Raw genomic sequence first — 55,514 nt, 5'->3', positions numbered from 1 at the left:
TGCTGGTGGAGTTCGCGCCGCTGCCGACCCAGTTGATCTACTGCACGCTGTTCGTGCTGATGCTGCTGCAGGCCGTTTACGTATGGCGCCTGCCGGAAAGCGTCAGCCGTATCCCTGGCGCACTGGCTTCGCTGCGCCCGACCTTGCACGTACCGCCCCAAGCGCGCCGGGCCTTGTGGTTGTCGCTGCCGGTGGATGTGGCGGTGTGGGCGATGGGCGGGTTCTACCTGTCCCTGGCGCCGTCACTGGTACGAACCGCCACCGGTTCGACCTCCAACCTGATCGGTGGCGGCCTGGTGGCGGTGTTGACCGTGAGCGGCGCATTGATGATCTTCACGCTGCGCAATCGCCCAGCCGACAAAGTGCTGCGCCTGGGGGCCGGCTTGCTGGCAGTCGGTGTGGCGCTGATCCTCACGGCCGTGCACAGCGCCAGCGTGCTGCTGTTTTTCATCGCCACCCTGATCGCCGGCAGCGGTTTTGGTGCGGGCTTCCTCGGTGCCCTGCGCAGTGTGGTGCCGCTGGCCTTGCCCCATGAGCGCGCGGGTTTGATGTCGGCGTTCTATGTGCTGAGTTACCTGGCGTTCTGCCTGCCGTCTTTGCTGGCGGGCAACCTGATTCGCCGCTTTGGTCTGATCGTCACCACCGACGGCTACGGCGCGGTACTCATCCTGCTGGCCCTCGGCGCACTGGTCGGCCTGCTGTGGCAGGATTCGGCGCGCGCCAGGGCGACGACAGGCGGCTGATGAGTAATAATCGCCTTCCGCATCGCCTGATTGAGATTCAAGCATGAAGATCATCCGCAGCAAGGACTTCACCGGCAGCCGGGCCTGGGAGGCGCTGGACATCGCCAACATGAACGGCATCACCACGCGCCTGCACTGGACCGACCAGCCGTACCGCTGGCACGTCAATGACGGCGAAGAAGTGTTTGTGGTGCTGGATGGCCGGGTGCAGATGCACTATCGCGACAATGGCTTCGAGCAGGTGGCGGAGCTGGCCGTCGGCGACATCTTCTACGCCAGTGTCGGCACCGAGCACGTGGCACATCCCCAAGGCCCGGCGCGCATCCTGGTGATCGAAAGCGAAGGCAGCGTTTGACCCCTATATTGGTAAAGTAGATAACAGTTAGAGATATTACCCGTTATATAGATATTCGATCAAGTTCTACCATGGTCTCAACCTCATGCGAGGAAGAGGATTGCCATCATGACCTGCTCGAATACCATCAGCTACAAACCCTTCAGTCACTTGACCCGTCCACGGGAAGTGATCCGCCAATTCACCCCCAACTGGTTTGCTGCCACCATGGGCACCGGCGTGCTGGCGCTGGCCTTGGCCCAATTGCCGGCCGATGTGCCTGGCTTGCACGCGATTGCCGAAGCGCTGTGGTTTTTCACCATCGGCTTGTTTGTGCTGTTCAGCGTGTTGTACGCGGCCCGTTGGGTGATGTTTTTCGATGAGGCGCGGCGGATATTCGGGCACTCCACGGTGTCGATGTTCTTCGGCACCATCCCCATGGGGCTCGCGACCATTCTCAACGGCCTGCTGTTGTTCGGCCTGCCGCGGTGGGGCAGCGACGTGATCCCCCTGGCTGAAGCGCTATGGTGGCTGGATGTCGCCATGGCCCTGGCCTGCGGCGTGCTGATCCCGTTCATGATGTTCACCCGCCAGGAACACAGCATCGACCAGATGACGGCTGTCTGGCTGCTACCCGTGGTGGCCGCCGAAGTCGCCGCCGCCAGCGGTGGGCTGCTGGCACCGCACTTGGCGGACGCCCATTCACAGCTGGTGATGCTGGTGACCAGCTACGTGCTGTGGGCGTTTTCCCTGCCGGTGGCGTTCAGCATCCTCACTATCCTGATGTTGCGCATGGCCCTGCATAAGCTGCCTCACGCCAATATGGCCGCGTCGAGCTGGCTGGCGTTGGGGCCCATCGGCACCGGTGCCTTGGGTATGTTGCTGCTGGGGGGCGATGCGCCGGCGATCTTCGCGGCCAATGGTTTACCGGGCGTCGGTGAGATGGCCAACGGTCTCGGCGTGGTCGCGGGGATTACGCTGTGGGGCTTCGGCCTGTGGTGGATGCTGATCGCGGTATTGATCACCCTGCGTTACCTGCGCGCTGGTATTCCGTTCAATCTGGGGTGGTGGGGCTTCACCTTTCCGTTGGGGGTCTACGCCCTGGCCACGTTGAAGCTGGCGAGCCTGTTGCACCTGGGTTTCTTCAGCGTATTCGGCAGTGTGCTGGTGGTCGCGTTGGCGCTGATGTGGTTGATCGTGGCCAAGCGCACGGTGCAGGGTGCTTATAAAGGTGAGCTTTTTGTTTCGCCGTGCATTGCAGGACTAGCGAATAAGTAAGCCGGATTAGGTAAAGTCGTGGCCTGAATGCTTTTACAAAAAAACAGGCCACGCAGGAACACGGACGATGAGCCACCCCTCGCAATTCACTTTGCTGCGCACACGGCGTTTCCTGCCGTTTTTCATCACCCAGTTGCTGGGCGCGTTCAATGACAACATCTTCAAGCAATCGCTGATCCTCGCCATTCTCTACAAGCTCACCATCGACGGTGACCGCTCTATCTGGGTCAACCTCTGCGCCTTGCTGTTTATCCTGCCGTTCTTCCTGTTCTCGGCGCTGGCCGGGCAGTTTGGCGAGAAATTCAACAAAGACGCCTTGATTCGCGCGATCAAGATTGGCGAGATCGTGATCATGGCCGTGGGGGCGACGGGCTTCCTCACCAACCACTTGGAAATGATGCTGCTGGCGCTGTTTGCCATGGGCACCCACTCGGCGCTGTTCGGGCCGGTGAAGTACTCGATCATGCCCCAGGCTTTGCACGATGATGAATTGGTGGGCGGTAATGGCCTGGTGGAGATGGGCACGTTCCTGGCGATCCTGGCCGGCACCATTGGCGCCGGGATCATGATGTCGTCCACCCATTACGCGCCGGTGGTGTCAGTGGCGATCGTCGGCGTGGCGGTGCTGGGCTATCTGGCCAGCCGCAGTATCCCAAGGGCAGCGGCGTCGACCCCTGGGTTGCGTCTGAACTGGAACATTTTCAGCGAATCCTGGGCCACCTTGCGTTTGGGCCTGGGGCAGACGCCCGCGGTTTCGCGTTCGATCGTCGGTAACTCGTGGTTCTGGTTTGTAGGCGCGATCTACCTCACGCAAATTCCCGCCTACGCCAAGGAATGGTTGTACGGTGACGAAACCGTGGTGACGCTGATCCTCACCGTATTTTCGGTGGGCATCGCGCTCGGCTCGATGCTCTGCGAAAAACTCTCCGGGCGTAAGGTAGAAATCGGCCTGGTGCCGTTCGGTTCATTCGGCCTGACGGTGTTTGGCCTGCTGCTGTGGTGGCACTCCGGCGGCTTCCCGCAGAACGTGCAGGCCAACGACTGGCTCGCCGTGCTCAGCTACGGCCAGGCCTGGTGGGTGTTGTTCGATATCCTTGGCCTGGGCGTGTTTGGCGGCTTCTATATCGTGCCACTGTACGCACTGATCCAGTCGCGTACCGCCGAGAAAGAGCGCGCGCGGGTGATCGCGGCCAACAACATCCTCAACGCACTGTTCATGGTGGTCTCGGCCATCGTGTCGATCCTGTTGCTGAGCGTGGCCAAGCTGTCGATCCCCGAGTTGTTCCTGGTGGTGTCGCTGCTCAACATCGCGGTCAACACCTACATCTTCAAGATCGTTCCCGAGTTCACCATGCGTTTCATGATCTGGCTGCTCAGCCATTCCATGTACCGGGTGGAGCATCGCAACCTGGAGGCGATCCCGGATGAAGGCGCGGCGTTACTGGTGTGCAACCACGTGTCGTTTGTCGATGCACTGCTGATCGGCGGCGCGGTACGTCGGCCGATTCGCTTTGTCATGTACTACAAGATCTACCGCTTGCCGGTGCTGAATTTCATCTTCCGCACCGCCGGGGCGATTCCGATTGCCGGCCGTCACGAAGATATCCAGATCTACGAAAAGGCCTTCACACGCATTGCGCAGTACCTGAAGGAAGGCGAGTTGGTGTGCATCTTTCCCGAGGGCAAGCTGACCGCCGATGGCGAGATGAACGAGTTTCGCGGTGGTGTGACGCGGATTCTGGAAGAGACGGCGGTGCCGGTGATTCCGATGGCGTTGCAGGGGTTGTGGGGGAGTTTCTTCAGCCGCGATCCGAACAAGGGCTTCTTCCATCGCATCTGGTCGCGGGTGGTGTTGGTGGCCGGTGAGCCGGTGGCGGTAGAGGCCGCGACGCCTGCGCAGTTGCAGGAACGGGTGGGGGTGTTGCGGGGGAGTATCAGGTAGTTGTGGGCTGGGTTACTGGCCTCTTCGCAGGCAAGCCAGCTCCCACACCAGACCGCGTTGTTCTAGCGAACGCGGTCTGGTGTGGGAGCGGCGGTTCGACAGCGGTAATGGATCAGGTGCTGATCTTGAGCCCAATGAGCCCGCAAATGATCAGCGCCACGCTGGCCAACCGGAACAACGCCATGGACTCCCCAAACAGGATGATCCCGGCAATCACGGTGCCCACGGCACCCACGCCGGTCCAGATGGCGTAGGCCGTACCCAGCGGCAATTCTTTCATGGCCAGGCCCAGCAGGCCGAGGCTGACGGCCATGGCGGCAATCGTCAACGCAGTCGGCAGCGGTTTGCTGAAACCGTCGGTGTACTTCAGGCCGACGGCCCAGCCGACTTCAAACAGACCCGCGAAAAACAGAATGATCCAGGACATGATGACCTCCTAACGTTAGGTGGGGTCGTCCCCGGATTAGGCGCTGGAAGCGTCGCGGGGTCGTCCCCGCGAAGCTCGGTAGAGTGCCGAAAAGTGCTCGGCTGATCAAGTTTGCGGGGTGTTCTCCAGCACGCGGCGGTCTTCCTTTTCGCTCATGCGGCGGAAGTAGGTGGACAGCAACGCCCCGGAAATATTGTGCCAGACGCTGAACAGTGCACTCGGCACCGCCGCCAATGGCGAAAAATGGGCGCTGGCCAAGGCGGCGCCCAGTCCTGAGTTCTGCATGCCGACTTCGAGCGCCAGCGACTTGCGCTGTGCCAGAGGCAACTGGAACACGCGGCCGGTGAAGTAACCCAGCAGGTAACCGAAGCTGTTGTGCAACATCACCACCGCCATGATCAACAGGCCCGACTCGGCAATCTTCGCCTGACTCGCCGCAACCACCGCCGCGACGATGATCACAATGCTCACCACCGACACCAGCGGCAACACATCCACTGCATGGCGCACCCGCTCACCGAGCACGCGTTGCGCCAGTACACCGAGCACGATCGGCAGCAGCACCACTTGCAGGATCGACCAGAACAACTCCATGAACGACACCGGCAGCCAGGCCGACGCCAGCAGCCAGATCAGCGCCGGGGTGAGGAGCGGGGCGAGGAGGGTGGTGACGGCGGCGATGGCGACCGACAACGCCAGGTCGCCACGGGCCAACCAAGTCATCACGTTGGACGAAGTCCCGCTCGGGCAGCAACCGACCAGGATCACGCCGACGGCGATTTCCGGCGGCAGGTGGAAGGCCTGGCACAGCAACCAGGCCATGCCGGGCATGATGACAAAGTGCGCGACCACGCCCAAGGCCACGCGCCACGGATGGCGGGCGACTTCGGCGAAGTCATCAATCTTGAGGGTCAGCCCCATGCCGAACATCACCAGGCCCAGCAACGGAACGATGGCGCTTTTCAGGCCGATGAACCAGCTGGGTTCGAAGAAGGCGACGACGGCGAAAACCAACACCCAGTAGGCGAAGGTATTACCGACGAAGCGGCTCAAGGCGGCGAGTGCGCGCATGGGGGTGTCCTTGTTGTCAGTTAGGTTCGGTAATGCTGATGTCTGCCTGGGAACCCAATCAAATGTGGGAGCTGGCTTGCTCGCGAATGCGGTGTGTCAGTCGCTGAATATGTTGACTGATCCACCGCATTCGCGAGCAAGCCCGCTCCCACAGTTTGATCTTCACAAGGCGTTAGATGCCCTGTGGGGTCTCTTCACCGCCGAGTGCTTCGACCAGCGCGGGGATGAAGTCCCCAAACGTCAGCATCATCAGGGTAAAACTCGCATCCAGTTGGCCCAGGGCTTCGTCGCCGCCGTCCTGTTCCGCCTGGTCCTGCAGCAGGTCTTCGAACTTCAGGCGCTTGACGGTCATCTTGTCGTCGAGCATGAAGGACAGCTTGTCCTGCCAGGCCAGGGACAGTTGGGTCACGACTTTGCCGGTGGTCAGGTGGAGTTGGATCTCTTCGCCGGTCAGGTCCTGGCGCTTGCAGCGCACGATCCCGCCGTCTTCGTGGGTGTCACGCAGCTCGCATTCGTCAAGGACGAAGAAGTCATCGGCCGGCTTTTGGGTGGTGACCCAATCGGTCATGATCGCGGTTGGCGCGGTTTTAACCGTGAGTGGACGAACCGGCAGGGTGCCGATCACTTCACGCAGGGTCGACAGCAGGTCTTCGGCGCGTTTCGGGCTGGCCGAGTTGACCAGGATCAGGCCCTGTTTCGGCGCAATGGCGGCGAAGGTCGACGAGCGACGGATAAAGGCGCGTGGCAGGAAGGCCTGGATGATTTCATCCTTGATCTGGTCGCGTTCCTTTTTATAGACCTTGCGCATCTGCTCGGCTTCGATCTCTTCGACCTTTTCCTTGAGTGCATCACGCACCACGCTGCCCGGCAGGATACGTTCTTCCTTGCGCGCGGCGATCAGCAGGAAGTCGCCGCTGACGTGAACCAGGGGAGCGTCTTCACCTTTACCAAACGGCGCGACGAAACCATAAGTGGTCAATTCCTGGCTTGCGCAAGGGCGCGCCAGTTTGGTGGCCATGGCCGCTTCCAACGCCTCGGCATCAACAGGCAGATCTTGGGTCAGGCGATAGATAAGCAGGTTCTTGAACCACATGGGGTGAGTCTCTCCTTTATACAAAGGGGGGCATTATTCTCTTGATAACGTCCCAGGCCAACCCTGCCTAAGCCATTGGAAGCTATCAAAAAAAAGATTTCAGAAAGTGCTTGCCAGACTTAAGGTCGCTCCGTAGAATGCGCGCCACACCGAAACGAAGGGTGATTAGCTCAGCTGGGAGAGCGTCTGCCTTACAAGCAGAATGTCGGCGGTTCGATCCCGTCATCACCCACCATTCGCTTCATGTGTTACGCGCAGCGGTAGTTCAGTCGGTTAGAATACCGGCCTGTCACGCCGGGGGTCGCGGGTTCGAGTCCCGTCCGCTGCGCCATATTCGGTAACCTGGAACACTGAACGCCAGGTCACCACAAGAAGCCCGCTCAATGAGCGGGCTTTTTGCTGTCTGGGGTTTGCAAAAAGCCAAAAAACGCCGCCGATCATTTCCGATGACCGGCGGCGTTTTTATTGGGCGATTAGACATCCCCGCGTGTAGTCACCCTGAAGGTGCGCGGTTCATCCACAGAATCGGCGTGGCTCAAGCATTATCGAGAATGGTATCTCATAGGGCGGCCAGGCAGCGGGTAAGCGCAACAGACTCGCATTTGACGACGTAGAAGCCCGTTTTTGCTGGGGTTTCTCGTAGCTGAGAAAATATTTCAAATAAATTGCATTTAAATCAAGACATTGCGGATTTTTGGTGTATGATGCCGCCCACACCGAAAGTGAAGGGTGATTAGCTCAGCTGGGAGAGCGTCTGCCTTACAAGCAGAATGTCGGCGGTTCGATCCCGTCATCACCCACCATTCGCTTCAAGTGTTACGCGCAGCGGTAGTTCAGTCGGTTAGAATACCGGCCTGTCACGCCGGGGGTCGCGGGTTCGAGTCCCGTCCGCTGCGCCATATTCGGTAACCTGGAACACTGAACGCCAGGTCACCATAAGAAGCCCGCTCATCGAGCGGGCTTTTTTTCGTCTGCGTTTTATCCTCTCCGCGCTCTGCCATTGTGCACTGCCTATTCGCCCTGAACTGTGTGGGTGCGCCATGACGTGGGGGAATACCCCCATGCACATTGGTTGATTGCGCCCTCGGCCGCTTAACCGTTTATCTATAGCCACGCGAAGACTTCCAGGCGAGTGACCGGCAGCAGGATGCTGCGGGGGCTCGCTCTCCAACATAAAAATAGTCTGCAAGGGGAACGGCTCTCTATGAAATATCCACTGCGTCCGTTGGTGTTCTGGCCAACGTTCCTGATCCTGCTGGCGGCGGTGATCGCCAGCTACATCGACCTGAATGCATTCCTTGCGGTCAGTAAACAGCTCAACAACCTGATCCTGAAAAACTTCTCATGGCTGTTCAGTGCCGGCTCGTTTGCCATGGTGGTGCTGACCGCGATCGTCTACTTCTCCGCGCTGGGCAAGGTGCGAATCGGCGGCGAAGACGCCCAGCCGTTGCTGAGCAAGTGGCGCTGGTTCATGGTGGCGCTGTGCACCACCCTCGCGGTGGGCGTGCTGTTCTGGACCACGGCCGAACCGCTCTATCATCTGTATGGCCCGCCCACCAGCCTGCCGATCGAGGCGGGTAGTTCGGCGGCGAAGACCTTTGCCATGTCGACGATGTTCCTGCACTGGACCATCACCCCCTACGCCATCTACCTGGTGCCCTCGCTGGTGTTTGCGTTGGCGTTCTACAACCGACGCAGCAATTTCTCCATCGGCGCCATGCTTGAACCGTTGCTCGGTGAAGCGCGGGTCAAGCGCTATGCAGGGCTGATCGACACCCTGGCGATGTTCGCCCTGGTGGCCGGCATGGCCTCGTCCCTGGGTACCGGCGCGCTGACCTTGGCCGGGGGCCTGGCTCAGTACATCGGCGGTGAAACCACACCGTTGCGCCTGGCTATCATCATCGCGATCATCGTTATTACCTTTGTCGCCTCGGCCGCCAGCGGCCTGCAGAAAGGGATCGTGATGCTGTCCTCGTTCAATACTTGGATCATGCTCGCCCTGGGGCTGTTCGTGCTGTTGTGCGGGCCGACCCTGTACATGTTCAGCCTTGGCGTCGAGTCCCTCGGCGTGTACCTCGACACCTTCTTCAGCCGCAGCCTGTTCACTGGCGCCGCCAGTGGCGACACCTGGCCACACAGTTGGACGGTGTTCTACTGGTCGGTGTGGTTTGCCTGGGCGCCGGTCAGTGCGTTGTTCCTCGGCAAGATCGGGCGTGGCTACACGGTGCGTGAATTCATCCACATCAACATGCTCTACCCGGCGTTGTTCACGGCGGTGTGGATCTGCATCTTTTCCGGCACCAGTCTGTACTTCGATGCGCTGGGCGACGGCAGCCTCAACCGTGTGCTGAACGAGCAGGGCGTGGAACACGTGCTGTACCAGATGTTCCAGCAGTTGCCGGCCAGCGGTCTGATGATCGCGTTCCTGCTGTTCGTGGCGTTCATCTCCTTTGTCACCGCCGCCGACTCCAGCACCGATGTGATCGCCAACCTGTGCAGCAAAGGCGTGACCGCCGATTCCGACCTGGATGGCAACCCAGCGTTGAAGATCGTCTGGGGCGTGATCATCGGCTCGGTATCGTGGGTGATGGTCTCATTCGTCGGCATCGACGGGGTGAAGATGCTCTCCAACCTCGGCGGTCTGCCGGGGATGCTCCTGGTGTTGCTGGCCAGCACCTCACTGATCTTCTGGTTGAAAAATCCCGCATTGCTGGATGTGAAACGCCATCAGCGGACCCCCGCAACGGAACTGCACAGCGCCAGCCCGGCGCCGGATTTCGCCCGCTGATCGATTGAACCGCTGTTGGAGTTACTGATGGAAATCGTCACTGAATTTGCTTACACCGTGCGCGAAATCGAGCACTGCCTGATCCCCTTGAAGGACGGCACCCAGCTGGCCGCACGCATCTGGTTGCCGGAAGTCGCCGGCCTGCAGACCTTTCCGGCGATCCTGGAATACCTGCCGTACCGCAAGCGCGACGGCACCGCCGTGCGCGATGCGCTGACCCACCCGTGGATGGCGGGGCAGGGCTATGTGTGTGTGCGGGTGGATATGCGCGGCAACGGTGAGTCCCAAGGCTTGATGGCCGATGAGTACCTGCTGCAGGAACAGGAAGACGCCCTTGAAGTGATCGACTGGCTGTGCCGGCAACCCTGGTGCGACGGCAATGTCGGCATGATGGGCATCTCCTGGGGCGGCTTCAATGGCCTGCAAGTCGCGGCGCGCCAGCCCGAGGCATTGAAGGCGATCATCACCTTGTGCTCCACCGATGACCGTTATGCCGACGACATCCACTACAAGGGCGGCAACCTGTTGATGGAAAACTTCGGCTGGGCCGCCACCATGCTCAACTTCAGCGCAGCGGTGCCTGATCCCTTGCTGGTCGGCGACGACTGGAAAGACCTCTGGCACCAACGCCTGGACGCCATGCCGCTGCTCGCCGAAACCTGGCTGCAACACCAGACCCGCGATGACTACTGGCGCCACGGCTCGGTGTGCGAGGACTACGCGAAGATCAAGGCGGCCGTGTATGCGGTGGGCGGCTGGGGCGATGCCTATCGCAACACCGTTTCGCGCCTGATGCAAAACCTGCCCGGCCCGAAGAAGGCCATGATCGGACCGTGGATTCACAAGTACCCGCATTTTGCCGTGCCCAACCCGGCCATCGGCTTCCTGCAAGAAGCCAAGCGCTGGTGGGATCACTGGCTCAAGGGCATCGATAACGGGGTGATGGATGACGCATCCTGCACCTTTTACTTACAGGATATTCTGCCGCCGAAGGGCAGTTATGCCGAGCGGCCGGGGATCTGGGTGCAGACGGCGGGCTGGCCCGACTCGCAAGTGCAATGGACGGATTTCAGCCTGGGTGAACATGGCCTGAGTACGGGTGCACAACCTTTGGCGGCGCCGCGCAGCATTTGTTCGCCGCTGACCACCGGCCTGCACCAGGGCGAGTACTGCGCTATCTGGTTTGGCCCCGATGGCCCGACGGATCAACGTCGCGATGACGCCCAGTCGCTGTGCTTCGACTCGCAGCCGCTGACCGAGCCGCTGTCGTTGCTCGGCGATGCACGGCTTAAGTTACGTCTGGCAAGTGACACATCCTGTGGTCAATTGGTCGCCAGGCTGAATGCGATAGCGCCGGATGGGCAGGTCACGCAAATCAGCTACGGCGTGCTTAATCTCACACTGCGTGAGGACTTTTCCCAGGTAACGCCTGTCGTCCCAGGTCAACCGATGGATGTGCAGTTGAACCTCGACCACATCGGCATGCGCCTGCCTGCCGGCTACCGTTTGCGCCTGGCGCTCAGCACGGCGAGTTTCCCGTTGCTGTGGCCGAGCCGCGAGCTGACCACTTTGACGTTGCTGCCAGGCTTGCAAAGCCTGCAACTGCCGGTGTTTACAGGCGAGGCGGTGGAGTGCCCGTTCGAAGCGCCGCAGTCGGCTACACCGGTAGCGATGGAAGTCTTACGCGGTGCCGCGCCGAAACGCACACTGATCGAAGACGTGGGCAGTGGCGAAGTCTGTGTGAAGATTGAAGACGACCTGGGTTCGGTGCGTTTTACCGACCATGGCTTGTCAGTGGACCAGCGTTGCACCGAGCAATACCGCACCTTGCCCTGGGATCCGCTGTCGACGCGGGCCGACATCGAATGGCACTACTGTGTCGGCCGCGACCAGTGGGCCGTGGAGGTGGAAAGCCACTTGAGCGTGCACGCCGATGCCGAGTGGTTCTACATCGAAGCGGAGCAGACCGCCTGGGAAAATGGCCAACTGGAACATCGTCGACAATGGAGTAAGCGCGTGGCCAGGGTCGCACTGTAAGCAGGCAAGTGGCAGGATGCCTGTCAACGTGATCTCTGCGGGCCTGGGGTAACCTGGGCCCGTCATTGCCAATGGACTTGCTCATGTCGCGCCGAAATGTCGATCTTCCGCCCCTCAACTGCCTGCAGACGTTCGAAGCGGCCGCACGCCATTTGAGCTTTACCCAGGCGGCCCATGAACTGAACCTGACCCAAAGCGCGGTTAGCCGCCAGGTCAAACGCCTCGAAGAAGACTTGGCCCGTCCGCTGTTTTATCGGCTGGCCCAAGGCTTGAGCCTGACCCCTGCCGGGGTACGTTACTTCCGTACCGTCCAACGCCTGTTGCGTGAGCTTGATCGCGAGTCCGCCGAGTTGCGCAGGCGTGGTGCCGATCGCCAGTTGACCCTGGCCAGCACGCCCACCATCAGTTCTATCTGGCTTGCCGGCCTGTTGCCGCAGTTCCAGCGCGACCATCCGGACCTGGATATCCGCATCCTGTGCAGCGAAAGCCCCAGCCACTTGGATGTCAGCGAATATGACCTTGGTTTGTTCTATCACTTGGATGAACTGGCCGCGCCCCACGGCCTTGAGCTGTCACCGGTGTTCGACAGCGAGCAGGTCATCACCGTGTGCAGTCCCGGCTACCTTGAGCGCCACGGCCCAATTCGCGACCTGCACCACTTGTTGCACGCTCACACCTTGCTGATCGTCGAGGACCACCACCACGATTGGCTGACCTGGGCCGACTGGTTCGCCGACGCCGGTGCCGACTACTACTCTCCGCGCCATGCGTTGCGCACCAACAGCTATCAATTGTTGATGCAATCGGCGGTGATGGGGCACGGCGTCGCCCTGGGGTGGAAGCGCTTGCTGGAGACTGACCTTGAGTCCGGACGCCTGCAAATGGCCTTGCCCCACAGCATGCACAGTCGCGGCCGCCTGCACCTGATGCAGCCGCATCATCGCAATCCGCCCGCGGCGGTGCGCAGTTTTCGTCAATGGTTGCAGGCACGTACCGCAGAGGCTGGACTCGCTGACTGAGTGTCAGTGCTGGCCGGTATTTTTCTTTTTGGTCTGGCGCGTCGCCAAGTGTTCGAAGCAAAAAGAAGCGGTGCCGAACACGGCGATCAGGGTGAGTACGATCATGCCGAGGGTTGAGCTTTCCACGGTGACTTCCTACGGGTGATGGGGTAGGTGCTCACGGTAGAGGCAGGGGTGATAAGGGCTCAATAGACCCGACGCAATCCTTACGCCGTCGGGCCTGATGTTATGCATTCTTTACGGGGCGTTGCGGCTGTGGCGGTAATCGCTGACCGCTTCGTACACCGCCTTGCGCAAGCGGTTGATACCGCCGATAGGGCGGTGTTCCGCTACACCAAACCAGGGGTTGAACGATTGGTTGTCGCACGCCAGGTTCTGCTCGGGTGTATCGAAATCCTGCGCCGGGATGCGCACCTTGGCCACCGTTTCATAGGGCGCATCGCTCTCCTTCCATTCGATGCTGGTGTCTTCGATGGGCATGAAAGTCTGCGGGTTCTGCCGCTGGATCTGCAGCACGAAACACGCAGGTATGCGGTCGGTGGACAACTGCTGGCTCAAGGCGCTGCGCAGGAAGTTCGGCAAGTCCTGGTTTTGCTTGGGCAGTTGATATTCCGGGCAGCTGAGCGGGTCGGGCGCGACGCGGAACTTGGCGTTGGCCGCCCCGAACTTGTAGGGCGAGACCGAAAAGTACGTCGTTTGCGTCGGGCTGGCCGGTGCGGGGGCCAGGGTCGCCAGGGCGATAAACAGGTGGCGCACCTGCCAGGTCCGCGGGTCTGCCTTGGGGAAGAACGCCAGGACTTTCTTGCCGTCCGCTTGTGCGCCGATGTTCTGCGCATACTCCGCTACATCGCTGACAAAGAAGTTCGGGTGGCTGAACATCACGAAGTCCTGTTCCGTGCGTGCCTGTTGATCGGCCAGCAGTTGTTTGCCCGGCACGTCCAGCAGCTTGAGTGCCATGCCCCGCGCATCCCGGATGCTGTCGAACTGTGGGTAGGCGTTGCCGTTGGACAGTCGCATCATCGCCTGCCAGGTCTTGCCCGGCTCGGCGAACACGCCCTGGCGCAGCGCCGGGTCGAGATCGGCCAACACGCTGACTTCGGCCTTGACGCAACCATGGGCCTTGGCATGGGCATCGCGCAGGTAGCGCGTGCCTTCGCGGTGCTGGTCAACGATGCGCACGGCCGTCTGGATAATGCCTTGGGTCATCGCTGCTTCGCCCGGCGGAATCTGCTCATTCGGCGACACCGGGCCGCTGTGTTGCCAGGCGTACCAGGCGGTAGCGGCCAGCCAGCCGAGCAGGCCGAGGCCCACCAGCCACAGCAGGGTCTTGCCCAGAAACGCGCCGATGCGCAGCCATAGGCGGGCGAGCAGGGAAGGTCGGTCGTAGGGGGATCGAATCATCATGGCAGTTGTTGCTCCAGCGGGCCGCCCAGTACTTTGAGGTATTCCAGCAGCGCCCAGCGTTCCTGCGGTAGCAGGCCACGGCCGATCACGCCATTGCCACGACTGCCGGCACGGAATTCGTGACCGCTGTTGTGGTTGCCGGTGATTTTGGTGTCGAACAGAAAGGCATTCTTGAACGCACCGGTCTCAAAGCCGAGGTGGCGCGGGTCGTAGTTGAAGGTGCCTTTATAGAAGGTGGTGCTGCGCTCGTCCTGGGGCGAGAGCAACTGATAGATCGTCGGCACCGAACCGTTATGCAGGAACGGCGGTGTCGCCCAGACGCCTGCCAATGGCCGCGCCTTATAAGCTCGCAGTTCACGCACGCCAATGGGCAGGCCGTAGCCGTCCAGGCGCGGGCGCTCGTCCGGGGTCACGCCGGCGGCGCGGTAGGCATGTTCTTCGACGAAAGCGGTGACGTAGGCGAGGCCCTTGGCCACGGACATTTTTTTCAGGTCCAGTGGCTCGGTCGGCGTGGGGTGCAGTTCGACGTTGAGTTTGGCCAGTTCCGCCAGGTCCCATTGCAGGGCGCTGAGGTCGTAGCGCTGATCGGCGATGTTGCTGGCAGTGCCGGGGTCGGTGCCGATGTAGGCCACTGGCAGCATTTTCAGCTGTTGCACAGGACGGCCGTTTTCCTGGGTAACGCTGGGCACATGGCAGCCGGCGCAGTTTTCGGCGAACAGTGCGCGGCCTTGGGCGGCGAGCGGCTTATCAATGGTGCCGAACAGATTCTCGGGCCAGGTCGGGGCCTTGAGGCGTTGCAGGGTTTCTTCGATCAGGTTGAGGTCGCGCACCCTTACGCTGGAAGGGTAGCGCGCATCGCCCTGGAGCGGTTGGCCGGCGTCGTCGAAAAAGGTCAGGGTCGCGCCGACACCCAGCGCTTCGCCGATGTTGCGTGCCATGGGCTGTTGGGCCGAGCCGTTCCATTGCACCCAGTCGAAGGTCCAGATATCCCACAACTGCGGGTAGTCCACCGGCGCATTGGCGACGCGATAGTTGTCGGGAGAAATGGCGTCGCCAAAGCTGGCGTTGGCAATGCGGCCAAAGGCGTCCGTGCGGCCGGGACCTTCTTCAGTGGGGTAGAGGCCACGGTGGGTATCGTTCCAGGCCACCTTGAGGAATTTGTTCAGCGACTGCTTGAAGTCTTGGCGCAGTTGTTTGTGCTCGGCGTCGTAGCGATCTTTCAGCACCTGGCGGGCAAAGCGTTCGAACTTCCATGGGTTGTAATAGGTGGCCGCCAGGCTCGCGACCAGGGCCTGGCCGAAACTGCCGCCGCGCAAGGTCGGCACGCTGGAGGGCAGCACGTGCTGGGCGGAACCGCCGTCGATCCGCAGGGCTTGGTTTTTGTAATGCAGTTCGCCGGTGTGGCAGGCGGCGCAGGTGATATCCAGGTACTCGACGTTGCTGCCGGCGTTTTTGTGCCGGGCGAAACCCACGGGCAGGTTGCCGGGGTTTTGCGCCGTGGGCAGTTGCTTGGGGTCGACCAGGAAACCGAAGCGGGCCAAATACGCTGGCGTGGCAAAGCGCTGCTCGGAAAACGGCAATTCCAGGGCAGTGAACCAGTCGTAGTGCAGGCCTTTTACCTGGGTGCCCTGGGGCGTGAAGTAGTAGGTCTGGCGGTCGGCGGCACTCCATTGTTCCTGGTAGTGCACCTGCTCCACGGGCACATAGTCCGGCAGCTTGGGGTTGATGGTGTAATAAAGCACCACGGCCAGGATCAGGCCCAGTGCTATTAATATCAGGAGTAAAACACGGGAAAAAATGCGCAAGATGGCTATCCTTGTCTCGGCCTTGTCGAGGTGTCGCGTTGTTATGCCACTACGCCACAAGGGCGGCAAGTGGCCATGAGCCTGGTAGCAGGCGGCCCCACGATCCTTCGCGGGCCCCCATCATGAATGAAAATGCTTTTAAACACGTGAACTTATCAGAAGTTTCCTGCTCACATGCCGGTAGCCATTGGTCGTGGCCGCCTGATAAGCTCGCGACTTTATTCGAATGCCCTATTGGCGCATGAACAAGGAAATAGCATGAAACAGCATCGGTTGGCGGCGGCGGTGGCCCTGGTTAGCCTGGTACTTGCGGGTTGTGATTCGCAGACCAGCGTAGAGCTGAAAACCCCGGCGCAGAAAGCTTCCTACGGCATCGGCCTGAACATGGGCAAAAGCCTTGCCCAAGAAGGCATGGATGACCTGGATTCCAAAGCAGTAGCCCAAGGCATCGAAGATGCTGTCGGCAAAAAAGAGCAGAAGCTCAAAGACGACGAGCTGGTTGAAGCGTTTGCCGCACTGCAAAAGCGTGCTGAAGAACGCATGACCAAGATGAGCGAAGAGTCGGCAGCCGCCGGCAAGAAATTCCTCGAAGACAACGCCAAGAAAGACGGCGTCGTCACCACCGCTTCCGGTCTGCAGTACAAGATCATCAAGAAAGCCGATGGCGCACAGCCTAAGCCGACTGACGTGGTGACTGTGCACTACACCGGCAAACTCACCAACGGCACCACCTTTGACAGCTCCGTGGATCGCGGTAGCCCGATTGACCTGCCGGTCAGCGGCGTGATCCCAGGTTGGGTCGAAGGCCTGCAACTGATGCACGTCGGCGAGAAGGTCGAGCTGTACATCCCTTCGGACCTGGCCTACGGCGCACAAAGCCCAAGCCCAGCGATCCCAGCCAACTCCGTGCTGGTATTCGACCTGGAGCTGCTGGCCATCAAGGATCCAGCTAAAGCAGAAGCACCTGCAGCACCAGCCGCCAAGAAGTAATCGGCGCCTGAACATACAACGCCCCGTCTAGACGGGGCGTTGTTGTTTCTGGGGGGCATCGTTCTAAATGGGGGAGCTGCGCAGATCCAAACGAACGTCTGTGGCAGGTAACAGTCTGATATAAGACTCGAGTACGGGTAGCCGCACATCAACGCCAAGTCAATGAAATCTTGGGTTTTTTTTCAGTGCGCAAAAAATGCCCGATCTGACTGAAAGCCTTGTAATACGTGGCTTTCAGCGCGGAAAATAGGCTCTGTTCACAAGGTTATCCACAATTTGTGTGGATAACCTTTTATGTCGCCTGGAACTGGAGTGACAGATGAAACCACCCTTCAATTTCACCCGTTTCCTGCCCATGGCCGCGCGTCTCCTAGGGCGTGGACGTTTGCCGACGTTACTGTTCGCGGTGGCGGCCAAGGGCTCCAGCCAGGGCAATCGCCTGGGCAAACTCAAGGATGACTTCAAGTTGCTCCAGGCGCTGTGCCTGGCCTACTGGCGCGGCGAGTACCGGGCGATCAGCCCCAAGGCGCTGATCTCGGTGGTGGCGGGGTTGATGTACTTCCTCAGCCCGATTGATGCCATTCCGGACTTTATCCCCATGTTCGGCATGCTCGACGACATTGCCGTGCTGGCATGGGTCATGAAGACCCTGGAAGGCGAACTGAGCGCCTTTCGTGCCTGGCGTGACGCCCAGCGCCCGGAAAAGCTCGCCGTGGTTGAGCGACTGCCTGCGACGCCCGCGCTGCTGGCCAAGGAAAACCCGCAAAAAAACGGATGACACGGTATATCCCCCTGCGACCTTTGTGGCTGTTAGGATTACACTCCTAAGGAAAGAGCTTACTCAGTAAGTGTTGTTATCCTACGGGGCGGTCATGGATATTCAGATAATTTCACGCAATGGCGAACCCGAATACGCGGTGTTGCCATGGGATCAGTACCAGGCGCTGCTAAAAGCTGCCGGTCAGCAACAACCGACGTTACCTCCTCTCTCATCGACTGCCCAAGCCGCCCCTGACCAGGACCTGCGCCCGCTTGCAGACCTGCGCGGCTTGCGTGAGGCCAAGGGCCTGGCGATCGAAACCCTGGCACGCACTGTGGGGATCAGCCCCTCATATCTTGGATTGATTGAAAGTGGTGAACGCCAGCCGGATGCCGCGATCCGCCGCAGCCTGGCCTGGGAATTGGGCGTTGCAGGTTGGAGGGATGAATCTTGAGCCTACGTATCAGCCGTCAACACTGGGATGGATTACTCAACGAACTGGACCAGGCTCGCCGCCAGCGCCATCTGCTGACCTACCGCGCGCTGCTGGAGCGCCTGCAATTTCCCACGCCCGCCATGCAAACCCTGGCCGCCGCCCTGGAGCACCTGGCGGCGCTGGACGCCAAGGCCGAACAGCCGTTGCGCAGCTCGCTGGTGATCAGCCAGGGCGCCAGTCGCCTGCCGCGTACCGGTTTTTTTGAATGTGTGGAGCGCCTGGGGCGTTTCAGTGGGCCGTCCGATGGCGTGGCCGCCGCGTCCTGGCACGCCTCCGAAGTGGTGCGGGTGTTCGAATACGAGTACCCGGAATCCGCCGAGGCTTAAAGCGCCTGGGGTAGTGCGTCCATGCTGTCGATCACATGGATGCTATAGCCGGCCATATCCTTGGCATGGTGCTTGGCTTGCGATGCCAGCTCCGCCAACTGGCTGGCATCGAGTTGTCCACAGGCCTGTGGATACAAATGCACCACGCCGATGGACAGTGACAGCAGCGCAAACTCCTGGCGTACGCCCTGGCGGTTGAGCGCCACGAAACAACCGGCCTCCAGGTGTTCGGCGCGGTAGAAACGTCGGCATTGGGTGTGGAAGTCATCCAGCAGCTGATTGAGGCGTTTACGCCAATCCTGCGGGCCCAGCACCAGCAAAAAGTCATCGCCGCCGATATGCCCGACAAAGTCGCGGCTGGGGTCGACGCGGTCGTTCAAGCACTGCGCCAGGCACAACAAGACCTCATCCCCACGCCCATAGCCGTAGATATCGTTGAACGGCTTGAAGCTGTCGATATCCACATAGCAGATCACCGATTCGCGCTGTTGCTGCAACAGGCGCGTCAGGCATTGCTGGATCGGCACATTGCCCGGCAGTAGGGTCAGCGGATTGGCGTAGCGCGCTTGCTGGATCTTCAACTCGGTGATCAGCTTGAGCACATCGATCACCCGGCCCAGGCCCAGATAATCACCATTGAGCGTGATGATAAAGTCTTCTTCGATGCGTTGCCGTGCACGGCTGGTGAGCAAACGGCTGACCTGCTGCAGAGACTGGCTCAGCTCCACCGCCAGGAAGTCGGTGCTCATCAAGCGGCTGATGGGTTTGCGCGCAAACAGGTCGGTGGCGAAGGGTTTCAGCAGCGCGTCCGACAGCGAATGCCGGTGGACGATACCGATCGGGTGCCCGCGCCCATCCAGCACCGCCAGGGAATTGAGGTTGGCTTGGCGCCGGAACGCTTCCAGCACCTGGGCGGTGGCGGTGTCCTGATCCACCGCCGGTTGTTCGTTGAGCAAGGCGCTGAGGTCGCTGCCTTCATCGTTCAGCGCCACGTTGGCGCTGTCAGGCTTGGGCAGCATCAGGCGTGCTTCCTGCGGCGGTTGCTCCTGCGGACGGCAGAGCAGGTAGCCTTGAACCAGGTCCACCCCCATCTCGGTCAGTACCGCCAACTCTTCAGGCAGCTCGATACCTTCGGCAATCACTTGGGCACGCGACGCCCTGGCGATTTGCAGGATGGAGCCGACAAATTCCCGCTTAAGCGCATCCTGATGGATGCCGTCGATGAAGTGTCGGTCGATCTTCACGTAATCCGGGCGCAACTCCGACCATAGACGCAGGCTGGAATAGCCGGCACCCAGGTCATCCAAGGCGATCGAGAAACCCATGTTGCGGTAGTGGTGCAGCGCCGTTTGCAGCAGGTCGATATCGTTGGTGGGGGTTTGCTCGGTGAGTTCGATCACCACTTGGCTCGGTGGAATGCCGAAGTCATGCAGCAGTTGCAGGGTGCGCCCCGGCTGATGCGCGGTTTCCATCAGGGATTGCGGCGAAACGTTGAGGAACAGCTTGCCCGGCAGCTTCTGTTCACTGAAGCGGCGGCACGCGCTTTCGCGGCAGGCGATCTCCAGTTCACTGAGCCGTCCGGCCTGGCTGGCCACGGAGAACAGGGCGACGGGGGAGTGCAGCGGGCTGTTGGACGGCCCACGACTGAGGGCTTCATAGCCGAGAATGCGTCGGTCAGAGAGGCTGATGATCGGTTGGAACAGGCTGTGCAAACTGCCTTGAGCCAGGATAGAGCCCAATGCATTCAGCTGTTCGGTCATGGTCATGGCGATCTCGATCGAAAAAAAGGACCGCAGGCTGGCAGCCTGCGGTCCTTCATTTCACGACAGAATGATGTCTATATGATGACACTCCAGGGAGCCATCACATTAAATCGCCATCATTTACTGCTTGGCTACCTGTTTGGTGATCTTCAGGTAATCCAGCAGGATCCGGCCCGTCTCGGCCAGGTAGGCGTCGTCTTCCGGCTTGGTTTTTTCGGCTTCGGTCGGCAGCGCGTCTTCGTCTTCTTTCTTCAGCTCCTTGAGTGGATCTTCACCCTTGGCCTTGCGGCGGATGTTTTCCAGTGCAAGTTGCTTGTTTTCGATGTCGGCGTGCTGCGCGCGGCGATCCACTTCATTGAGGCTGACGGTTTTTTCTTCCATCAGCTTCTTGGCCAGGGCCAGCTTGTCGCGGATGAACACGAACTCGGCATCCTTGGCGGAGCGGGTGTCGTGGTCGGCCTTCAACTGCGCCAGGAATGGCTTGAACGGGTCAGAGGCCGGCTTGATCGCAGGGCGGATGGTGTCCCATGGCATGGCTTCCGGCAGAGCGCTCTCGCCGATTTCCTTGGTGTCGATGATCGACGGGAAATCGATGTCCGGCAGTACGCCCTGGTGCTGGGTGCTCTGCCCGGAAACCCGGTAGAACTTGGCCAGTGTCAGTTTCAGCTCGCCATGGTTAAGCGGCTGGATGGTCTGCACGGTGCCTTTGCCGAAGGTCTGGCCGCCGATGATCATCGCGCGGTGATAGTCCTGCATGGCGCCGGCGAAAATCTCCGAAGCCGAGGCCGACAGGCGGTTGACCAGCAACGCCATAGGGCCTTTGTAGAAGGCGCCTGGGTTCTCGTCTTCCAGCACGTCGACACGGCCGTCAGCGTTGCGCACCAACACAGTCGGGCCCTTGTCGATGAACAGGCTGGTCAGTTCGGTGGCTTCCTGCAGTGAACCGCCGCCGTTGTTGCGCAGGTCGATGACCACGCCGTCGACTTTTTCCTTCTGCAGTTCTGTCAGGATTTTCTTAACGTCGCGGGTGGTGGACTTGTAGTCCGGATCGCCAGCGCGGAAGGCCTTGAAGTCCAGGTAGAACGCCGGGATTTCAATCACGCCCAGCTTGTAGTCCTTGCCATCCTGCTTGAGGTTGAGGACTTTCTTCTGCACGGCCTGGTCTTCGAGCTTCACCGCTTCACGGGTGATGGACACGATCTTGCTGGTCTGGTCGTTTGGCGCATTGGTGTGCGGAATCACTTCCAGGCGCACCACGCTGCCTTTCGGCCCACGGATCAGCTTGACCACTTCGTCCAGGCGCCAGCCGACCACGTCGACCATCTCTTTGTCGCCCTGGGCAACACCGATGATCTTGTCGGCCGGAGCGACCTGCTTGGTCTTGTCCGCCGGACCTGCCGGCACCAGGCGCACGATCTTGACCTGGTCGTTGTCGCTTTGCAGGACGGCACCGATGCCTTCCAGCGACAGACTCATGTTGATATCGAAATTTTCTGCGTTATCTGGCGACAGATAATTGGTGTGCGGGTCGTAGGACATCGCGAAGGTGTTGATGTAGGCCTGGAAGATATCTTCGGCACGGGTCTGGTCCAGACGTGCGAGCTGATTCTTGTAGCGCTTGGTCAACAGCTCCTGGATGGCCTTCGGCTCTTTGCCGGCGATCTTCAGGCGCAGCACTTCGTCCTTGACGCGTTTGCGCCACAGGTCGTCGAGGGCGGCGGTGCTGGTCAGCCAAGGCGCGTCCTTGCGGTCCACCAGAAGGGTTTCCTTCTGGGTGAAGTCGAGCTTGTCGACGCCTTTGTCCAACTGGCCCAAGGCGAAGTCCAGACGCGCTTTGACGCGGTCCAGGTAGCGCTTGTAGATGGTAAAGGCGGGTTGCAGGTCGCCGCTCTTGAGGAAGTCGTCAAACTGCGTCTTCCACTTGTCGAACTCGGCAATATCGCTGGCCAGGAAGTAGCTGCGCGACGGATCCAGCAGCTTGAGGTAGCTGTCATAGATGATCACCGAGCGCGCGTCGTCCAGCGGCGGCTTGCTGTAGTGATGACGCTTGAGCAACTCGACGACGTTAAGGCTGGCAATCACCTCATCGCGATCCGGCTGAAGGTTGTCCCAGCTGTTGGCTGCGAACGTATTGGTCGACATCGACGCGAAGCCGAGACCAATGAAAAGAGCGAGGGCGGTGCTGGGGAACAAATGCTTCATGCTGATTCGACGCGGGGGCAATTGATAACGCATATTAGGCCGTCTTTGAGGGAGCCGGTTCCATATGGTCCGGTCGCATAATGCAAAAAGCCCGGCGATACAGCTACGGGCTCAGTCCAGACTCACTATGGAGGCACTGTGAAAGCATTGCAAGGCGTTGACGGTCATGTGGAGTGGTTGGACGAACCCAGTCCTACCTGCGATGTAGGGCAAGTTCGCATTCGCGTGGCGGCAGCGGGCCTCAATCGCGCCGATTTGTTACAGCGCGCGGGGCTCTATCCGCCGCCACCGGGTGCCAGCCACGTGTTGGGCCTGGAGTGTTCCGGGGTGATCAGCGAAGTGGGGGCGGGCTCATCCTGGCAAGTGGGCGACCGCGTGTGCGCACTGCTCGCCGGTGGCGGCATGGCCGAAGAAGTGGTGGTGGATGCGCGCCACGTACTGCCTGCGCCGGAAGGCTTGTCGCTGATCGAAGCGGCGGCGCTGCCTGAGGTGTACAGCACGGCGTGGCTCAATTTGTTCCAGTTGGCGGGCCTCAAGCCCGGCGAGAAGGTGCTGCTGCATGCCGGCGCCAGTGGCGTTGGCTCTGCCGCAATCCAGCTGTGCAAGGCGTTTGGCAGCCCGTGCTGGGTCAGCGTTGGCTCGGCGGACCGCCTGGCCTATTGTGAGGAACTGGGTGCCCAAGGCGGCGTGGTGCGCACCGACGGGATCGAAGGGCTGCGGGATTTCGGGCCGTTCGATGTGATCCTCGACCCGGTGGGTGGCAGCTACGCGGCGCTCGACCTCAAGTTGCTGGCCCTCGATGGGCGCTGGGTATTGATCGGCTTGATGGGCGGTCGCGACGCGCAGCTGGATCTGGCCCAGGTGCTGGGCAAGCGGATTCAGCTATTGGGTTCGACCCTGCGCAGCCGCAGTGATCAGTTCAAGGCTGATCTGTTCAGTGACTTGAGCCAGCATGTGTGGCCGTTGTTTGTTGAAGGGCGGTTGAGCCCGCAGCTGGCCAAGACTTTCCCGATCAAGGATGCCGAAGCGGCGTTCGCCGAGTTGGCGACTAACCAGATTTCCGGGAAATTGGTGTTGGTGATTGACGAAACCCTGGTCTGACCTGGATTGAAATGCAGTCAATGTGGGAGCGGGCTTGCCCGCGAAGGCGATGTATCAGTGAAGAATATTTCATCTGACACATCGCCTTCGCGAGCAAGCCCGCTCCCACATGTTGATCGCATTTCAATTTCTGAAGGGGCTGTGTCAGGTCCAGTGGTGGATCGGCCAGCCGGCCGTTTCGGCATGCTCGCGCAATACCGGGTCCGGGTTCACCACTTGCGGGTAGTCCACCTTGAGCAACAACGGCAAATCATTGCGCGAGTCCGAATAAAAGTACGCGCCTTCCAGCGATTCGCCTGCCTGCTCAAGCCACTCAAGCAGCCGCGTGATCTTGCCCTCGCGATACGTCAGCACATCGACCGTACGCCCGCTGTACACACCATGGCTGACGTCAAGGTTGATCCCCAACACTTCATCAATGCCGATCCGCGCCGCAATCGGCGTGACTAGGTGCGTGCCCGAGGCGGAGATCACCAGGATCCGGTCGCCATTGGCACGGTGGCGGGCGATGGTTTTGGTGGCGTCGCTGTAGATCAGCGGCTCGATCACGTCTTCGACCCAGGGCTCCACCAAGTGCTCGATTTCTTCCGGCGTGCGGCCGATCATCGGCTCCAGGCTGAAGTCCATGAACTCTTCCATCCGCAGCTTGCCTTGGCTGTAGGCGTCCATCAGCTCGTTGTTCTTGCGCATGAACGACTCAGGGTCGACCCAGCCCAGCCGGCCCATCTGCTCACTCCAGAGGGTGGCGCAGTCGCCATGGATGAGGGTGTCGTCCAGATCAAAAATTACCAATGCCATCCGTCATGCTCTCTCAAATGAAACGTTGCATCAGGCTACTTCACACAGGGCACTGGGGTCGATGGAAAGTGCCAGGCGTTGCCCGTCCGGATGCAGGTCATCGGCCGAACGGTTGAGCACATCTACCACCAGTTCTACACCGCGTGCTTCGATGCGGTAGCGAATCACGTTGCCCAGCAGGCTGTGGCTGCGCACCAGCGCATCCAGTTCGCCGGTGCGGCTCAGCTCAATGGCCTCCGGGCGAATGGCGATACGGCTGCTGATCGGGCGTTGCAACAGTTGGGTGGCCTTGTCGGCGTCGAGCAGGTTGTAGTTACCGATGAACCCGGCGGCGAATACATCCACCGGCGCGGTGTAGAGCGTTTCGGCATCGCCGCTTTGCACGATCTTGCCTTGGTTCATCAGGAAGATCCGGTCGGACATGGTCAGCGCTTCTTCCTGGTCGTGGGTCACGAAGATGGTGGTCAGCCCCAGTTCGCGTTGGATCTGGCGGATCTGTTCACGCAGGTGCTTGCGAATCCGCGCATCCAGCGCCGACAGCGGCTCATCCAGCAGCAACAGGCGCGGACGGGTGACCAGCGAGCGGGCCAGGGCCACGCGCTGGCATTGGCCACCGGACATCTGGTGCGGGTAGCGGCCGGCGAGGTCCTTGAGTTCGACCAATTGCAGCACTTCCTGCACGCGTTTGTGACTGTCATCGGCGTTGACTTTTTGCATGCGCAGGCCGAAGGCGACGTTCTGTTCCACGGTCATGTTGGGAAACAGCGCGTAGCTCTGGAACACCATGCCGATATGGCGTTTCTGCGGGCTCAGCGGGACGATGTCCTGGCCATCCAGCAGAATTTTCCCACTGTCCACTGACGTCAGGCCGGCGATGCAGCGCAGCAGCGTGGACTTGCCGCACCCGGACGGGCCGAGCAGGGTGACGAACTCGCCCTTGGCGACTTCGCAGTTGATGTCACTGAACACCGGGGTGCCGGCGTAGCTTTTTTGCAGGTGTTGGACGCTGACGAAGCTCATTGGCTTTTGTCCTTGTTCAAGATGTTGGCGGCCCAGGTCAGCACCAGCACAAAGAAGAAATAGGAAATCACGACGGCACTGGTGAAGTGACCGCTGCTGTTGCGCATGTTGTTCAGGTACACCTGTAATGTTTCGTAGCGGGTGCCCACCAGGATATTGGCGAACACGAACTCACCGAACAGGAACGAGAACGACAGCAGCAACGCCACCATCAAGCCTTTGCGCAGGTTCGGCAGCACCACCAGGATCGCCGCTTGCCAGGTGCTGGCGCCGAGCAGTTGTGACGCGTCCATCAGGTCGCGCAGGTTAATGGCTTGCAGGTTGTTGGTGATCGCCCGGTACATGAACGGCAGTGCGACGGTGAAGTAGCAGCCGATCAAAATCCACGGCGTGCCCACCATCGCCATCGGCCCGGAGCCATACAGTTGCAGCAAGCCCACCGACGACACCACGGGCGGCACCGCGAAGGGCAGCAGGATGAGGATGTTCATCAGCGCATCGAGCTTGGGGAAGTGGTAATGCACCACGAACAGCAGCGGCAGAATCAACACCACCGACAGGATCAGCGCGCCCACACACACCAGCAATGATTGCCCGAAGGCCATCAAGAAGCGTGGGTCGCTCCACAGCTGCACGTACCATTTCACGGTAAAACCGGCAGGCAGAATGGTTGCCGACCAACTGCTGGCAATGGAGTAGACAAAGGTGCCCGCCAGCGGCAACACCAGGATCGCAAATAACAACCACACCACTACCCGATGGTAGAGGGAGGCCGGGCCGGCTTCAGCGCGAGACATGGTAGCTCCTCTTGAGCAGCAGTTGATGGACCACGGTGACTACGGTCATCAGCGCCACCAGCACCACGGCCAGGGCGCTGGCCAGGTACGGGTCGAGGGACACATCGCCGGACACCAGCCCCGCAATGCGGATCGGCAGCACGTTGAAGTTGCCGGTGGTCAAGGCGTAGACCGTGGCATAGGCGCCGAGGGCATTGGCCAGCAGAATCACGAAAGTGCCCAGTAGGGCAGGGGTGAGCACCGGCAGGCCGATATGCCGCCAGAACTGCCAGCCATTCGCGCCCAGCAGGGACGCCGACTCACGCCAGTCTTCGCGCAGCGCATCGAAAGCCGGGTACAGCAGCAGCACGCCCAGCGGAATCTGGAAGTAGGTATAGAGGATGATCAACCCGGTTTTGGAATACAGGTTGAAGTCCTGAATGATCCCCGCCTGCTTGAGCATGATGGTGATGCTGCCGTTGAAGCCCAGCAGGATGATGAATGCGAACGCCAGTGGCACGCCGGCGAAGTTGCTGGTCATGTTGGCGAAGGCGGTGACGAAATTGCGCAGCGGCGAATCCACCCGGCGCAACGAGTAGCTGCCCAGCGTGGCAATGATGATCCCGAAGATGCTGGAGTAGAAGCTGATCTCCAGGCTGAACTGGATGGCTTGCAGGTAGAACTTCGAGCTTAAGATCCGCGTGAAGTTTTCCAGGCCCCAGCCAGCCTCTTCGGTTTGCAGGCTGTTGATCAGCACCCACACCAGCGGGGCGATTTCGAACACGATAAAGAACAGCGCGAAGGGCACCAGGCACAGCAGTGCCAGCCATTTACCACGGATCATTTCAGCAGCTCCCGGCATGCAGGTTTGTCGTGGGGCACGCCCAGCAACTCGCAGACGGTGCCGCACAGCTCGGTCTGTTTTGGCGTCGCGTTGGGGTCCAGGCTGAAGGCATCGCCAAGGACAAACAGCGGCACTTCACGCTCTTCTGGCAGCAGGCCGTTGTGGGAACGATCGTTGTTCATGCCATGGTCGGCGGTCACCAGCACCTGGTAGCCCGCATCGAGCCAGGCTTGCAGGTAGTCAGCCAGGATGATGTCGGCCGCCCGTGCGCTGTTGCGGTATTGCGGCGTATCGAGGCCGTGCTTGTGGCCGGCGTCGTCGATGTTCATCGGGTGCACCACCAGGAAGTTCGGCGCGTGCTTGAGGCGCAGGCTTTCGGCGTCGGCAAACAGGTGGGAATCCGGGTAGTGGTCATTCCAGTAGAAATGCCCGTGCTGGATCGCCAGTGCCTTGTCGTCGGTATGACGGTCGCGGGCGGCAAGGAAGGGCGTGCGGTTGTACAACTCGCTGACCCAGTGGTAAGCCGCCGCTGCCGTGGTCAGGCCGGCGTCGGTGGCGTAATGGAAAATGCTGCGCTGGTTGGACAGGCGCGAGACGTTGTTGTGGACGATGCCGCTCTGGATCGGAGGCACGCCGGTGAGTACGCATTCATACAGCGGGCGGGACAGGGCGGGCAGTTCACATTCCAGTTTGTAGAGGGCTGCGCGTCCTGCGCCGACATAGGCCTGCAAGTGCCCCATGGCGTGTCGGGCCACCTCAAAGTTCAGGCCGTCGAGCACGACAAGGATGACATTGTGCTTCATGGGGGGAGGCGCTCCGCAACAGTAGACTTGACTCAATTTCATCGGATGAGCGGGGTCAAAAGTGTGGGAGCGGGCTTGCTCGCGAAAGCGCTGTGTCAGGCGAAGAATCAGTTGACTGAACCGACGCATTCGCGAGCAAGCCCGCTCCCACACAAGCCCGCTCCCACAGTGGATCTCCAGTGGAGCTCCACTGCGAGTGGCGGACTTACTTCATCTCTACGATGACCTGCTCGTTCCACAACTGCGGCAGCTTCTTGGACGTCGCTTCCCAGGCTTCGGCATCCTTGATCGGCTGCGGGTTGGCCTTGGTGTACTGCTCGCCCGGGATCAGGTTCTTGGCGATGTCGGCCGGCAGTTTCAGGTCGGTTTCAGCGCGGATCGGACGCGCATTGCCTTTCGCCAGGTTGAGCTGGCCGGCGTCGCTGAAGATGTATTCGCGGGTCAGCTTGGCGGCGTTCGGGTGTTTGGCGTATTTGTTGATGATGGTGGTGTAGCCGGATTTCACCGAGCCATCCGATGGGATCAGCACCACGTAGTCATCCGGGTTGGCCATCTTGGCCTTGTAGCTCAGGCCGTTGAAGTCCCAGACGATACCCACTTCGACTTCGCCTTTTTCCATGGTGGCAATGGTCGGGTTGGACAGGCCGAGACGACCTTGCTGGGCAATCTTGGTGAAGAATTGCAGGCCTGGGGCGATGTTCTTCTCGTCGCCCTTGTTGGCGATGGCGGCAGCGAGTACGGCGTTGGAGGCCTGGGCCGCGGTGCTCACGTCACCAACGGAGACCTTGTATTTGCCGGTCTGCAGGTCAGCCCAACTGGTAGGAACCTCGGAACCGTGCAGCAGCTTTTTGTTGACGATAAACGCGATGGTGCCGGTATAGGCCAGGGCCCAGTGACCGTCTTTGTCCTTAGCCCAATCCGGCACCTGGGCCCAGGTGGACGGTTTGTATGGCTGGGTGACTTCCTGCTTCACCGCAATCGGTCCGAACGCCGCGCCCACGTCGCCGATATCGGCGCTGGCGTTGTCTTTCTCGGCCTTGAACTTGGCAATCTCCTGGGCCGAGCTCATGTCGGTGTCGATGTGCTTGAGGCCGTAGGTCTTGGCCAGGTCTTCCCAGGTGCCCTTCCAGTTGGCCCAGTCATCGGGCATGCCGACACTGTTTACAGCGCCTTCTGCCTTAGCGGCAGCTTCCAGGGTTTTTAGATCGGTATCAGCGGCCATGGCGGCGGTGCACATGGCAATGGTCGAGCCTAACAGTGATGCCAGGAAAAGCTGTTTCATCCGAAGCTCCTTTGGGCGTTTTCAACGCGGCGGTTTTTTCTGCGGTGTTGTTGGTCTAGGTCAGAGCAATACCTGAGCCAATCTAGACGCGATGGATGACAGTTTCATGTCGATGTCGTTTTTAAAGCCTCGATGTCGCTCAGCGCAGACTTAGCGTAGACCATGCTCAAGTGCCCGTAGTGACTGGACTTGGCCGATGTATTGCAGGGTGTGCTGCGAGGGATGCACACGGACTGTCATCTGTCGGTCATCTGTAATGCCTAGGCTGGCACGCAACCGTGCAAGCCCATTTACGGAGCGGTTTGTGCACCTTGTCGGTGCTGGTCTAGTCCAGATAGGTAACGTTGATGCGTGATGAGGCAATCAAAGCGGTGACATCCATCGGCCTGGCGCTGCAAGAGCAGATCGACCACGGCCTGTTGCCACCTGCCAGCAAATTGCCCGCCGAACGCAAGCTCAGCGAGTTGTTTGGTACCACCCGGATTACGGTGCGGGAAGCCTTGTTACAACTGGAGGCCCAGGGCCAGATCTATCGCGAGGAGCGGCGCGGCTGGTTTGTCTCGCCGCCACGGCTGGCCTACAACCTGATGCAACGTAGCCACTTTCACGCGATGGTCAGCGACCAGGGGCGGGTGGCGTCCACGGAAGTGATTTCCGCGCGGCTCCAACCGGCCTCGGCGGCGGTGTGTGCGTGGTTGCAGTTACCGGCGCTGTCCAGCGTGATCCAGATCTGCCGGGGCCGGCGGATTGACGGGCGCTTGGTGCTGTATGTAGAGCACTACCTGAACCCGCAGTATTTTCCGGGGATCCTGGCGTGTGATTTGAATCAGTCGATGACTGAGCTGTACGCGCGAAAGTACGACCTGCACTACGGTCGAGTGCGCTTTGAAATCGTGCCGACATCACTGCCGGTGGAAGCCGCCGCTGCATTGCGTGTGTCGGTGGGCAGCCCGGGCTTGCGTATCGCCCGGGTCAATTATGACCAGCACCAGCGTTTGATCGACTGCGACCTGGAGTTCTGGCGGCATGATGCCATCCACGTTGGCGTGGATGTTGTGTAGCCACCGGACTGAATGACACACCACAAACCCACAGTTGAATCGAGCCATAGGCATGACCGATCGGTGGGTTGTCAGGGTGTGAGCGCGTCGATCAACTGACCCACATTGGTCTCCAACTCTGTCACCGGCTCCGCACCGTCCACATTCAATACCAGCAGTTTCGAGCCCCCGGCGCTAACCGCCGCCTTGACCGCCTCACTCGGCTGACGATGATGCAGCACCACCGCCACCTCGTTGTCCTTCAACTCGGCACTCAGCTTCTGCAACGCCTCAGGTGTCCAGTCAGCGTCGGGCCGCGCATCGGTACTGAGCACTTCCAGGTTCAAACTGCTGACCAGGTACGCGAAGTGGTCACTCAGGCTGACCACGCTCAGGTTGTCCGCCTTGGCCAGTCGCGCTTCGCTGTCGGCGGTGAGCTTGAGCAGGCGCTGCTTGAGGGCGGCGAGGTTGGCATCGATCTTCGGCTTGGCAGTAGGGGCCAGGCGGCTCAGGTCGGCGGCCAGCACATCGGCCATGCGCCCCATGTTGTTGCTCGACTGCCAGGGCTGGCTGTTCAAGCCGTCGGTGACACCCGGCTGCACCGCAATGCCCGGCAAACCGCCGTCCACCGGGCGTGCAGCGTCGACTTCGACGATGCGGATGTTGCTGCGCCGCGCCACCGGGTAGAGCGGGTCATCAGCCCACAACGAGCGCAGGCCGATGGCGGCGTCGGCGTCCAGTGCCAATGTGTTCAGGGCCGGGGCGCCACGGCCGGTGAAGTAGGACACTTGCCGCGAACCGGGCAGGTTGGCCGGGGCGGCGCGCTCAAGCTGTACGTCGGTGCCTTTTAATAGCACCTCAGCCAGGCCGTAGGTGATCGCAAGCGAAGCAAGCACTTTGACCGGCTTTGCCGCGTGGGCGGCCGATTTGGCCGTTTCAGCCGCCATCAGTGGCGTGGTGAACAAACAAGCGATGGCCAGGGCCAGAGGATGAAGAACGGAGCGCATTATCCAAGATTCCCTTTGAGGCCGGGCACAGTGCCGCGCGCGATGGCGGCCAAGGCGAAGGCGATACCGGCGACCAGGATGATGGCGGCGCCGGACGGCACGGGCAGGTCGAAGATGATCGGCAGCAGGATCCCGCACAGGGTGCTGACGGTGGCAATGGCGACCGAAACCCAGAAGAAACCCTTGAGCGACTGGCTCAACAAACGCGCCGCGGCTGCCGGAATCACCAGCAATGCACCCACCAGGATCGCGCCGATGACCTTGACCGCCGCGACGGTGATCAGCGTCACCAGGATCACGAACAGGTAGTCCAGGGTTTTCACGGCGACGCCGCGCACCGCCGCCAGTTGCGGATTGAAGCTGGCCAACATGATGCGGTTGTACAGCGGCAGCGCCAGGGCCATCACCAGCGAACCGACAACCGCCAGTACCAGCAGGTCGTTGCCGTTGACCGTCAACACCGAGCCAAACAGCACGTTCTCGAGGATGTGCACGTTGATCTTGCCCGCCAGGATCAGCAACAGGCTCGCACCCAGCGCCAGGGACACCGACAGGAACACGCCGATCAACGTATCCGGCGCCAGGCCGGTGCGATTGCGCAGGTAGTTGAGCAGGATGCCGAACAGCAGGCAGTAGCCGAACAACGCGCCATACGGACCGGTGTAGGGCTCACCCAGCAGGATGCCTACGGCCACGCCCGTCAGCGCGGCGTGGCCAACCGCTTCGGAGAAAAACGCGAAGCGCTTGACTACCACCAGCGTGCCCAGGCCGCCCAGCACCGGGCCGATCAGCAGACCGGCGAGCAGGGCGTTGACCACAAAACCGTAGGCCAGCGCCTCCGGCAGGTAACCGGAAGAGGCCCAGCCCTGGACCATCAAGCGAAAGGCTTCATAACTCATTGCGCCGGGCTCCGAGGGTGGGTGGAGAACAGGGTGAGCAGGCGATCCGGGGTCAGGGCCTCCTTGGGTGTGGCGTCGAACAGCACGCGGCGGTTCAGGCCGGTGACGCGATCAGCCAGACGGCCTACGGCCTCCAGGTCATGCTCGATCCACAGCACCGTGATCCCGGCCAGGCGCCAGTCATTGAGCAGGCGCTCGAAGACCTGGATACCGGCTTCGTCGAGGGCCGACATGGGTTCATCCAGTACCAGCAATTGCGGCGCCGGGATCAGGCCCTGGGCCAGCAACACGCGCTGGCGTTCACCGCCGGACAGCGCGCCCATGCGCCGCTTGCGTTTGTCCTGCATGCCAACGCGCTCCAGCGCGTCCCCAATCGCGCCGGCGTAATGCTTGGACAAGCCAAGAAATGCAGGGCGCCGTTGGCACATAGCCGCCATGAAATCATCCACGGTCATCGGCAAACCACGGTCGAATTCCAGGGCCTGGGGCACATAACCGATGGTGCCGGGCGCGGCCGGCCAGTGCAGGCTCAAGCGGCCCTGGTGAGGCGTTTGCCCGAGCAGCGTCTTGATCAGCGAACTTTTGCCGCCACCGTTGGGGCCGACCAGTGCATGGATACTGCCCGGCTGTACCTGGAAACGCACGTCATCAAGGATCACGGTGCGACCCAGGGTCAGCGATACCTTGTCGAATTCAAGCGTCGGGCCGACGCTGACCGCACTCAACTGTTCCGCCGCCGTCATGCCCCCGACTCCTGAATCGCCCGCACCACGGTATTGAGGTTGCCGGTCATCTCCACTTCGTACTTCTCGGCGCTGTATTCGCCGTAGGAAATATGTGACAGCGGGTACAGCTTGACGCCCGACTCGCGCTGGATGGTGTCGACGTAGGTGGACGGGAAATCCATCTCCGAGAAGATCACCTTTACGTCCAGGGCGCGCAGTTCATCGATGGTTTTTTTCAGCTGGCTCGGGCTGGGTTCGATGCCGTGGGCGGGTTCGACCACGGCGGTGACTTCCAGGCCGAATTCGCGCAGCAGGTAGTCATAGGCTGCGTGCACAGTCGCCACGCGCAGGTCCGGGTTGGGGGCGCTGGTCAGCTTGGCCAGGGCATCGGCGCGCATCTGGCGCAGACGCTTGCCGTAGGCACGGGCATTCTGGGTGTAGGTCTTGGCGTTGTCCGGGTCGAGCTTGCCCAGTTCGCGGGCGATGTTATTGACCTGGGCAATCGACGCACTGATCGACAGGAAGGTATGCGGGTTGACCACCTTGCCGGCACCGCGCGCGGCGTTACCGGTGGCGGCCAGCAGCGGCACGTTAGCGTTGGCCTCGATCACCGGGATGTCCGGACGTTCGCTGGTGGCAATCATGCGGTCGGCGAAATCATCGTGGCCGACGCCGTTGAGCACAATCACGTCCAGGGTCCCGATACGTTTGATGTCTTCGGCGCGCGGCTCGTAGGCATGCGGGTTGAAACCGGCCGGAATCAGCGGTACCACCTCGGCCTTGTCGCCGACGATATTGGCCACATAGCTGTAATAAGGATGCAGGGTGATGCCGATTCGCAGGCGTTTGTTCGCCTCGGCGTTGGCGAGCGGGGCGAGTACCAGGCTGAACAGGCCAACCAGCAACAGGCGCAACAGGGGAGATGAAATGGACATGGGCAATCGGTCTTCTCGTTCAGTGACGGTGCTGGCGGGTGACGCCGGCATCGAATTGCGCAACCACTTGCTGCCAGCCGGCTGCGATCAGCGCCTGGTCAGTGAGGTTGGAGGGAGCGGCGAGGTTGGCTTGGCGATTGAGCCAGATATCCGGCTCGGCCCCGTGCACGCGCATCAACAGCGAGCCGCTGGTGCCGGGCGCCTGGCTCAACCCCAGGTAGGCCGAAGGTTCCAGCAATTGCCAACGATGATCACCCCGGCTGACCGAACTGGCGTCCTGGGCAAAGGGTGCGAAGCCTTCTTCGGCCAGTTGCGCAGGGCTGGGCAGTGCACTTTGCTCCTGCTGCAACAGCTGGATTTCATCCAGGGTCACCCGCAGGTCGGCGTAGATGCCTTGCTCGGCGGCGCTCAGGTCGCGACGGGCATCCAATTGGTGGCTGGGTACTGCCGCCACTTCCTGGGTTTCACCGTGCAGCGCGATCACCGAACCCGCCACCGCCAGGATGATCAGGCACAACAACAGCACATAGAGGGTTTCGTGGCCGGCACCGGCGGGTCGTACAACCTGTGTGGTACTCATTGCGGCTGGATATCCGCTTGGTCGATTTCCACCACGTGGCCTGGGCCCGCATCAAACAGCACATAGAACTCGGCCGACGGTTTCTTGAAGGTCAGGGTCGAGTCCTCACCCAGCTTGCCGGGCACCAGGATGGTTTCGTCGTAACCGATCACGTCCAGGGTCACGCCGGGCGCGCCGCTGCCGTCGGAGAAACCGCCTTTGCACTGGATCTGCTCGCCGGGGATTTCCTTGCACTCGCACATCGGGTTGTGGGCCAGGGCAACAGTACTGAAGCCGGCGCACAGCAACAGAACGCCGCAGGCGCGGGTCAGGCGCATCAAAGTCATGGTTTAACTCCTTGCTTGTTCAGCCAGGCAATAGTGGCAGGCGAGGCCTGGCTCAGCGGGATGGAGCCCTGGTGCATGCTGCCGTCCCAGCCTTCCATGGTGACCCACAGTTCGGCATCGGCTGGCGTGCGTTCCGGGATCGGCAGGCCGGCGCCCATGCGGTAGGGGGTGCCGAAGAAGATCACACCGGCGGCGCGCAGGCTGCGTGGCTTGCCGATGCGCAGGTAGGTGGCCTTGACCTGGTTGGCGCAGGTGTCACACAGGGCGGCGTTGAAAAACTTCATCGGGCCGGCCGGGTCGGGGCGCGGGCCTTCATTGCGAAACTCCGCGAGGGTCAGGCTCCAGGGGCCTACCTGCACTTCACCGGCCACGCGCTCGCCGATGCCGGTGTCGCCGCGAAACAGCGCGGCGTCGGCGAAGTACTTGGGCATGAAGCCCAGAGGGATCAGCAACAGCAGCACATTGATGTGGAAGCGCCACTTCAGCCAGAAGGCCCGCAGTGGCGAAGGCGGTACAGCAGCGACCTTGCTCATGAGTTGGCCTCCGAAGTTTCAGCCTGCAGGGCCGGGATGGACGCCGGCTGTTTTTGAATCTTGGCTTCACGTTTGAGGGCATTGAGGGTGGCCAGGGCGGTGCGCTTGGTCCAGATCAGCAGGCCGCTCAACACCATCATGCTCATGATCAGGCCAAAGAATGCCCAGATCAGCTTGATCCAGATCCCACCAAAGTCGCCGGTGTGCAGGGGGCGCATGGATTCGGTGACGAACTCCAGCTTCGAGCGGTCGGACAGCAAGTGCGCCGCCGCGACTTCGCCGTCATAGGGGTTGATCTGTGCGGTCTGGAACATCAATGGGTACCAGCCGCGCCCGCTGATCTGCAGGTGGCTGTAGGCGTTGAGCGGCAGGCTGATGAAACTGGCCTCCAGGCCAGGGATGCGCTGGGTGGCGATCTTGAGCGCCTCGTCCACGGGAATCATGGGGGCCGGCACGCCGGGTGCCGACATCGGCACCTTCTCACGGGCAATCACCGGGATGACCGGTTCGGTGGAAATCGAGATCTGGTTGTCTCCCAGGATCGCCCGGATCAGGAACCAGATGCCGGTGACGGAAATCACCGCAATAAACCAGATCGACCAGATCCCGCTCAGACGGTGGAAGTCGCCCCAGAAAATCCGCGCGCCGTGGCGGATACGCAGGGTCGGGCGCAGGAAACCCTTCCAGAAACGCTTGTACACCACCAGCCCGGTGACCAGCGACGCCAGCAGCGGGATGCCGAGTGCCGACACCAGGTACCAGCCCCAGCTGTAGCCATTGGTGAATGGCACCAGCCACCAGCCGTGCAGGGCGCGGGTGAACTGCTGGAAGTTGAAGGACGGGCTGATGCCCTGGATCGCACCGGTATAGGGGTTGACGTAGACCTCTACCGAACGCCCGTCGGGGTAGCTGAGATTGACGCTGAGGGCGAAATGGGATTCGTCGGGGCGACTGATCGACTGGACGAACACCTGCGGTTCATCGCGCTTGATCGCGGCGATCACCTGGTCATAGCTCAGCGGTTCGGCATCATCCGTCGGCTTGCTCGCGCGGATATCCGGGTTGGCCAGCCAGACGATCTCCTGGCTGACCACCGCCAGGGTGCCGGTGACGCAGACGATCAGTACGAAGAACCAGATGGGCAAGGCCAGCCAGCTATGGACGAGAAACCAGAGTTTGGAGCGTGACTTCTTCGACATGTGAATGAGGGTCTTGATCGGAGAGGGGCAGTGAAGGCCCGGAAAAGGCCAGTCGTAGCTTTTGCTGACGCGACAGGCTGTATCTAAGTTAAGACGGATGAGAATGAGAAATCCCTAACCTAGATATGAAAGAAAATGTTTCAGGTTCACATTCAGGGCGTTTTAACGCCTCGATCGAACACGAAACATGTTCCAAGCCATCACCCTGGCGCCCTTGATGGGGTGGGGCCGCTGCGTAGGATGGGCTTATGCCGTTGAGTGAGCCCTATCCAAAGCGAGCCCTAAGAAAAATGACTGCCAGAACCCTTTACGACAAACACATCGATTCCCACACGGTGTGCCCCCTGGATGACCAGGGCCATGTCCTGCTTTATATAGACCGCCAGGTGATCAACGAATACACCAGCCCCCAGGCCTTCAGCGGCCTGCGCGACGCCGGGCGTAACGTATGGCGCCCCGGCACGGCGTTGGCCGTGGTCGACCATGTGAACCCCACCACGCCCAAACGCATCGCGGCGATGCCCGATGCCGGCGGGGCGCGGCAAGTGTCCTACCTGGCCGAGAACTGCCGGGACTTCGGCATCGAACTGCTGGACATCCTCGACAAGCGTCAAGGCATTGAGCACGTGATCGCCCCGGAACAGGGGTTTATCCTGCCGGGCATGGTGATTGCCGCCGGTGACAGCCACACCACCACCTACGGGGCCCTGGGTGCCTTCGGTTTTGGCATCGGTACTTCGGAAATCGAACACCTGCTGGCTTCCCAGACCCTGGTCTACAAGCGCCTGAAAACGATGTGCGTGAGCGTCGACGGCGACCTGGCGCCGGGCCTGACGTCCAAGGACGTGATCATGGCGCTGATCGGCAAGATCGGCGCCTCGGGTGCCACCGGCTATGCCATTGAATTTCGCGGCTCGACCATTGATGCGTTGAGCGTCGAGGCGCGCATGACCATCTGCAACATGGCAGTGGAAGCCGGTGCGCGGGGCGCGTTCATGGCGCCGGACGAAAAAGTCTTCGCCTACCTCAAGGGCAAGCCGCGTGCGCCGCAAGGCGAGCTGTGGGACCAGGCGCTGGCGGGCTGGCGCTTGCTGCACTCGGATGTCGGCGCGGTGTTCGACCAAGAGGTGCAACTCGACGCCACCACCCTGGAGCCCATGGTCACCTGGGGCACCAGCCCCGACCAGGCCGCGCCCATCGGCGCCCGCGTGCCCGACCCGCAGGACGTCAGCGACCTGATTCTGCGTCAGGACATGCGCCGCGCCCTCAATTACATGGGCCTGGAAGCCGGCATGCGGCTGAGCGATATCGTCATCAGCCACGCATTCATCGGCTCCTGCACCAATGCGCGCATCGAGGACCTGCGCGACGCCGCCAGTGTAGTGCGCGGCAAGCACGTGGCCGAGCACGTACGGGCGATGATCGTGCCGGGCTCCACCGAAGTGCGGGACCAGGCTGAAGCCGAAGGGCTGGCCGCGATTTTTATCGACGCCGGCTTTGAATGGCGTCAGTCCGGTTGCTCGATGTGCCTGGCGATGAATGATGACGTGCTGGCTCCCGGCGACCGCTGCGCCTCCAGCACCAACCGCAACTTCGAAGGTCGCCAGGGCGCGGGCGCACGTACCCACTTGATGAGCCCGGCGATGGTCGCCGCCGCCGCCATTACTGGCCGCCTCACTGATATCCGCCACGTTGGAGCGCGCCCATGAGCCTGCAACCGTTCACCCTGGTCACCGGCAAGGCCGCGCCGATGCTGGCGGCCAATATCGACACCGACGTAATCATGCCCAAGCAGTTCCTCAAGGGCATCGACCGCAGCGGCCTGGACCGTGGGCTGTTCTTCGACCTGCGCTTCTTGCCCTCCGGCGAGCCCAACCCTGAGTTTGTGCTGAACCAACCGGCCTGGCAGGGCGCGAGTTTTATGGTGGTAGGGCCGAACTTCGGCTGCGGCTCCAGCCGTGAACACGCGGTGTGGGGGCTGAAACAGATGGGCATCCGCGCCTTGATCGGCAGCAGCTTTGCCGGGATTTTCTATGACAACTGCCAGCGTAACGGGGTGTTGTTGATTACCCTGGACGAGGCGGTGCTGCAGACGTTGGGCAAGACCGTCAGCCAGGCGGACCAGGCGCAGATCAGTGTCGACCTTGAAGCCCAGCAGATTCGCCTGGCGGACGGCGAGGTGATTGCGTTCCAGATTGATACGTTGCGTAAGTCTGCGCTGCTGCTTGGCCTGGACGCCATCGGCAGTACCTTGCAGCGCAGTGACGAGATCAAGGCCTTTGAACGCCGCCACCTGCAAGCCAACCCCTGGCTCAACTGACACACCCAGCTCTAAAAGCAGGCGCGGGCTTGCTCGCGAGTGCAGTGTGTCAGCCAATACATGTCTGACTGACCCACCGCTTTTGCGAGCAAGCCCGCTTTCACTTTTTTGATTGGGTTTGCAACGCTATGGGCTAGATCGAGAGCCCTTTGAAGTGCTCCTGCAAGAACTCTACGCAGGCGCGCAGCTTCCCGGAATACGCCAGCCGTGTCGGGTACACCGCCCACACATTCGCGCTCTGGGTATATCCGTGCAGTACCTGCACCAGCTTGCCTTGTTCCAGCAACGGCTTCACATCCCACATCGAGCGCAGCAACACCCCGCGCCCATCCAAGGCCCACTGCAACACAATCTCGCCATTGTTCGACGACAGCGGCCCACGCACGCGCACGCTTTCCTGGGCGCCGTCGCGTTCCAGGTTCCAGATGCCAAACGCGTTATCGCGCTCTTTGAGCACCAGGCAATCGTGCTGTTCCAGGTCGCTCAAATGTTGCGGTGTGCCGTGGCGCTGCAGATAAGCCGGGGCGGCGCACAGTACCCGGCGGTTGCTCACCAGCCGGCGGCCGATGTGTTGGCCGGGAATGTCGTCGCCCACGCGGATCTCCAGGTCGAAGCCTTCGCTGACGATGTCCACCACGCGGTCGAACAGGTCCAGGCGGATTTCCAGGTCCGGGTATTGTTCTGCCATCTGCGACAGGGCCGGGGCCACATGGTTGCGGCCAAAGCCGAAGCTGCTGCACAAATGCAGGCGCCCACGGGGGCTGTCGTGGGCGTCGGAGAGTTCATCGGAGAGTTGCTGGAAGTCCTCCAGGATGCGCACGGCCCAGCGCTGCACCCGCTCGCCGTCTTCGGTCAGGGCGATGCGCCGGCTGGTGCGGTGCAGCAGGCGGGTGGCCAGGGTGGTTTCGAGGATCTGGATACGCTTGCTGACATACGCGGGCGACAGCCCGAGTTCATCGGCTGCCGCTGCGAAGCCGGCCTTGCGGATCACGGTCAGGAACACCCGCAGGTCTTCGGGTAGGGGCACGGTATCTTTCTTGTTAGTCATCAGAAACAGGCGTGGCGGCATGAGCCGCCAGAATAGCACCGCTTGGACGCGCCTTCCGGCACGCCCGGGTGTTGTCGCTTACTCGGCGGCCATCTTGGCCTGGGCCGCAGCCTCGGCAGCCCGAGCATGGCGGCCGCGCTTGAGCGCGATAGGGGCCATTTTTTCGCGGTCCAGCTCACCTTCCCAGGCGGCCACTACCAGGGCGGCCACGGCATTGCCGATAATATTGGTCAACGAGCGGCATTCGGCCATGAAGCGATCGACGCCGAGGATCAACACCATCGCCGCCACCGGCACCGTCGGCACCACCGCCAGGCTGGCGGCCAGCGCCACGAAGCCCGCACCGACCACCGCACCCGCGCCCTTGGAGGTCAGCATGGCCACCGCCAACAGGGTCAACTGCTGCTCCAGTGGCAAGTGGATGTTAGTGGCCTGGGCCAGGAACAGCACCGCCAGGGTCATATAGATGTTGGTGCCGTCGAGGTTGAAGGTGTAGCCGGTCGGCACCACGATGCCCACCACGCCCTTGGAGGCGCCCAGGCTTTCAAGTTTCTGGATCAGTTGAGGCAACGCCGACTCCGACGAGCTGGTACCGAGCACGATCAACAGCTCTGACTTGATGTAGCCCATCAATTTGAAAATGCTGAACCCGGCGTAGCGGGCGATGCTGCCCAGCACCACGGCAATAAAGAAAAACGCCGTGACATAGAAGGTGCCCACCAGTTTCAGCAGGGGCAGCAACGAACCGACACCGTACTTACCGATGGTGAACGCGATCGCACCAAAGGCACCGATCGGCGCGACCCGGCTGATGATGCCGACGATGCGGAAGAACACTTCGCTGGCCTGATTGATCACGCCCACCAGCGGCCGGCCCTTTTCACCGACCATTACCAGGCCCACGCCAAACAGCACGGAGACGAACAGCACCGGCAGGATTTCACCCTTGGAAAACGCATCGAAGAATGTCGCGGGGATCACATGCAACAGGAACCCGGTGATGCCTTCGCCATGTTCGGCCTGGCCGACAAAACCGGCGATGGCCGAACTGTCGAGGGTCTTCACATCGATATTGAAGCCCACGCCCGGATGCAGCAGGTGCGCGGCAAGAATGCCGATCAACAGGGCGATGGTCGAGACCACCTCGAAGTACAGCAGCGCCTTGCCACCGACCCGGCCCACCTGTTTTACGTCGTGCATGCTGGTGATGCCGGAGACCACCGTGCAGAAGATGATCGGGCCGATGATCATCTTGATCAGCTTGATAAAACCATCGCCGAGGGGCTTGAGGTCGATGCCGATCTGCGGCCATTGATGGCCGATCAACACGCCCAGCGCGATAGCGATGAGCACCTGGATATACAGGGTTCCCAGCAGTTTTCTGATTGTCATTGTTATTATCTCGGTACGTTTCTTGGGGCAAAGCGAACCCGTCGCAGGCCATTGGCAGCCTGCGAGGCGGGTGGGTCAGGTCACGGGTTTACTGAGTGGTTCAGCGAAGGAAGGTCAGGACTTCGCCCAGCAGCAACTCGGGGGCTTCTTCGGCGATGTAATGGCCGGCCGGCAGGGCCTTGCCGCGCACGTCGGTGGCGACTTTCTGCCATTCCTTGAGCGGCTCGAAACAGCGGCCGACCGTGCCTTCGGCACCCCACATCACCAGCAACGGCAGGTTCAGGTGGTTACTGGCGTCGATGTCCGCCTGGTCGTGCTCAAGGTCGATACCGGCGGCGGCACGGTAGTCCTCACAGAGGCCAGTGGCGGCCCCCGGCAGTTTCAGGCAGCGCAGGTACTCGGCGAAGGCCTCATCGGTAAATGGCTTGAGCCCGGCGCTGCGACTGCCCATTACGCTGCGCAGGTACAGCTCCGGGTTGCTCTCGATCAAGGCTTCCGGCAACGGCGCCGGGCGGATCAGGAAGAACCAGTGCCAGTAGGCGCGGGCGAAGGCTTCGTCGGTCTGTGCATACATCGACAGGGTAGGGGCGATGTCCAGCAGCACCATGCGCTGCACGGCGGCGGGATGGTCCAGGGCCAGGCGATGGGCAACGCGGGCGCCACGGTCGTGGGCCAGCACCGAAAACTGCGCGAAGCCCAAGGCCTTCATGAGCTCGGCGCTGTCCCGGGCCATTTCGCGTTTCGAATAGTTGGAGTGGTCGTCATTGGCTGGCGGTTTGCTGCTGTCGCCATAGCCACGCAGGTCGGCGGCCACCACGGTGAAGTGTTCAGCCAGCTGTTCGGCGACTTTGTGCCAGATGACATGGGTTTGCGGGTGCCCGTGCAACAGGAGCAGACCGGGACCTGTACCGCCTTGGCGGTAACTGATGTCCACGCCGTTGACGTGGCACTGGTCTTTTTGGAATCCGGCGAACATGGAATGACTCCTCTTTGTAATTGCTTGCATCCTGGAATCACGCAGCGTTCGGGGCAAGGGCGAAAACGTGGAGGGGTTGTTCATGAAGTGTGTAGGAGCTGGCTTGCCGGCGATGAAATCGACTCGGTGCGCTGGTAGAACGAGTTGTGTGCATCGCCGGCAAGCCAGCACCTACATTTGATAGATGTTGCCTCAGCTATTTCAGGCTTGCTTGAACATCTCCATGGCACGCTGGCGGATCTGTGCTTCGGTCAAATCTTCCTTATGCGTGGCCAGGAACCACAGATGCCCGAACGGATCCTTCACGCTAGCGGAGCGGTCGCCGTAGAACTGGTCTTTCGGCTCGGACACGACCACAGCGCCCGCAGCCACCGCTTGCTTGAACTGCGCGTCGACATCCTTCACATACAGATGCAAACCGACACTGGTGTGTTCATCCGGATTGCGCAGCGCCATTTCATCGCAGGGCGTGCCCAGCATGATTGCCGAGTCACCAATACGCAGCTCGGCATGGCCGACTTTGCCATCGGGCATGTCCAGGCGCATGACCTGGGTGGCGCCGAAGGCTTTCTTGTAGAACGCGATGGCTTCAGCGGCATTGTTGATGCCCATATACGGCGTGACGCTGTGATAACCCTCGGGAATCGGTTTAACGCTCATATCGTTCTCCTTGATGGTGGTGGAGGGACGGCCTTTTAACTATAGGCCACGGATTGCGTGGCCTGCGGACAGCCGACGAGGTGTCCGCCAGGCAACAGTGAGCGGGCAGATTGCTGCGCCCTAAGCGCGCCGGGTCAGCGTTCTTACCGCCAAACCGCCTGCTTCGAATGCCGATGAGGTGCGCCAGTTCATCCTGACCCGTTACAAAGGCCAGATCGCCGCTGGTTTCTGATTATGAGGGTGTCACTTCAGTGATTGGGAGGTGGGCTCCAACAGCTGTGCCCCTGGCCCGCACTCGCCGAGTTTGTCATCCTGATTACGCAACGGACATGCCTCCAGCGACAGACACCCGCAGCCAATACAGCCACTGAGCTTGTCGCGCAGCAGCATCAGCTTGTTGATGCGTTCATCCAGGTCTTCGCGCCACAGCGCCGACAAACGCTCCCAATCCTGGGCATTGGGCGTGCGCCCGTCCGGGAGCGTCTGCAACGTCTCGCCGATCGTCGCCAGCGGAATGCCCAAACGCTGGGCGATCTTGATCACCACCACACGCCGCAGCACATCCCGTGGATAGCGGCGCTGGTTACCGGCATTGCGGTTGCTCTTGATCAGCCCCTTGGCTTCATAGAAATGCAGGGCCGTGACCGCGACGCCACTGCGGGCGGCGAGTTGGCCGACGGTGAGTTCCTTGTTGAGCATGAAAAAACTCCCAAACAGCGCTTGACCTTGACTTAACTAGAGGTTTTACCCTGCATGGCATCGAATCGCAAGATTCTGCCTACAGAGAAAGGGGAGTGTTCATGCAGGTATTAGAGAAAAATCGCAGCTTCACTCAATTGATCGAGTTTCAGATCGAGCCCCGGCAGCAACGGGCCCTGGTGGCGGCGTTGACCACTCAAAGCGAACGCCTGGCCCAAGGCCATGGCGGCTTTATCAACGCAAGTGTGCAAGTCAGCGATGACGGCCGGCGGGTGCTCAATTACCTGCAATGGCGCTCGCGCGAGGATGGCGAGGCGGCGTTCAAATGCTTCGAGCACGGCGAGGAGGATTTCTGGACGCTGATTCGCGCCCACCAGGCCACGGCCGTGACCTTCGGTTCGTTCCAAGTGCTGCGCAGCTTCGAGCGTAGCCACGATAACGCATTGCACTGCCGTCTAAATGGATAGGTGCAGCATGCGCTCGCCCTGCACGTTTTCGCCTGGGCGGCGTTTGTTCACCGCCAACTCGCCGATCTTGATCAGGCGTGTGCGCGTGACGTTGCGGCTCAAGCCCAGCAGGTTGGCGGTGTGCACCTGGTTGTAATGGCTGAAACGGTAGGCGGCGCGGAGCAGGGCGTCCTCGACCTTTTCATGCAGGGCCCCGGCCTGTTCCTCAAACAGCTTTTGGAAGGCCCGCGCCAGCAACGCTTCGGCGCTGTTGTCAGTGCCGTGCTGGCTGTCGTCCTGACGCTCGATGCGCATGTTCGACAGGCGTAAATCGTCGCGTTCGATCACGCCATCGCGGCAGATCAGCAGGGTGTGGTGAATCACGTTTTCCAGTTCACGGATGTTGCCCGGCCAACTGTAGCTCTTGAGTTTGTGCTCGGCCTCGCGGCTGATGGTGATCGGCCCGTAACCCAGGCGCTGGCTGTAGGCTTCGATAAAATGCCGGGTCAGCGGCAGGATATCGCCTGGCCGGTCACGCAAGGGGCTGAGCTCCAGGCTGACCACGTCGAGACGGTAGTAGAGGTCCTCGCGAAAATGCCCGGCATTGATGGCTTTTTCCAGTTGCACGTTGGTGGCGGCCAGGACCCGCACATCAATCGGAATGCTCTTGCGCGACCCCAGGCGTACCACTTCGCGTTCCTGTAGGACGCGCAACAGCTTGACCTGGATCGCCATCGGCAAATCGCCAATCTCATCCAGAAACAACGTGCCGCCGTCGGCCTCTTCGAACCAGCCGGCCTTGGCACTGAGGGCGCCGGTGAAGGCGCCTTTTTCGTGGCCGAACAGCTCGGCTTCCACCAGGGATTCGGAGAACGCACCGCAGTTCACCGCCACGAATGGCCGGTTGCGCCGCGCGCTGAGGTTGTGGATATGCCGTGCCACCAGTTCTTTACCGGTCCCGGTCTCGCCGATGATCAACACGCTGGCTTCGCTGGGCGCCACTTGCTGGATGTGGTCGAGCAACGCCTGGGATTTAGGGTCTTCGAAGACCTGGGCCGTGGCGCGGATCGACGTCGCGAGGGCGGGCGAGGGCGGTAGGGTCAAAAGCTGCATGGGCACCTCTCTTAGGAATAGAACGTTGGAATCGGCAGGGCTTGGTTCAATGCCCAATCCCCGAGTTCGTGGAGCTTGTAGTCCACCGGGTCGTGCAGGGTTTGCGTGCGCAGGTTGCGCCAGTGGCGGTCCAGGCGCAGCGATGCGTGGGTGGAGCGCGCGCCGGTCACTTCGAACAGGCGGCTGCACAAGTCGAGGCCTTGGCGGGTCGCGGCGACCTTGGCGGTGGCGATAGCGATAGCCAGTTGGCCACGCTCGTTTTCGCTGAGGTTCGGGCCCTTTGCCCAGGCTTGGTCGAGCAACTCGGCGGCGCGCTCCACCAGCAAGTGCACACCTTCAAGGGCGATCCAGAATTCTCCGTAGTGATGCAGCACGTAAGGGTCCTGGCGCACGTCTTCGGCACTGGATTTATGCCACGAACGGGTTTCGGTGAGCGTGTAGTTGCGTGCTTCTTCGAAAGCGCCTTCGGCTATACCGAGGAACATATGCGTAAAGGTCAACTGCGCGATCAACGGGCGCAGGCAGGCAAAGGGCGTGCTCAGCGGGCCGGGATCGAGCAGCAGTTCGGATTCTTCGACGCGCACCCGTTCGAAGCTCGCGCTGCCGCTGTCGGTCTGGCGCTGGCCGATATTGTTCCAATCGTTGTGCAAAGTGATGCCGCTGCGGCCGCTGGGGATGGCGGCGATCAGCAGCTTGCCGCCGGCGGTTTCATCCACCGCCGAGGCGATCAGCATTTCCGAGTCGCTGGCGCCGGAGCAGAAGCTCTTTTTGCCGGAAAACTCGCGCCAGCCGCCGAAATCCTTGACCACCGTGCGCGTGTCCAGCGGGTTGAGGGCATTGCCCCAAAACCAGTTTTTGCGTGCAGTCTGTTCGAACCAGGGCTGCCATTGATCCGGGCGTGAAAACAGGCGCACGGTGGCGAGCATCAGGTGGTGAAAACCGAAGACATGGGCGATCGAACTGTCGACCTTGGCGAATTCGCGCACGATGCCGAGGGTGTCGCTCCAGCGTGCGCCGAGGCCGCCGTATTGGATGGGAATACTCAGGGCCAGCAGGCCGCTCTGGCGCAGGGCGTCGCGTTCGGCTTTAGGCGTGCCACCGCGCTCGTCACGCTCGACGGCGGTGCGGGCGAATTCGGCGGCCAGCCGTTTGGCGGTCTGCAAGGGGGAGGGCAGGACGCTGTGGGGGTTGGCTGTCACGGGAGATTCCTCTATTTGCCTTGTAGGCGCTGGCAAGCCGGCGCCTACAGAAGGGCAGCGGTTCAGGCCTTTGTCGTCGGCAGTACATCGTTGGCAATCATTTCGCCGAACGGGCCAGTGAGGTTGGTGACGCCGCGCCCGGCAAGGCTGGCGTAGGGTTCCGGCAGCAACGGGAACACCAGCTCGGCGAAGCGATAGGCTTCTTCCAGGTGCGGGTAGCCGGAGAAGATGAAGCTCTCGATCCCCAGGTCTGCGTATTCCTTGATGCGCTCGGCTACTTGCTGCGGGTTGCCGACCAACGCGGTGCCGGCACCACCGCGCACCAGGCCGACGCCGGCCCACAGGTTGGGGGCGATTTCCAAGTTGTCGCGGCGCCCGTCATGCAGGGCGGCCATGCGGCGCTGGCCTTCGGAATCGAAGCGCGAGAAGGATTTTTGCGCGGCGGCGATGGTTTCGTCGCTGATGTGCTCGATCAGTTTGTCGGCGGCTTTCCAGGCGTCCTCTTCGGTCTCGCGCACGATCACATGCAGGCGGATGCCGAATTTCACGGTGCGCCCGTGGCGTGCGGCGCGCTCACGCACATCCGCAAGTTTTTCCGCGACGGCGGCCGGCGGTTCGCCCCAGGTCAGGTACACATCGACCTGCTCGGCGGCGAGGTCGTGGGCGGCATCGGAAGAACCGCCGAAATACAGCGGCGGATAAGGCTTCTGCACCGGCGGATAAAGCGCCTTGGCGTTCTGTACGCGCAAGTGTTTGCCTTCGAAATCTACCGATTCGCCCTGCAATACGCGGCGCCAGATCTGTAGGAATTCGTCGGAGACTTCGTAGCGTTCGCTGTGGTCAAGGAAGCTGCCGTCGCCGCGGTTTTCGTCGGGGTCGCCGCCGGTCACCACGTTGATCAGCAGGCGGCCGTTGGACAGGCGGTCCAGGGTCGCCGCCATGCGTGCCGACACGGTGGGCGAGATGATGCCCGGACGAATGGCCACCAAGTAACGCAGGCGTTCGGTCAACGGCACCAGCGCCGAGGCGATGACCCAGGAGTCTTCGCACGAGCGCCCGGTAGGAATCAGCACGCCGTGGTAACCCAGGCTGTCAGCCGCCTGTGCGACTTGCTTCAGGTAATTGAGAGTGACCGGCCTTGCACCTTGTGTGGTGCCCAGGTAATGACCGTCGCCGTGAGTGGGCAGGAACCAGAAAACATCCATGACAAATCCTTAAGCGATTTTCAGCAGAGAGGGGGCGTGCGCAGTGAACAACGGTGCTGCACGTTCTGCCGCCAGTTGAATACGGGCTTTTAATAGGTCGCTGGTTATTTGGTAGTCGGTGAAGTCCGCCTCGGTGGCGTACACGCCGACGGGCAGGGTCAGCGCCTGGAAGAAGCTGAACAGCGGACGCAACTGATGATCGAGGACCAGCGCGTGACGTTCACTGCCGCCGGTTGCAGCCAGGAGCACGGGTGTGTTGACCAATGCATTGAGGCCGATCAGGTCGAACAAATGCTTGAGCAAACCTGGGTAGGAACCGCGATAGACCGGCGCCGCGACGATCAGCAGGTCGGCCTGTTCGATGGCCAACAGTTGCGCCTCGACGTCGGCGGGCAGCTCATCGCGGGACAACGCGCCGCCGAGAGGCCGGGCGATGTCGCCCAGTTCGATCAGGGTGGTCTCGATCGGCAGCAACGTAGCGATTTCAGCCAGTACAGCCTGGGTCAGTACGAGGGTGCGGGACGGACGCCAGGTTCCGCCCGAGAGGGCGACGACATTCAGGGGACGGGTCATGAACAGTTCCTTTTTCAACAGTGGTTCATAGCAAAGGGGTACAACCGGTTGAGCAAGAGCTGTACCAACGGGTGCAGGCCTTGAACGGCGTGGGTTGCAGGCTCACTGCTGAAAAATGCGGGTGTTGGCTGCCTGGTGATTTGTTGAATGACTGTTGCTAGCGAAACAGTTGCGTGGGCAACAGTGCTGTCGCCGTGCAGCATCATTTATAGAGGGTTACTTTTATTCCGTAAATGAACGTATTTCTATATTTATAGATCTTAAAGGAATATGAAAGCGCCGCTATCGAAGGTGCTTCAGCGGTTGATAGCAACTATCACGGCAGGTGATTTTTCCCTGCGCGAGGGCGGGAGTAGCCTGTGTTCATTGACTCGAAACCTCCTTTGCAGGGCCACCGCCATGAACCGATTCCTCGCCGTTTCCTTATTGATTGTCAGTGCTGTCCTTGCTGGATGTGCGACCCATCCATCGCCAGAGATGCGCCCTTACACGGCCGAAGAAACCAAACAGTTGGCCCTGGAAGCGTTGAGTCGTCGTGGTTTGTCATTTGATGAATATCAACAGCAGCGCGCTGCACTCACCGGCCAGCCACAGAGACCCTTCGGCTTTGATCGCCAAGGCGAAATGAACGCCGAACGCAGTGTGACCCTGCATGGTCGTGCCAGTTGAGCCTGCGTCCGGCGGCAAAAAGCCCGAGGTTTCCCTTAAGGAACCTCGGGCTTTTTGTTTTCCATGGGGCGACTTCAGCCTGTTAAGCTGAATTTCAGGAGCGTTCCTACGCACATTTACATAAAGTGGTCCTTCTTTAATGGCATTCGATCGGTTAAACCTGACGACCTCTGTCCCGGTCCGTGCCCCTGAGACGCTGCTCTCGGGAACCTGCTCTGCGAGTTTTCAATGTCATGAATAAACGTCCGCTGTATTTCGACTACGCCGCCACCACCCCGGTGGATGAGCGGGTCATCCAGGTGATGGTTGAGTGTCTGGGCTTCAATGCCAACTTCGGTAACCCTGCGTCCAGTTCCCATGCGTTCGGCCAGGCGGCCCGGCACACGGTCGAACAGGCGCGTCGTCAGGTGGCCGAGTTGGTCGGTGCCAACCCGGAACAAATCGTCTGGACCTCCGGCGCCACCGAATCCAACAACCTTGCGATCAAGGGCGTGGCCCAGGCGCGAGGTGTGGCGGGTGGGCATATCATCACCAGCCAGATCGAACACAAGGCCACCCTGGATACCGCGCGACAACTGCAGGAAGCGGGCGTGGCCGTGACCTACCTGGTGCCGGATGCCGAAGGCCTGATCAGCGCCGATGCTGTCAGTGAAGCCTTGCGCGAGGACACCTTCCTGGTGTCGCTGATGCTGGTGAATAACGAATTGGGCACCCTCAACGACATCCCGGCCATCGGCGCTCGCGTGCGTGAGCACGGTGCGTTGTTGCATGTGGATGCGGCGCAGGGGGCGGGCAAGGTGGCGATCGACCTGGCGCAGTGGCCGGTGGACTTGATGTCGTTTTCGGCCCACAAACTGTATGGCCCCAAAGGTGTCGGCGCTTTGTATGTCGGCCCGCGGGCGCAGCAGAAGGTGTTGGCGCAGATTCACGGCGGCGGTCACGAAGGCGGCCTGCGCTCCGGCACCTTGGCAACGCATCAGATTGCCGGCATGGGCACCGCGTTTGCGTTGGCGGCGGCGTCTTTTGCCGAAGAAAAGGCGGTGATCGTGGCTCTGCGCCAGCGCCTGCTGGACCAGTTGGCGTCGGTGGCCGGCGTGCGCCTCAATGGCAGCGCCACGCAACGTATTCCACACACCCTGAGCCTCACGTTCAGTGAAGGCGAATTCAATGCCGCTGCGTTGAGCGCGGGGATCGCGTTCTCTGCGACGTCCGCCTGCAATTCGGCGAGTAACGCGCCGTCCCATGTGCTGCTCGCCCTGGGCCATGGTGCACGCAGCGCCGGCCGTACCATTCGCTTGAGCCTGGGCCGGTTTACCACCGAACAGGATATTGACCAGGCGGTGCAGTTGATCAAGTCAGCCCTGGCCAGTGCACCGGCCTTCTGGGCGGTCTGATTCATTTATCGCAACACATAATAATTATTCGTGGTTAGCAGGAGACACAATGAGTACGCAGCCTTTGACCCATGGAACGGTTCCCCAGCGCCTGGCGCATACCCGTGAACTGATGAGCCGCGAGGGCATTCACGCCCTGCTGGTGCCGTCGGCCGACCCGCACCTGTCCGAATACCTGCCGGGTTACTGGCAGGGGCGGCAATGGTTGTCGGGGTTTCATGGTTCGGTGGGGACGCTGATTGTCACTGCGGATTTCGCCGGTGTGTGGGCCGACAGCCGTTACTGGGAACAGGCGACCAAGGAACTCAAGGGCAGCGGCATCGAACTGGTCAAGCTGCAGCCGGGCCAACCCGGGCCACTGGAGTGGCTGGCCGAGCAAACACCGGAAGGGGGTGTCGTCGCGGTGGACGGTGCAGTCATGGCTGTGGCGTCGGCGCGAACCCTGGGTGGCAAGTTGGCAGAGCGTGGCGCCCGACTGCGTACGGATGTCGACCTGTTGGATGAAGTCTGGAAAGACCGCCCGGCATTGCCGAACCAGCCGATCTATCAACATTTGCCACCGCAGGCCACTGTCAGCCGTGGTGAAAAACTCGCCTCACTGCGCGCCGCCTTGAAAGAGAAGGGCGCCGATTGGCATTTCATTGCAACCCTGGATGACATCGCCTGGCTGTTCAACTTGCGCGGTGGTGATGTTTCCTTTAACCCGGTGTTTGTGTCCTTTGCATTGATCAGTCAGCAGCAAGCCACGTTGTTCGTGGCGCTGAGCAAAGTCGATGGTGAGCTGCGGGCGGTGCTGGAGCAGGATGGCGTGACGCTGCGCGACTACAGCGAAGTGGCTGACGCGTTGCGCGCGGTGCCTGCGGGCGCCAGCTTGCAGGTGGACCCGGCGCGCGTCACCGCTGGCCTGCTGGAAAACCTGGATGCTGGCGTCAAGCTGGTCGAAGGGCTTAACCCGACCACATTGGCCAAGTCCCGCAAGAGTCTTGCCGATGCGGAACATATCCGCCAAGCCATGGAGCAGGATGGCGCGGCGCTGTGCGAATTTTTCGCCTGGCTGGAGAGTGCGTTGGGTCGCGAACGTATCACCGAACTGACCATTGACGAACACCTGACCGCTGCGCGCACCCGTCGGCCCGGTTATGTATCGCTGAGTTTCAACACCATCGCAGCCTACAACGCCAATGGCGCAATGCCGCATTACCATGCCACTGAAGAAGAGCATGCGCTGATCGAAGGTGATGGCTTGTTGCTGATTGACTCGGGTGGCCAGTACCTGGGCGGCACCACGGATATCACGCGGATGGTGCCTATCGGCACGCCGAGTGACGAGCAGAAGCGTGACTGCACCCGCGTACTCAAGGGCGTGATCGCCTTGTCCCGTGCACACTTCCCGAAAGGGATCCTGTCACCACTGCTGGACGCCATTGCCCGCGCGCCGATCTGGGCGGAAGGCGTGGACTACGGCCACGGCACCGGGCACGGTGTAGGCTATTTCCTCAATGTGCATGAAGGCCCGCAAGTGATTGCCTATCAGGCCGCCACGGCGCCGCAAACGGCGATGCAGCCGGGGATGATCACGTCCATTGAGCCGGGCACCTACCGTCCGGGACGTTGGGGTGTGCGCATCGAGAACCTGGTGCTCAACCGCGAAGCCGGCAAGACTGAGTTCGGCGAGTTCCTGAAGTTCGAAACCCTGACCTTGTGCCCGATCGATACGCGCTGCCTGGAGCCCGCGCTGCTGACGGCGGACGAGCGCGAGTGGTTCAACGCTTACCACGCTGAAGTGCGTGCGCGGTTAAGCCCGTTACTCAGTGGTGCTGCGCTTGAGTGGCTGCAGGTACGCACTGCGGCTATTTGATCGCCTGCAGTTCAGGGGCCTGGGCCAGGGCGTCGGCCATATAGTCGACGAATGCCTTGACCCGGGCTGACTGGCGACGGTTGGGCGCCGACACCGCATGGATCGGCAGCGACTGCGCGGTGTAGTCCTGCAACAGTGCGACCACGCGGCCGGCCTTCAAATCGTCGTAGAACAACCATAGGGGCGACAGCGCAATGCCGAGCCCCGTCAACACCATTTCCCGCACCGCTTCGGAGTTGTTGCTCTGGGCGTTGCCGGTGATGCGCACGCTGTGTCGCGTGCCCTCCTTTTCGTACACCCACTGGTTCTGGCTGCTGAGCAGGTTGAAAAGCAGACAGTTGTGCTGGCTGAGCTCATGCGGGGTTTGGGGCGCGGGATGGCGGGCCAGGTAGTCCGGGCTGGCCAGGGTGACCCGGTGGGTGGTACCGATCTGTCGTGCAATCAAGCCACTGTCGCGCAATTCGCCAATTCGCAGAGTCACGTCCAGGCCTTCGCTGACCATGTCCTGCAGGTGATCGTTGAGTTGCAGGTCCACCTGCACGTCCGGGTATTGCTGCAGGAAATCGCTGAGGCGTGCAGCAATATGCAGGCGCCCGAAACTGACCGACGAACCGATGCGCAAGGGACCGGCGATCGCCTCTTTGCCGGTCTGGAAACTGTGTTCGGCAGCGTCCACGGCGGCGAGGATTTCACGGCAATGGCTGTAGTACCGTTGACCTTCGTCGGTCAGAGACAGTTGGCGCGTACTGCGGGCAATCAACTTGCCGCCCAGTTCGGTTTCCAGGGCGCGCAGTATTTTGCTGATGGTGGGCTGGGTGGTCTGCATTTCCCGGGCGACGGCGGAAAAACTGCCGCGTTCAATCACCCGAACGAAAATCGCCATTGCGTTGAGTTTGTCCATGAGCTGTCCGAACCATGCCAAATGGGCATGAGCACTATAGCTTTTTAGCGTCTTATCAGCATGAGTCGGCAGACGGATCATGGGCTTCATCCTCCTATGACGCGAGATCGCCAACATGACTGATATGCACGCTTTGATTGTGGACGCCGTGGATGCGCCGTTTCGGCTGACGACAATGCCCAAGCCAGTGGCCGGCGCTGGCCAAGTGCTGGTTCGGATTCGCGCCAGTGGCCTTAACCCATTGGACGGCAAAATTCGTGCAGGCCAGGCTGCTCATGCGCGCCAACCTCTGCCGGCGGTACTCGGGATGGACTTGGCGGGCACCGTTGAAGCCGTCGGCCCTGGCGCGGGTGGGTGGCAGGTTGGCGATGATGTGTATGCGTTGGCAACCGGGATTGGCGGCGCACAGGGCTCGCTGGCGGAATATGCGGCAGTTGATGCGCGCTTGCTGGCGAAGAAACCCGCGACCTTGAGCATGCGTGAAGCGGCGGTGTTGCCGCTGGTGTTGATTACGGCTTGGGAGGGTTTGGTGGACCGGGCTCAGGTAGGTTCTGCACACAAAGTGTTGATCCAGGGTGGTGCTGGCGGGGTAGGGCATGTCGCGGTGCAATTGGCGCGTGCTTACGGCGCGCAGGTGTATGCCACAGGCTCTGCCAGGCATCGCTCGGTCATCGAGGGGCTTGGCGCGACGTTCATCGATTATCAGCAGCAGACGGTTGAAGCCTATGTCGCGCAGTACACTGCGGGCGAAGGTTTCGACGTTGTGTATGACACCGTCGGCGGGGAGACGCTGGATGCATCCTTCCGAGCGGCCAAGACCTATCACGGTCATGTAGTGAGTTGCCTGGGATGGGGGCAACACAGCCTGGCGCCATTGTCCTTTCGTGGGGCGAGCTACTCTGGCGTGTTTACCTTGTTACCGTTGTTGACTGCAAAAGGGTGTGAACATCACGGGCAGATCCTTTCCGAGGCCGCGCGGTTGATCGATGCCGGCAATCTCAAGCCGATCATGGACGGGCATCACTTCGATTTGCACAGTGCAAACGCCGCTTACGACCTGCTCGCAGGCGGCGCGCAAGGGCGCTTGGCGATCGAGATCTAACTCAAGGCTTCACGCACTAAATCCAGACGGTCCTGACCGAAGAACAACTGTTTGCCTACAAACATGCTGGGTGCACCGAACACGCCGCGTTGAACGGCCTGTTCGGTGTTGTCTTTGAGGGCAGCCTTTACACGTTCTTCATTAGCCAGTGCCAGCAGCTCATCCGGGTCAAAGCCATGTTCGGTGAGCACGGCAGCCACCACGGTGGGGTCTCCCAAGTGGCGGCCATCGACCCAGAGCGCGCGGAACAGGCAATCGACAACGTCCTGGAAACGTTCAGGGTGGTGCAATTGGACGCCGGTGATCACGCGCATCAATACCAGGGTGTTGATGGGAAAATGCGGGTTGAACTGGAGCGGCACGTTGTAGCGACGGGCATAACGTGCAAGGTCATCAAACATGTAGCGACCTTTTGCGGGAACGGTGATTGGAGAGGCGTTGCCGGTGGCCTTGAACACGCCGCCCAACAGCATGGGCTTGTACACCAACTGCGTACCGGTTGCCGCGCACAACGCCGGCAGTTGAGTGTAGGCCAGGTAGGTGGCAGGGCTGCCGAGGTCAAAGAAGAATTCCAAGGTTTTACTCATGGTCGATGCTCGCTGCTTATTGTTATGGGGCGTGCTCACCAGGGTTCATTCCAGGGACGCAGGTCCAGTTCGAAGGTCCAGGCATCGCGTGGCTGGCTATGCAGGTACCAATAGTTATCGGCGATGTGCTCGGGGTTGAGGATGCCGTCCTGGTCCTTGAGCGCGTATTTTTGCGGGAAATTGTCGCGAATGAAGTCGGTGTCAATGGCGCCGTCGACCACGATATGGGCGACGTGGATGTTCCTGGGGCCCAATTCCCGCGCCATGCTTTGCGCAAGCGCCCGAATTCCGTGCTTGGCCCCAGCGAATGCAGCAAAACCTGCCGCGCCGCGCAATCCTGCGGTGGCTCCTGTGAACAGAATGGTGCCTCGATTGCGCGTGACCATGCGCTTGGCCACCTCGCGTGCATTCAGGAAGCCCGAAAAACAGGCCATCTCCCAGATCTTGAAATACTTGCGCGCGGTTTCTTCGAGGATGCTGCACGGGACGTTGGCGCCGATGTTGAACACGAAGGCTTCGATGGGGCCCAGGTTGGTTTCGATGTTTTCGATCAGTGCGATGACGTCGTCTTCCTTACGTGCATCGCAGGCAAACCCATGGGCCTCGCCGCCTGCAGCTTGAATACTGTCTACCAGTGGCTGCAGTTTGTCGGCACTGCGGCGTGTCACGCAGGCCACATAGCCTTCGCGGGCAAAGCGTTTGGCAATGGCGCCGCCGGTTGCATCACCGGCGCCCACTACCAATACGATTTTCTTGTTGTGCGTCATGGGAACTCCGTTGGCTCGATAGTCGAGCAGGAGTTTAGACGCAGCGCCGCGAAGGGCTGGATTTGTATCTGGAATTTAATAGGAGCAGTCAGGGGATGACTGCTCGAGCAACTATTTACAGATGACGATCATGCTTCGGCTGGTATAGCCGGCAGGATTGAGGCCGAAGGGGTAGTCCCCTGGTTCCTCGGAGTTGTCACCGGACTTTGCGATAACCCGATAGCCCTTGGCGCCGCAAGAGTTGGTTGCGCTGGTGTAG

Annotated in this window: 55 protein-coding genes and 4 tRNA genes (2 of these 59 cut by a window edge); 24 read left to right on the top strand and 35 right to left on the bottom strand. The window is 61.0% G+C overall.

Annotated elements, in window-relative coordinates; genetic code table 11:
* From AB4O08_RS03440 to AB4O08_RS03425, 4 genes are all read left to right on the top strand, one after another.
* Positions 1-743: the 3' portion of an MFS transporter gene (locus tag AB4O08_RS03440; protein WP_010211645.1), read on the top strand. It extends 451 nt beyond the left edge of the window; only the last 743 of its 1,194 coding nucleotides appear in the window; the start codon falls outside the window, past its left edge; its stop codon occupies positions 741-743.
* Between the two features lie 43 nt (positions 744-786).
* The gene (locus AB4O08_RS03435; protein WP_010211643.1) at positions 787-1,098 is read left to right on the top strand and encodes a cupin domain-containing protein; all 312 of its coding nucleotides are present in this window, start codon (positions 787-789) and stop codon (positions 1,096-1,098) included.
* A gap of 108 nt (positions 1,099-1,206) precedes the next feature.
* The gene (locus tag AB4O08_RS03430; protein WP_198730110.1) at positions 1,207-2,355 is read left to right on the top strand and encodes a TDT family transporter; all 1,149 of its coding nucleotides are present in this window, start codon (positions 1,207-1,209) and stop codon (positions 2,353-2,355) included.
* 67 nt (positions 2,356-2,422) lie between these two features.
* Positions 2,423-4,297, top strand: a complete 1,875-nt coding sequence (locus tag AB4O08_RS03425; RefSeq protein ID WP_460114705.1) for an MFS transporter — start codon at positions 2,423-2,425, stop codon at positions 4,295-4,297.
* A 112-nt stretch (positions 4,298-4,409) separates the two neighbouring features.
* On the opposite strand, the gene sugE is transcribed toward AB4O08_RS03425, so the two are convergent.
* The 3 genes from sugE to rdgC form a co-directional block, all read right to left on the bottom strand.
* Entirely contained in the window at positions 4,410-4,724 is a 315-nt protein-coding gene (gene sugE / locus AB4O08_RS03420; RefSeq protein WP_010211634.1) for a quaternary ammonium compound efflux SMR transporter SugE, read from the bottom strand.
* Between the two features lie 105 nt (positions 4,725-4,829).
* Positions 4,830-5,795, bottom strand: coding sequence for a bile acid:sodium symporter family protein (locus AB4O08_RS03415; protein ID WP_044286919.1), 966 nt, complete (start codon positions 5,793-5,795; stop codon positions 4,830-4,832).
* Positions 5,796-5,967: 172 nt separating this feature from the next.
* Positions 5,968-6,888, bottom strand: a complete 921-nt coding sequence (rdgC, locus tag AB4O08_RS03410) for a recombination-associated protein RdgC (RefSeq protein ID WP_010211632.1) — start codon at positions 6,886-6,888, stop codon at positions 5,968-5,970.
* A 159-nt stretch (positions 6,889-7,047) separates the two neighbouring features.
* Between rdgC and AB4O08_RS03405 the strand changes: the two genes are divergently transcribed.
* The 7 genes from AB4O08_RS03405 (at position 7,048) to AB4O08_RS03375 (ending at position 12,732) form a co-directional block, all read left to right on the top strand.
* A tRNA-Val gene (locus tag AB4O08_RS03405) sits at positions 7,048-7,123 on the top strand.
* A gap of 19 nt (positions 7,124-7,142) precedes the next feature.
* Positions 7,143-7,219 (top strand) — tRNA-Asp (locus AB4O08_RS03400).
* Between the two features lie 396 nt (positions 7,220-7,615).
* A tRNA-Val gene (locus tag AB4O08_RS03395) sits at positions 7,616-7,691 on the top strand.
* A 19-nt stretch (positions 7,692-7,710) separates the two neighbouring features.
* Positions 7,711-7,787 (top strand) — tRNA-Asp (locus tag AB4O08_RS03390).
* Between the two features lie 305 nt (positions 7,788-8,092).
* Positions 8,093-9,676, top strand: coding sequence for a BCCT family transporter (locus AB4O08_RS03385; protein ID WP_021492114.1), 1,584 nt, complete (start codon positions 8,093-8,095; stop codon positions 9,674-9,676).
* 27 nt (positions 9,677-9,703) lie between these two features.
* Entirely contained in the window at positions 9,704-11,713 is a 2,010-nt protein-coding gene (locus AB4O08_RS03380; protein WP_252958886.1) for a CocE/NonD family hydrolase, read from the top strand.
* A gap of 83 nt (positions 11,714-11,796) precedes the next feature.
* A complete protein-coding gene (locus AB4O08_RS03375; protein ID WP_010211627.1) occupies positions 11,797-12,732 on the top strand; it encodes a LysR substrate-binding domain-containing protein in 936 nt (311 codons plus the stop codon).
* 3 nt (positions 12,733-12,735) lie between these two features.
* Here AB4O08_RS03375 and AB4O08_RS03370 read toward each other — a convergent pair whose 3' ends face one another.
* The 3 genes from AB4O08_RS03370 to AB4O08_RS03360 form a co-directional block, all read right to left on the bottom strand.
* A complete protein-coding gene (locus AB4O08_RS03370) occupies positions 12,736-12,858 on the bottom strand; it encodes a hypothetical protein (RefSeq protein WP_010211625.1) in 123 nt (40 codons plus the stop codon).
* 111 nt (positions 12,859-12,969) lie between these two features.
* The gene (locus tag AB4O08_RS03365) at positions 12,970-14,136 is read right to left on the bottom strand and encodes a catalase family protein (protein WP_044286921.1); all 1,167 of its coding nucleotides are present in this window, start codon (positions 14,134-14,136) and stop codon (positions 12,970-12,972) included.
* On the bottom strand, positions 14,133-15,941 hold the full coding sequence (locus AB4O08_RS03360) for a di-heme-cytochrome C peroxidase (RefSeq protein ID WP_042572438.1): 1,809 nt from the start codon (positions 15,939-15,941) through the stop codon (positions 14,133-14,135). The genes AB4O08_RS03365 and AB4O08_RS03360 overlap by 4 nt, the downstream gene beginning before the upstream one ends.
* Before the next feature lie 258 nt (positions 15,942-16,199).
* Here AB4O08_RS03360 and AB4O08_RS03355 point away from each other — a divergent pair, with 258 nt between their 5' ends.
* From AB4O08_RS03355 to AB4O08_RS03340, 4 genes are all read left to right on the top strand, one after another.
* Positions 16,200-16,931 (top strand): FKBP-type peptidyl-prolyl cis-trans isomerase, encoded by a 732-nt coding sequence (locus tag AB4O08_RS03355; protein WP_010211620.1) that lies wholly within the window; start codon positions 16,200-16,202, stop codon positions 16,929-16,931.
* A gap of 319 nt (positions 16,932-17,250) precedes the next feature.
* Complete coding sequence (locus tag AB4O08_RS03350) at positions 17,251-17,709, top strand: YkvA family protein (RefSeq protein ID WP_010211619.1); 459 nt, start codon at positions 17,251-17,253, stop codon at positions 17,707-17,709.
* A gap of 94 nt (positions 17,710-17,803) precedes the next feature.
* Positions 17,804-18,145 (top strand): helix-turn-helix domain-containing protein, encoded by a 342-nt coding sequence (locus tag AB4O08_RS03345; RefSeq protein ID WP_010211618.1) that lies wholly within the window; start codon positions 17,804-17,806, stop codon positions 18,143-18,145.
* Positions 18,142-18,513 (top strand): hypothetical protein, encoded by a 372-nt coding sequence (locus tag AB4O08_RS03340; RefSeq protein ID WP_005786715.1) that lies wholly within the window; start codon positions 18,142-18,144, stop codon positions 18,511-18,513. Before AB4O08_RS03345 ends, AB4O08_RS03340 begins: the two co-directional genes overlap by 4 nt.
* Here AB4O08_RS03340 and AB4O08_RS03335 read toward each other — a convergent pair.
* Together AB4O08_RS03335 and AB4O08_RS03330 are read right to left on the bottom strand one after the other, a co-directional pair.
* Positions 18,510-20,279, bottom strand: coding sequence for a bifunctional diguanylate cyclase/phosphodiesterase (locus AB4O08_RS03335; RefSeq protein ID WP_042571656.1), 1,770 nt, complete (start codon positions 20,277-20,279; stop codon positions 18,510-18,512). The two genes, AB4O08_RS03340 and AB4O08_RS03335, sit on opposite strands and share 4 nt — an antisense overlap.
* A gap of 117 nt (positions 20,280-20,396) precedes the next feature.
* Positions 20,397-22,478, bottom strand: a complete 2,082-nt coding sequence (locus AB4O08_RS03330) for a carboxy terminal-processing peptidase (protein ID WP_175439673.1) — start codon at positions 22,476-22,478, stop codon at positions 20,397-20,399.
* A 138-nt stretch (positions 22,479-22,616) separates the two neighbouring features.
* Between AB4O08_RS03330 and AB4O08_RS03325 the strand changes: the two genes are divergently transcribed.
* Positions 22,617-23,579, top strand: a complete 963-nt coding sequence (locus AB4O08_RS03325) for a zinc-binding dehydrogenase (protein WP_010211614.1) — start codon at positions 22,617-22,619, stop codon at positions 23,577-23,579.
* A gap of 144 nt (positions 23,580-23,723) precedes the next feature.
* On the opposite strand, the gene AB4O08_RS03320 is transcribed toward AB4O08_RS03325, so the two are convergent.
* The 6 genes from AB4O08_RS03320 to AB4O08_RS03295 all read right to left on the bottom strand — a co-directional run bounded on the left by AB4O08_RS03320 (position 23,724) and on the right by AB4O08_RS03295 (position 29,102).
* Complete coding sequence (locus AB4O08_RS03320) at positions 23,724-24,377, bottom strand: HAD family hydrolase (protein ID WP_010211613.1); 654 nt, start codon at positions 24,375-24,377, stop codon at positions 23,724-23,726.
* A gap of 30 nt (positions 24,378-24,407) precedes the next feature.
* Positions 24,408-25,397, bottom strand: a complete 990-nt coding sequence (locus AB4O08_RS03315) for an ABC transporter ATP-binding protein (RefSeq protein ID WP_021492106.1) — start codon at positions 25,395-25,397, stop codon at positions 24,408-24,410.
* On the bottom strand, positions 25,394-26,194 hold the full coding sequence (locus AB4O08_RS03310) for an ABC transporter permease (RefSeq protein WP_044286923.1): 801 nt from the start codon (positions 26,192-26,194) through the stop codon (positions 25,394-25,396). Before AB4O08_RS03310 ends, AB4O08_RS03315 begins: the two co-directional genes overlap by 4 nt.
* A complete protein-coding gene (locus tag AB4O08_RS03305) occupies positions 26,181-27,017 on the bottom strand; it encodes an ABC transporter permease (protein ID WP_044286925.1) in 837 nt (278 codons plus the stop codon). Before AB4O08_RS03305 ends, AB4O08_RS03310 begins: the two co-directional genes overlap by 14 nt.
* Positions 27,014-27,820: an alkaline phosphatase family protein gene (locus AB4O08_RS03300; protein WP_010211609.1), complete on the bottom strand. Its 807-nt coding sequence runs from the start codon at positions 27,818-27,820 to the stop codon at positions 27,014-27,016. The genes AB4O08_RS03305 and AB4O08_RS03300 overlap by 4 nt, the downstream gene beginning before the upstream one ends.
* 205 nt (positions 27,821-28,025) lie before the next feature.
* A complete protein-coding gene (locus AB4O08_RS03295; RefSeq protein ID WP_010211608.1) occupies positions 28,026-29,102 on the bottom strand; it encodes an ABC transporter substrate-binding protein in 1,077 nt (358 codons plus the stop codon).
* Positions 29,103-29,449: 347 nt separating this feature from the next.
* Between AB4O08_RS03295 and AB4O08_RS03290 the strand changes: the two genes are divergently transcribed.
* Positions 29,450-30,163 carry a UTRA domain-containing protein gene (locus tag AB4O08_RS03290; protein WP_010211607.1) on the top strand — a complete coding sequence of 238 codons (714 nt, stop codon included), beginning with the start codon at positions 29,450-29,452 and terminating at the stop codon, positions 30,161-30,163.
* A gap of 71 nt (positions 30,164-30,234) precedes the next feature.
* On the opposite strand, the gene AB4O08_RS03285 is transcribed toward AB4O08_RS03290, so the two are convergent.
* Genes AB4O08_RS03285 through AB4O08_RS03250 form a run of 8 tightly spaced genes read right to left on the bottom strand, consistent with a single transcriptional unit; the run spans position 30,235 to position 36,346 of the window.
* Positions 30,235-31,149: a metal ABC transporter substrate-binding protein gene (locus tag AB4O08_RS03285; protein ID WP_183701523.1), complete on the bottom strand. Its 915-nt coding sequence runs from the start codon at positions 31,147-31,149 to the stop codon at positions 30,235-30,237.
* A complete protein-coding gene (locus AB4O08_RS03280; RefSeq protein ID WP_460114704.1) occupies positions 31,149-32,048 on the bottom strand; it encodes a metal ABC transporter permease in 900 nt (299 codons plus the stop codon). Before AB4O08_RS03280 ends, AB4O08_RS03285 begins: the two co-directional genes overlap by 1 nt.
* On the bottom strand, positions 32,045-32,791 hold the full coding sequence (locus AB4O08_RS03275; RefSeq protein WP_010211602.1) for a metal ABC transporter ATP-binding protein: 747 nt from the start codon (positions 32,789-32,791) through the stop codon (positions 32,045-32,047). The genes AB4O08_RS03280 and AB4O08_RS03275 overlap by 4 nt, the downstream gene beginning before the upstream one ends.
* Positions 32,788-33,708: a metal ABC transporter substrate-binding protein gene (locus AB4O08_RS03270; RefSeq protein ID WP_042571651.1), complete on the bottom strand. Its 921-nt coding sequence runs from the start codon at positions 33,706-33,708 to the stop codon at positions 32,788-32,790. Before AB4O08_RS03270 ends, AB4O08_RS03275 begins: the two co-directional genes overlap by 4 nt.
* A 19-nt stretch (positions 33,709-33,727) precedes the next feature.
* A complete protein-coding gene (locus AB4O08_RS03265) occupies positions 33,728-34,288 on the bottom strand; it encodes a DUF6162 family protein (RefSeq protein WP_460114703.1) in 561 nt (186 codons plus the stop codon).
* Positions 34,285-34,614: a hypothetical protein gene (locus AB4O08_RS03260; protein ID WP_045792346.1), complete on the bottom strand. Its 330-nt coding sequence runs from the start codon at positions 34,612-34,614 to the stop codon at positions 34,285-34,287. The genes AB4O08_RS03265 and AB4O08_RS03260 overlap by 4 nt, the downstream gene beginning before the upstream one ends.
* The gene (locus AB4O08_RS03255; RefSeq protein WP_010211598.1) at positions 34,611-35,147 is read right to left on the bottom strand and encodes a hypothetical protein; all 537 of its coding nucleotides are present in this window, start codon (positions 35,145-35,147) and stop codon (positions 34,611-34,613) included. The genes AB4O08_RS03260 and AB4O08_RS03255 overlap by 4 nt, the downstream gene beginning before the upstream one ends.
* Positions 35,144-36,346, bottom strand: a complete 1,203-nt coding sequence (locus AB4O08_RS03250) for a PepSY-associated TM helix domain-containing protein (protein WP_241912383.1) — start codon at positions 36,344-36,346, stop codon at positions 35,144-35,146. Before AB4O08_RS03250 ends, AB4O08_RS03255 begins: the two co-directional genes overlap by 4 nt.
* Positions 36,347-36,636: 290 nt before the next feature.
* On the opposite strand from AB4O08_RS03250, the gene leuC reads away from it, so the two are divergent.
* Positions 36,637-38,055, top strand: a complete 1,419-nt coding sequence (gene leuC, locus AB4O08_RS03245; protein ID WP_460114702.1) for a 3-isopropylmalate dehydratase large subunit — start codon at positions 36,637-36,639, stop codon at positions 38,053-38,055.
* The gene (gene leuD, locus AB4O08_RS03240; RefSeq protein WP_047543441.1) at positions 38,052-38,666 is read left to right on the top strand and encodes a 3-isopropylmalate dehydratase small subunit; all 615 of its coding nucleotides are present in this window, start codon (positions 38,052-38,054) and stop codon (positions 38,664-38,666) included. The genes leuC and leuD overlap by 4 nt, the downstream gene beginning before the upstream one ends.
* 133 nt (positions 38,667-38,799) lie before the next feature.
* Here the strand turns inward: leuD and AB4O08_RS03235 are convergent, their stop codons facing one another.
* The 5 genes from AB4O08_RS03235 to soxR form a co-directional block, all read right to left on the bottom strand.
* On the bottom strand, positions 38,800-39,714 hold the full coding sequence (locus AB4O08_RS03235) for a LysR substrate-binding domain-containing protein (protein ID WP_198729970.1): 915 nt from the start codon (positions 39,712-39,714) through the stop codon (positions 38,800-38,802).
* A gap of 78 nt (positions 39,715-39,792) precedes the next feature.
* A complete protein-coding gene (locus AB4O08_RS03230) occupies positions 39,793-41,106 on the bottom strand; it encodes a dicarboxylate/amino acid:cation symporter (RefSeq protein ID WP_010211593.1) in 1,314 nt (437 codons plus the stop codon).
* Between the two features lie 100 nt (positions 41,107-41,206).
* Positions 41,207-42,082 carry an alpha/beta fold hydrolase gene (locus AB4O08_RS03225; RefSeq protein ID WP_305470033.1) on the bottom strand — a complete coding sequence of 292 codons (876 nt, stop codon included), beginning with the start codon at positions 42,080-42,082 and terminating at the stop codon, positions 41,207-41,209.
* Between the two features lie 201 nt (positions 42,083-42,283).
* Positions 42,284-42,742, bottom strand: coding sequence for a VOC family protein (locus tag AB4O08_RS03220; RefSeq protein ID WP_010211591.1), 459 nt, complete (start codon positions 42,740-42,742; stop codon positions 42,284-42,286).
* Positions 42,743-42,985: 243 nt separating this feature from the next.
* Entirely contained in the window at positions 42,986-43,441 is a 456-nt protein-coding gene (gene soxR, locus AB4O08_RS03215) for a redox-sensitive transcriptional activator SoxR (protein WP_010211590.1), read from the bottom strand.
* Between the two features lie 101 nt (positions 43,442-43,542).
* On the opposite strand from soxR, the gene AB4O08_RS03210 reads away from it, so the two are divergent.
* Positions 43,543-43,908, top strand: a complete 366-nt coding sequence (locus tag AB4O08_RS03210) for an antibiotic biosynthesis monooxygenase (protein WP_010211589.1) — start codon at positions 43,543-43,545, stop codon at positions 43,906-43,908.
* On the opposite strand, the gene AB4O08_RS03205 is transcribed toward AB4O08_RS03210, so the two are convergent.
* From AB4O08_RS03205 to msuE, 4 genes are all read right to left on the bottom strand, one after another.
* Positions 43,897-45,000 (bottom strand): sigma-54 interaction domain-containing protein, encoded by a 1,104-nt coding sequence (locus tag AB4O08_RS03205; RefSeq protein WP_010211587.1) that lies wholly within the window; start codon positions 44,998-45,000, stop codon positions 43,897-43,899. The two genes, AB4O08_RS03210 and AB4O08_RS03205, sit on opposite strands and share 12 nt — an antisense overlap.
* 11 nt (positions 45,001-45,011) lie before the next feature.
* Positions 45,012-46,199, bottom strand: coding sequence for an acyl-CoA dehydrogenase family protein (locus AB4O08_RS03200; protein WP_460114701.1), 1,188 nt, complete (start codon positions 46,197-46,199; stop codon positions 45,012-45,014).
* Positions 46,200-46,261: 62 nt separating this feature from the next.
* Positions 46,262-47,404, bottom strand: a complete 1,143-nt coding sequence (ssuD, locus tag AB4O08_RS03195) for an FMNH2-dependent alkanesulfonate monooxygenase (RefSeq protein WP_010211585.1) — start codon at positions 47,402-47,404, stop codon at positions 46,262-46,264.
* A gap of 9 nt (positions 47,405-47,413) precedes the next feature.
* Positions 47,414-47,977 carry an FMN reductase gene (gene msuE / locus AB4O08_RS03190; RefSeq protein WP_031290849.1) on the bottom strand — a complete coding sequence of 188 codons (564 nt, stop codon included), beginning with the start codon at positions 47,975-47,977 and terminating at the stop codon, positions 47,414-47,416.
* 399 nt (positions 47,978-48,376) lie between these two features.
* On the opposite strand from msuE, the gene AB4O08_RS03185 reads away from it, so the two are divergent.
* The 3 genes from AB4O08_RS03185 to AB4O08_RS03175 all read left to right on the top strand — a co-directional run bounded on the left by AB4O08_RS03185 (position 48,377) and on the right by AB4O08_RS03175 (position 51,898).
* Positions 48,377-48,646, top strand: coding sequence for a hypothetical protein (locus tag AB4O08_RS03185; RefSeq protein ID WP_154973753.1), 270 nt, complete (start codon positions 48,377-48,379; stop codon positions 48,644-48,646).
* Positions 48,647-48,879: 233 nt separating this feature from the next.
* Positions 48,880-50,040, top strand: coding sequence for a cysteine desulfurase family protein (locus AB4O08_RS03180; RefSeq protein ID WP_460114700.1), 1,161 nt, complete (start codon positions 48,880-48,882; stop codon positions 50,038-50,040).
* 49 nt (positions 50,041-50,089) lie between these two features.
* Entirely contained in the window at positions 50,090-51,898 is a 1,809-nt protein-coding gene (locus tag AB4O08_RS03175; protein ID WP_460114699.1) for an aminopeptidase P family protein, read from the top strand.
* Here the strand turns inward: AB4O08_RS03175 and AB4O08_RS03170 are convergent.
* Positions 51,891-52,799: a LysR family transcriptional regulator gene (locus AB4O08_RS03170; RefSeq protein WP_042571648.1), complete on the bottom strand. Its 909-nt coding sequence runs from the start codon at positions 52,797-52,799 to the stop codon at positions 51,891-51,893. The genes AB4O08_RS03175 and AB4O08_RS03170 overlap by 8 nt on opposite strands.
* A 115-nt stretch (positions 52,800-52,914) precedes the next feature.
* Between AB4O08_RS03170 and AB4O08_RS03165 the strand changes: the two genes are divergently transcribed.
* Entirely contained in the window at positions 52,915-53,901 is a 987-nt protein-coding gene (locus AB4O08_RS03165) for a zinc-dependent alcohol dehydrogenase family protein (protein ID WP_460114698.1), read from the top strand.
* Here AB4O08_RS03165 and AB4O08_RS03160 read toward each other — a convergent pair.
* From AB4O08_RS03160 to AB4O08_RS03150, 3 genes are all read right to left on the bottom strand, one after another.
* On the bottom strand, positions 53,898-54,488 hold the full coding sequence (locus AB4O08_RS03160) for a 2-hydroxychromene-2-carboxylate isomerase (protein WP_460114697.1): 591 nt from the start codon (positions 54,486-54,488) through the stop codon (positions 53,898-53,900). The two genes, AB4O08_RS03165 and AB4O08_RS03160, sit on opposite strands and share 4 nt — an antisense overlap.
* Positions 54,489-54,523: 35 nt before the next feature.
* Positions 54,524-55,255: an SDR family oxidoreductase gene (locus AB4O08_RS03155; RefSeq protein ID WP_010211576.1), complete on the bottom strand. Its 732-nt coding sequence runs from the start codon at positions 55,253-55,255 to the stop codon at positions 54,524-54,526.
* Between the two features lie 111 nt (positions 55,256-55,366).
* Positions 55,367-55,514: the 3' portion of a hypothetical protein gene (locus AB4O08_RS03150; protein ID WP_021492088.1), read on the bottom strand. 134 nt of this gene lie beyond the right edge of the window; only the last 148 of its 282 coding nucleotides appear in the window; its start codon lies off the right edge, out of view; its stop codon occupies positions 55,367-55,369.

This window comes from Pseudomonas sp. H3_E07, assembly GCF_054668895.1.
The sequence above is the reverse complement of the archived record's forward strand: the minus strand, read 5'-3'. Positions and strand labels throughout refer to the sequence as shown.

Bases quoted from the DNA above. Each gene is read 5' to 3' on its own strand.
- AB4O08_RS03435 (WP_010211643.1), top strand. From the start codon at position 787: ATGAAGATCATCCGCAGCAAGGACTTCACCGGCAGCCGGGCCTGGGAG.
- AB4O08_RS03430 (WP_198730110.1), top strand. From the start codon at position 1,207: ATGACCTGCTCGAATACCATCAGCTACAAACCCTTCAGTCACTTGACC.
- AB4O08_RS03425 (WP_460114705.1), top strand. From the start codon at position 2,423: ATGAGCCACCCCTCGCAATTCACTTTGCTGCGCACACGGCGTTTCCTG.
- sugE (WP_010211634.1), bottom strand. From the start codon at position 4,724: ATGTCCTGGATCATTCTGTTTTTCGCGGGTCTGTTTGAAGTCGGCTGG.
- AB4O08_RS03415 (WP_044286919.1), bottom strand. From the start codon at position 5,795: ATGCGCGCACTCGCCGCCTTGAGCCGCTTCGTCGGTAATACCTTCGCC.
- rdgC (WP_010211632.1), bottom strand. From the start codon at position 6,888: ATGTGGTTCAAGAACCTGCTTATCTATCGCCTGACCCAAGATCTGCCT.
- AB4O08_RS03385 (WP_021492114.1), top strand. From the start codon at position 8,093: ATGAAATATCCACTGCGTCCGTTGGTGTTCTGGCCAACGTTCCTGATC.
- AB4O08_RS03380 (WP_252958886.1), top strand. From the start codon at position 9,704: ATGGAAATCGTCACTGAATTTGCTTACACCGTGCGCGAAATCGAGCAC.
- AB4O08_RS03375 (WP_010211627.1), top strand. From the start codon at position 11,797: ATGTCGCGCCGAAATGTCGATCTTCCGCCCCTCAACTGCCTGCAGACG.
- AB4O08_RS03365 (WP_044286921.1), bottom strand. From the start codon at position 14,136: ATGATGATTCGATCCCCCTACGACCGACCTTCCCTGCTCGCCCGCCTA.
- AB4O08_RS03355 (WP_010211620.1), top strand. From the start codon at position 16,200: ATGAAACAGCATCGGTTGGCGGCGGCGGTGGCCCTGGTTAGCCTGGTA.
- AB4O08_RS03350 (WP_010211619.1), top strand. From the start codon at position 17,251: ATGAAACCACCCTTCAATTTCACCCGTTTCCTGCCCATGGCCGCGCGT.
- AB4O08_RS03345 (WP_010211618.1), top strand. From the start codon at position 17,804: ATGGATATTCAGATAATTTCACGCAATGGCGAACCCGAATACGCGGTG.
- AB4O08_RS03335 (WP_042571656.1), bottom strand. From the start codon at position 20,279: ATGACCATGACCGAACAGCTGAATGCATTGGGCTCTATCCTGGCTCAA.
- AB4O08_RS03330 (WP_175439673.1), bottom strand. From the start codon at position 22,478: ATGAAGCATTTGTTCCCCAGCACCGCCCTCGCTCTTTTCATTGGTCTC.
- AB4O08_RS03320 (WP_010211613.1), bottom strand. From the start codon at position 24,377: ATGGCATTGGTAATTTTTGATCTGGACGACACCCTCATCCATGGCGAC.
- AB4O08_RS03315 (WP_021492106.1), bottom strand. From the start codon at position 25,397: ATGAGCTTCGTCAGCGTCCAACACCTGCAAAAAAGCTACGCCGGCACC.
- AB4O08_RS03310 (WP_044286923.1), bottom strand. From the start codon at position 26,194: ATGTCTCGCGCTGAAGCCGGCCCGGCCTCCCTCTACCATCGGGTAGTG.
- AB4O08_RS03305 (WP_044286925.1), bottom strand. From the start codon at position 27,017: ATGATCCGTGGTAAATGGCTGGCACTGCTGTGCCTGGTGCCCTTCGCG.
- AB4O08_RS03300 (WP_010211609.1), bottom strand. From the start codon at position 27,820: ATGAAGCACAATGTCATCCTTGTCGTGCTCGACGGCCTGAACTTTGAG.
- AB4O08_RS03295 (WP_010211608.1), bottom strand. From the start codon at position 29,102: ATGAAACAGCTTTTCCTGGCATCACTGTTAGGCTCGACCATTGCCATG.
- AB4O08_RS03290 (WP_010211607.1), top strand. From the start codon at position 29,450: ATGCGTGATGAGGCAATCAAAGCGGTGACATCCATCGGCCTGGCGCTG.
- AB4O08_RS03285 (WP_183701523.1), bottom strand. From the start codon at position 31,149: ATGCGCTCCGTTCTTCATCCTCTGGCCCTGGCCATCGCTTGTTTGTTC.
- AB4O08_RS03280 (WP_460114704.1), bottom strand. From the start codon at position 32,048: ATGAGTTATGAAGCCTTTCGCTTGATGGTCCAGGGCTGGGCCTCTTCC.
- AB4O08_RS03275 (WP_010211602.1), bottom strand. From the start codon at position 32,791: ATGACGGCGGCGGAACAGTTGAGTGCGGTCAGCGTCGGCCCGACGCTT.
- AB4O08_RS03270 (WP_042571651.1), bottom strand. From the start codon at position 33,708: ATGTCCATTTCATCTCCCCTGTTGCGCCTGTTGCTGGTTGGCCTGTTC.
- AB4O08_RS03265 (WP_460114703.1), bottom strand. From the start codon at position 34,288: ATGAGTACCACACAGGTTGTACGACCCGCCGGTGCCGGCCACGAAACC.
- AB4O08_RS03260 (WP_045792346.1), bottom strand. From the start codon at position 34,614: ATGACTTTGATGCGCCTGACCCGCGCCTGCGGCGTTCTGTTGCTGTGC.
- AB4O08_RS03255 (WP_010211598.1), bottom strand. From the start codon at position 35,147: ATGAGCAAGGTCGCTGCTGTACCGCCTTCGCCACTGCGGGCCTTCTGG.
- AB4O08_RS03250 (WP_241912383.1), bottom strand. From the start codon at position 36,346: ATGTCGAAGAAGTCACGCTCCAAACTCTGGTTTCTCGTCCATAGCTGG.
- leuC (WP_460114702.1), top strand. From the start codon at position 36,637: ATGACTGCCAGAACCCTTTACGACAAACACATCGATTCCCACACGGTG.
- leuD (WP_047543441.1), top strand. From the start codon at position 38,052: ATGAGCCTGCAACCGTTCACCCTGGTCACCGGCAAGGCCGCGCCGATG.
- AB4O08_RS03235 (WP_198729970.1), bottom strand. From the start codon at position 39,714: ATGACTAACAAGAAAGATACCGTGCCCCTACCCGAAGACCTGCGGGTG.
- AB4O08_RS03230 (WP_010211593.1), bottom strand. From the start codon at position 41,106: ATGACAATCAGAAAACTGCTGGGAACCCTGTATATCCAGGTGCTCATC.
- AB4O08_RS03225 (WP_305470033.1), bottom strand. From the start codon at position 42,082: ATGTTCGCCGGATTCCAAAAAGACCAGTGCCACGTCAACGGCGTGGAC.
- AB4O08_RS03220 (WP_010211591.1), bottom strand. From the start codon at position 42,742: ATGAGCGTTAAACCGATTCCCGAGGGTTATCACAGCGTCACGCCGTAT.
- soxR (WP_010211590.1), bottom strand. From the start codon at position 43,441: ATGCTCAACAAGGAACTCACCGTCGGCCAACTCGCCGCCCGCAGTGGC.
- AB4O08_RS03210 (WP_010211589.1), top strand. From the start codon at position 43,543: ATGCAGGTATTAGAGAAAAATCGCAGCTTCACTCAATTGATCGAGTTT.
- AB4O08_RS03205 (WP_010211587.1), bottom strand. From the start codon at position 45,000: ATGCAGCTTTTGACCCTACCGCCCTCGCCCGCCCTCGCGACGTCGATC.
- ssuD (WP_010211585.1), bottom strand. From the start codon at position 47,404: ATGGATGTTTTCTGGTTCCTGCCCACTCACGGCGACGGTCATTACCTG.
- msuE (WP_031290849.1), bottom strand. From the start codon at position 47,977: ATGACCCGTCCCCTGAATGTCGTCGCCCTCTCGGGCGGAACCTGGCGT.
- AB4O08_RS03185 (WP_154973753.1), top strand. From the start codon at position 48,377: ATGAACCGATTCCTCGCCGTTTCCTTATTGATTGTCAGTGCTGTCCTT.
- AB4O08_RS03180 (WP_460114700.1), top strand. From the start codon at position 48,880: ATGAATAAACGTCCGCTGTATTTCGACTACGCCGCCACCACCCCGGTG.
- AB4O08_RS03175 (WP_460114699.1), top strand. From the start codon at position 50,090: ATGAGTACGCAGCCTTTGACCCATGGAACGGTTCCCCAGCGCCTGGCG.
- AB4O08_RS03170 (WP_042571648.1), bottom strand. From the start codon at position 52,799: ATGGACAAACTCAACGCAATGGCGATTTTCGTTCGGGTGATTGAACGC.
- AB4O08_RS03165 (WP_460114698.1), top strand. From the start codon at position 52,915: ATGACTGATATGCACGCTTTGATTGTGGACGCCGTGGATGCGCCGTTT.
- AB4O08_RS03160 (WP_460114697.1), bottom strand. From the start codon at position 54,488: ATGAGTAAAACCTTGGAATTCTTCTTTGACCTCGGCAGCCCTGCCACC.
- AB4O08_RS03155 (WP_010211576.1), bottom strand. From the start codon at position 55,255: ATGACGCACAACAAGAAAATCGTATTGGTAGTGGGCGCCGGTGATGCA.